This window comes from Cryobacterium glaciale, assembly GCF_004402535.1.
GTDB lineage: Bacteria > Actinomycetota > Actinomycetes > Actinomycetales > Microbacteriaceae > Cryobacterium > Cryobacterium glaciale.
On record NZ_SOEY01000009.1, the window covers coordinates 1 to 55,114 of the forward strand.

A 55,114-nucleotide genomic window follows, 5' to 3' on the forward strand; every position below is an offset into this window, starting at 1 on the left:
ACGCCCGCCGCACCCGTGGCCGGCCTGCCGCCGACGCTCCGGCCCGACCGGATAGTGCTCGAGCTGCCGGCATCAAGAACTGCCGTTACGCGCTCTGGAAGAATCCGGAGAACCTGACCGAGAAGCAGCAAGCCAAGCTCGCCTGGATCGTGCAGACCGACCCTCGCCTGGCCCGCGCCTACTACCTAAGGAAGGTCTGCGCGTGATCTTCAAGCTGCCTCTCGGCGAGGCGACCGAGGCTCTGGACAAATGGGTCGGCTGGGCCCGCCGCTGCCGCATCCCTTCCTTCGTGAAACTGCAGAAGAGCATCGTCAAGCACCGCACCGCGATCCTCGCTTCTATCGAGCACGGTCTCTCCAACGGCCGCGTCGAATCCATGAACACCAAGATCCGCCTCATGACCCGCATCGNACTTCACATCACCCGACGCGCTCATCGCCCTCGCCATGCTCAGCCTCGGCGGCCACAAACCCGTACTCCCCGGCCGGAATTAACCCACGGAAGAGTCAGGAGAGCCGGTTTTTTCAGGTTTTTGTGGGTAGGTTCGTGGTAGGGCTGTTGGTGTGCAGATTTCAGATTCCGTAGCGCGGAGATATTCGGTGTTGCGTCCGCATCTGGATGAGCGGCAGCGGCTCCTGTTGCTGGGGGTGGAAGCGACGGAGCTGGGGCGAGGCGGGATCAAGGCTGTAGCGCAGGCGACGGGCGCGCATCCGGACACCGTCGCGCGCGGAGTTCACGAGTTGGATGGAGACCCTGCGCCGCAAGTGCGGGTGCGAGCTGCCGGTGGCGGTCGCAAGAAGTTGGCCACGACGGACCCGGAACTGTTCGTGGCGCTCAAGGCGCTGGTGGACCCGGAAACTCGCGGAGACCCCATGTCACTGTTGCTGTGGACAACGAAATCGACCCGACATCTCGCACGCTGACGTGTTGACCCGAATGGGGCCTACGGTCTCTGATCGCACGGTCGCTCGGATGCTGCACGAGCAAGGGTTCAGCTTGCAGTCGAATCAGAAAGTTCTCGAAGGTCACCAGCATGAGGACCATGACGCCCAATTTCGTTACCTGGCCAAGCAGGTCGCCGAGCACGTCGCCGCCGGGCAACCCGTCATCTCGGTTGATGCGAAGAAGAAAGGACTCGTCGGAGCGTTCAAGAACGGCGGGCGGGAGTATCAGCCCATGGGAAAGCCGGAACGAGTCAACGACCACGACTTCCCCGACAAAGACCTGGGCAAAGCGATCCCATATGGCATTTATGACGTCTCCGCGAACACGGGGTGGGTGTCCGTGGGCACCGATCACGACACCTCAGCATTCGCCGTTCACACCCTGCGCCGCTGGTGGGACACGATCGGCAAACCCCGATACCCAGACGCCACACAACTACTCATCTGCGCCGATGGTGGCGGCTCAAACGGCTACCAAATCCGTGCCTGGAAAATGGAACTCGCCAAATTCGCCGCCGATACCGGCCTCCAGATCACCGTCAGTCACCTTCCCCCAGGAACCAGCAAATGGAACAAAATCGAACACCGACTGTTCTCCCAGATCACCCTGAACTGGCGGGGCGACCCCTGAAAACCCACCAAATCATCGTCGACCTAATCAAGTCAACAACCACCACCACCGGACTGAGCGTGCACTGCGTCGACACCGACGAGTACCCCACCGGCCTGAAATACACCACCGCTGACGTCGACGCCCTACCCCTCACCCGCCACGAATTCCACGGCGAATGGAACTGCACACTCAACAAACCCGACACGCCGTAAACCAACCGATATTATTTCTTCGCGGGCCCTTACGGAGTAATCACGGCCTTGATGCAGGAGCTATCCGCCACCGCTTCCAGTGCCTCTGCGTACTCTTCCAGGGTGAAGCGATGGGTGATCATTCCCTCGGTGCGCACACGGCCGCCGCGAAGCGCCGTGAGCGCCCGGTCGAAAGAGAACTGCTGCGCAAAGGATCCTTTGATCGTTAGTTCCCGGCGGAAGATATCGTACGGCGGCACGGCCCACTGCGCGGCCTCGGCAGCCATCCCGTAGACGAATACGGTCCCACCGACTCGTGTGAGAGGGATTGCTTGTTCGAGGGCCGAGAGCGAGCCGCTCGCGTCGATCACAACATCGAATCCCGGCCCGGCCAAGTCACGGAGACGAGCCGACGTGGCATGAGGATTGGCACGATCGACGAGCACGGTCTGGTCGGCCCCACGTTCCTGCGCGATGTCGAGCTTCGCCTGGGTGGGGGCGGCAACGGTCAGCGAACCAGCGCCGGAACGAGCGAGCAACTGGGCGAGCACGAGACCCGTCGGGCCCGCCCCGAACATCAGAACGCGAGATCCCGGCTGTAGGGCGAGCACATCCAGGCCGTGTACAACACACGCGGTCGGCTCGGCAAAGACGGCCACTTCGGGATCGAGATCGTTGACGACAAAACACCGGTTGGCGGAGGCGAGCACGAACTCGGCGAACCCACCTGGCGCATTCACCCCTTGTGCGAGGATGAATTCACAGAACGCCGGACGTGCTCGGCGGCACTCTGTACAGTGCCCGCACGCGGCGGTGTTATCAAAGGTCACCCGGTCACCGACCCTGAGGCTGTTGACTGCCGAGCCGAGCTCCACGACCTCTCCGGCAATTTCGTGCCCCGGAATCAGGGGATAGGTGGGTCCGAACTCACCATGGTGCAGGTGCAGGTCCGTACCGCACACGCCCGCTACGAGTACTCGAATCAACACATCGTGGGCGCCCGGAACCGGAATGGGAACATCCCTGAGTTCGAACTTACCCGGCTCGTCGTAAACGATTGCTTTCACACTGACAACCTCTCTAGATTTTTTCGATGTCGACGCCGAGAATCGGCCCGACCACTTCGAGACGTCGCACGACATCGCCAACCGCCATAACGGCATGGTGCGACGGAAGCTGCTCGACGTAGCGGTAACCGTCTTCGACGCGCAGGACCGCCCCGTTCAGGCAGTCGGAATTCGCGTACTGCTGGTAGTTCGTGAGCTTTGCGGGAGCGACTGTGAAACTCTTCATCGTGCTGGCGATCTTGACGATGGTGATGTCGCCTTCTGGCAACCGGGCATCTAGGACGTGTGCGTTCGCATCCACGATCTCCAAAACCGGGGGACGGACCGTCCACTGGGTTGCCCACGACTGGGGGATGACGCCGACGAAGCCGCAGTGCGCCGTGAGGATATGATTCTGCGGATTCTCAACGGGCGGAAAATACGGAATCTTTTCGTGCTTTAAGGCGGCGTTTCCCATGAGGAACGGGTAGAGGTTGGTCATGACTGCGGGCGTCCGAAGCGTTTCCCAAGTGATGAACTGGGTGATCATCGACGTGAGATCTGCTTCACAGCCCCACATCAGACCTCTCTCCTCGAACAGCAGGTTCCACGCGAGACACGGCGTTGTGGTTGACGTCTCCGACTCATTGAGGCAGTTGATGCCGGCCGCGATCACGTCAGGCGTTTCGTCGAGCTCGTCGCTAAGGGCAAGCTTGAGCCGAAGAGCATCCGCCCTCGCGCGCATGGCGAGACCGGCGATAGGGACGATCGGCGCAATTCGCGCCATCTCCGCGTCCACTCGCACGCTCGGGATGCTGAGTGCCCGCGCCCAGAGCTCCTTATAGCTACGCCGTTCTACCGTGACTCCGAACGATGCGGAGAGATCCTCCACGCATTCGTCCTCCCACCAGTAGAACCGCTTGAAGATGTCGGGTTGCTTTCCTGCCCCGAGGTTGTCCTGGTACGCGAGCATCGTTGCCCCCGTGAGTCTTTTCTTCACCGCGAGCGCCCGGCAGAGATCGTGAAACTCCTCCAGCGACGTGGGGGCGATGGTCTTGACCCCGCGGCGGCTCAGGAAGTCGCGAATCTCCCAGTCCCACATGGAGACGGTGCCGAACTCCGACGTAATGATGAGGATGGGGAGGTCGATGGCCGCGAATTCCGGGAGGAGGCGGTAGGCGAGTCCGCTCATGTCAGGAACGACGATCGCGCTCGAAGCGGTGTCCGCCGAGTGAGTCGCGGCCTGCGCGATCTGCATGGGTTCATGCCATTCGACAAGACCCGCGCTGAGAGACTGCAAGAGGGAGAACTGCCGACGGAAGGATTCCGTCTGATACGCCTCGAGGTAAATTGGCAGTAGGCGGGGGAGCGCGCCCGGAGGGACTTGTTGCGACGTGGGGGCGATACTCATGGGAGCTCCTCGGGCGTGTGCGCTGGCAAAGGCGTTTTCAGATGGAAGGGATCGTCGTTCGCGTCGGTTGTGACCCGAACTCCAAAGCGAAATGTCCGAGTCTCGCCCGGTTCAAGGCGGATCGCCGCGGACTGGTCGGAGCGGTTGAACGCATTGGTGATCACTTCGACAGGTTCGATCGCTAAGGACCGCCGCGGATCTCGTTCCAGCGCATCCGCCGTGTATGCGTGGACGCCGCCGCGTTCCTGCCACACGTCGAGGCCGAGCCCACGTGCCGGATCGGTGAGAGTCGTGTGAACACGCCCGTCCGGTGATGGCCGCACGTCGACGTAGCACGAGTCGATCATCTGATCACCGATGTAACGAGGGTGGGTGAAGTCGAAAACATCGCTCGCACCGCCTAGTGGGACGTAGGCGGCCGCACCCGGAAGCGGGAGGAGATTCTCGTCAGTGGCGACGCGGGTTGCGGCCGGAATCTCCAGTTCGAGGAGTTCGAGTGGAGTGTCATCAATACGGAAGTACGGATGCCACCCGGCAGAGAATGGTGCAGTGGACGCGCCAACATTCGTACCGATAACGTCGATGGCGAGTTCATAGACCCCGAACGTGTATCTGACGGCGAGATCAATCGCGAAAGGGTAGCCTGGAAATTTATTCGGTCGAATCTCGCTGTTCCGAAACACGATTATCGTCGCATCCTTGTCGTGCACCACTTCTGCCACCGAGAAGTCCAGGAATCGCGCGAGCCCGTGCAGCACTACTCCGTCGTCAAATGGTGATTCTCCGACGGGGAAGGTCGCACGCTGCCCTTCGAACGTGAACTGGCCTCCCTCGATGCGATTGGTGAATGGCGCCATGATGGCGCTCCGGCATCCGGCCTGCTCATCGATTTCGGACGATGTTCGATAACCGTCGATCAGGTCGAGATCTCCGCCCCCAGTGCGGACACGCCAGGACAGTAGCGCGGCTCCGCGGAGGGACACGTCGGCTACCACAAGACCGTTGTCTCTGATCACCCGAACAGTGCGGTGCTCGCCGACCATTCCCTCGTCGATCCGGGCTGAGGGCGTTGCACGAAGTTCGGAGTCGACCCGCCCGGTCATTCGGTACCGCGCATCTCGGCGAGAGTCGCCTTCATGAGGCGGATCTTCTCGAGCGCATCGGCGCCGGAGCGCATCGCCACCCCGGTGGCGAGGATATCGATAATGACGAGAGCGGCAAGGCGGCTGACAGTGGGCGTGTAGAAATCGGTGTCTTCGAATGTCACTGCGGGAATCTCGAGGTCAGCGAGCAGTGACAGCGGTCCTCCCCCCCCGGTGATGGCGATGATCGTGGCGCCCGCCGACTTGCCCGACTGGGCGACCCGGAGCGTCGATTCGGTGTGGCCGGTGTTCGAGATCGCCACGATGACACTGCGGGGCCCGCTCATTGCGGCGGCGATGAACTGTTGATGGAAGTCCATGGGGGCGAAGCAGGGTACCCCGAACAGCGGATGCTTCTGTTGGGCGTCCAATGCCACGATCCCGCTCGCGCCGGTGCCGATGAAAATGATCTCGCTCGCGCGGGACATGGTCTCAATGACGCGCGTCATAACGGCGTCGTCGAGGTGTCGACGCGCTCGGTCGAGGCTGCTGATGGTGTGGTTGAATACCTTCGCTGTGAGATCCGACGGGCTGTCTCCCTGCTCGATCGCAGACAGGGTCACCGGAAGCCCGAGAGCCACCGTCTGAGCGAGCTTGATCTTGAATGAGCGAAAGCCGTCGAACCCGATGGCGCTGCAGAATCGCATCACCGTTGGCTCGCTGACCTTGGCGGCATCGGCGAGTCCTGCCATGTTAAAGTCCATGGCTCGTACGGGGTCCGCGAGGATCAGGTCGGCGACTGCCATCTCGGACGCGCGTAGGCCGTCGCGTTTCGCGGCGATCGTCTCCAGGAGAGTTGTTCTCAGCAGCGCTTCTTTCGACTGAATACCTATGGTCATCGCGTTCCCCTGGCTAGGTCGGACAGCCGATCGAAGGCAGGGCCCGAGGTGGGAATGTCGATGTGGAAGACCTCACCGATGACCTGCGTCCACCCGTGAAGAAAGTATATCCAGCCATCTTCGATGTGCTGGAGAGTCGAGGCCTGCGACCGCGATTGGTCGAGGAAGACGAGGTCACCCCGATAATTCAAGTCCCAGGCTAGGCCGTCCTGCGGAAATACGGAGGCATTAGTGAGAGGGGAGCCCGGAGCGTCCTTGCCCAGCCCGGTCGCATTTACCATGAGCGACCCGGGGGCGAGCCGTCGAAGGATACGGTCGTTGTCCTCCGGAGCCGGGGCGAGGACGTACTCTATGGGCGTGTCGGTTCCGAACGCGTCGTACACGTTGCGCAGATGGTCGAGCCTGGGTTGCGACCGGTTGCTTACCACCATCGAACTGGGCCGATTGGCTCCGAGAACGGGCTGCGTGAGGTACCAGCTAATTGCGACGGTCGAGCCGCCAGCACCCATCGACAGCACCTGTGCCCCGGTCGATGCCCAATGGCCTTCTGGGACAAATGCGTCAAGCGCGAGACCGCCGGAGATGGGGTCCTTGGCATGGCAGGTAAGACCCGCGGGCGTCTTGGAAAGGCAACTCGTCTCGCCCATCATCAGCGCAAAGCGATCAGTGACGTCGAACAGGTCGGCCGCGGCCCGGTAGAGGTCGATCTTGTGGGTCGTCACCAAGGCGCCGAGACTTAGTTCGTCCGCTGCGATGAACTCGACGACGCGACGGTAGTCCTCCGCGGGCGCATGCAACGGTAGGTCGATGCCCTGAAGGCGAGCACCGTTCAACCCGAGTTCGTCGGCCCATGCGGGGAAAACCGTCTGAATCGAGGACTTGCCCGTGGTGACGCCGATGAAGTACAGCGTAGGAGCCTCGGCCGGACGCAACGTCGTAGGCGTCATGGCGGTGAACGTCACTGCCGCGCCTGCCTCTGGGGGTTTGCGTCGGGTGCATAGGATCGATGGGCCGGGTTGTCCCTCAGCGCCCAGCCGCCGTTGCCATCGGTGACGACCAGTTTCTTCATTCCTCCGGCATCTCTGATGATGCCGTAGTCCTGTCCGGCGTCAGTCGGGTAGCAGAACAGCGTGGTGAAGGGGCCGGGGCCGACGTTGACACTTCGGTGGATCCAGTGCCCGGGTACGTGGACAGCGACACCGGGGGTGATTTCGATGGCCCGGCTTTCTCCGTCCATAGTTTCCATCAACATGACGCCTCGCCCGGACAGGCCGAAGTAGAGCTCGGCCGCCGAGTGCTGCTTATGGATGTGTCCACGGGTCATCGCGTACTCGTCGCCGATCTGTCCCGCCTTGATAGTGCTGACGCCGATCGTCAGCGCTCCACTGCCCTGATCTATGGCGCTGCTCTCCACCCAGTAGACCGGCTCCCCGCTGTCTTCCGTCAAAGCAGCTCGGTGGGCAGCCTCGTCCTGATAGACGCCGGAAAGGTCGGAAAGGAATTTCTCGTAGCGCGCGTTAGCGCCAATGAGCCGACCAAAGAGAGCAACGGGCGTGAGCCCGACCGGCTCGGTGCGCGGAACCGGTGAGTCGGCGACGGTTTGGGTGGGATGAGTCATGATTATCTCCGTTATCGGCGGGTAGGGGTCGCGCGAGTGATCCACACCAGGATTACTGGTCGGCGAACCACGGCTCGAGTCGCCGGTAGGCGTCGAGGAAACGGCGGTGGGAGGCAACGTAGACGCTGTGGCGCTCGGGGGACGGCTGGAACTCACCGGTGAGTGCTGACAACTGTCCGGCGACCTCGAAGCTCGGGAACATCCCCACCGCAACGCCACCGACCACCGCCGCTCCGAGGGCGGTCGCCTCGTCCACCAGGGCGCGTCGTCGAATCGGCCGTCCCCACACGTCTGAGAAGATCTGAAGCAGCTCCGCAGAGTTGGCCGCACCGCCGATGGCATCGATGCTTCGAATGTCTGCCCCGTTTGAGGCGAAAGCCTCCAGACTCGTCTGGAGGTTGAAAGCGACACCCTCGACGACCGCTCGGACCAGATTAGCGGGGCCGTGGTGCCGGGCGAGGCCGATGAATGCGGCACGGGCCTGCGGGTTCCAGTAGGGCGAGCGCTCGCCTAGAAGGTGCGGCAGAAAATATAGGCCATCGGTGCACGCATCGGCGTGGGAGGCGGAATTTAGAAGCCTCTTATAGTTGCCACTCCGCTCGGGTTCAAGGGATTCGACGATCCACTGGAGAGATGCACCGCCCGCCTGCATCGTCGCCGTTGGCACGAAACTTCCCGGAATGACGTGGTTGAAGGTCATTGTACGCATCTCAGGGTCGTGCAGTGGAGCATCGGCCGCGAAAGACACCCAGGAAGAGGATCCGAGGTACGCGTACGCACCCGACGACGCGCTGATGATGCCCGAGCCGAGCGCTGCCATCGGGCCATCGCCGCCGCCCATAACAACGGGAGTCCCCATGAGGAGCCCGGTCTCCGCGGCAGCGGATGCCGTCACTTTGCCGATAATCGCAGTTGAGGGCACGATATCGGGGAACAGGTCCGTACTCACGCCGGCAGCGTGCAGTAATTCCTCTGACCACTCGCCGACCGACTGGTCGAAGGCGTTCGTGCCACTGGCGTCCGATGGATCGGTGGCTATGACACCGGTGAGCCGGTAGGCGACGAAATCCTTCGCGCAGACCACATGACTGACGCGTTCGAAGATGTCGGGTTCGTTGTCGCGGACCCACATCACCTTCGACAATGAGTAGGTGGGGTTGAGCCGGTGCCCTGTGATGGCGTAGCCGCGCTCCATTCCCACGCGCTCGACCAGCTGTGCGGCCTGGGCGGACGATCGCGTATCGGCCCAGATAATGGCGGGCCGGACCGGTGCGCCATCGGAGTCAAGCAGCACGGCACCCATCATCTGGCCCGAGAACGACACGGCCGCGATCTTCTCTCGGGCGCCGGGTGAGGCGTCCAATAGCCGTCGTGTGGCCTCGCACAGGGCGCGCCACCAGTCCTCGGCGTTCTGCTCGGCCTTCCCGTGGGAGCCGAAATCACTATCGTAAGGGACGGTCACGGTAGTAACGACGTGTCCAGTCGTGTCGACCAGCGTCGCCTTGTTTCCGGTGGTGCCCAGATCGTGGGAGATAATCACAGTGATTTCCGTTCAGAAAGAGGGTGGCCTCGTTGCCGCCGCTGGGTCAACGCAGTGAATAGCCGCCATCGATAAGCAGCTCGGTGCCGCAGCAATAAGCCGCTTCGTCGCTCAGGAGATAACCAACGGCTCCGGATATCTCCGTGAGCAGAGCGAAGCGACCGAGGATGGTACCTTCCAACCATTGATCGTGCATGTGCTTCTTGAGGCTGTTGAGAGGCGTATCGACGTAGCCGGGCGATACCGCGTTGACACGTACTCCGCGTCCGCCCCACTCGACGGCAAGCGACCGCGTCAAGGCAGAGACGCCGGCCTTGGACGTGTTGTACACGCTTTGGCGCTGCGGGAAATTGACCACGGCGTTTCCCGACATCGAAGCCACATTGACGATTGACCCGCCGCCTCTCGCGAGGAGTTCGCGGCCAAATTCGCGGCAGGCAAGGAAGGTGCCTCTCAAATTGACGCCCATCACCCGGTCATAGAGCTCCAGAGGCATGTCCTCTGCGGCCACGTCATCTTCTACGATGCCGGCGCTGTTGACCAGGTCGATCGGCGAGTCATCCTTCGCATACAGCTCACGGACCACCCGGGAGACCGACTCCTCGGAGCTGACATCGACTTCGAATGCCTCGATGTCGGGGTGGCGTTCGGTCGGGAGTCGCAGATCGAGAGCGTACACAGTGGCGCCCTGCTCATGCAGGGTTTTGCAGATGTGTGCTCCGATTCCGCCGGATGCACCGATAACGGCGATACGACGGCCTGAATAGCGCTGGGACATACAGGACTCCTTTGACACTCTGTACCGGCCAGACATTTCTGCACCGGCCATCCATTCGGACTAGCTCAGTGATGTTGTAGATAAACTACACGCACGTTGGCGCGCTGCGCAATGCCAACCAGAAGTTGCGTGAAACATAAACATTGTGAAGGCACCTTTCGCGGGAGGGGCGATAGCGGGCCCCGCCGTGGCGGGACGGTGAGTGGCGACTCGAGTCGCTCATGCCGCGCGATGCGGACGGCTCGAGGTGGTGGTTTCAAACCGCCCAACAACCAGGCGAAAAACAGGGAAATCCCGGTATAACAACGATCCAGCCGAGCAGCGCGGCCGCCATTCCTCCTATCCCGGGGGTCGGCGGCACGTCGCGGGGCCCTTCGTTCTCGCGTGTTGATCTCTACCTCACGTCGGCAGGTCTCCGGGAAATTTCATCGAGAACTTGACCCGCCGTTGACCGCCGTGCAATGCTGCTCCATGTAGTAAACAATCTTCTTTGAATTTGTGCCCGAAGCCGTGCCATAAGACCTTGGAGTGTCTCAACGATGAACAACCCGCGATTTTCGCCCATGTCGCGCAGGCTCCAGCCGGTGAGCCTAGGCGCCGTTCTCAACCGTTTCGGCCTACTGATTGTGATCCTCATCGGCGTTGTCGTCATGAGCCAGCTGTCTCCGGTATTCTTCACCCGCGTCAATTTCACGAACGTTTTTTACGTGGCTAGCCTGGTCGCGGTCGTCGCGATAGGGCAGATGTTCGTCCTGCTCGTCGGGGGAATAGACCTCTCCGTTGGCGCCGTCGTCGCAGTCTCGTCAGTGCTCGCAGTGGGCCTCGCGCAGGATTTTGGATTGCCAACTTGGCTTTCCGTTCTCGTCGCGCTCCTCGCCGGCACGGCATTCGGCTTCGTCAACGGCTTTCTCACGACAAAGTTCCAGATTTCTGCGCTGATCGTCACCCTCGGAACCCTGAGTATCGCGCGAGGGTTCGCCTTCATTTACACGGGCGGAAGCAACATTGCGCCGATTCCCCCGGAACTCCGGGCAGCAGGGAGGGCGTCCGTTGCGGGCATCCCGGTCGTCATAATCTTTGCTTTGGTCATCGCGATCATCGCCCACATCGTCTTGTCGAAGACGCGGTTCGGCCGGTCGATCTATGCTGTGGGAGGCAACCCGATTGCCGCCCGACTCTCAGGAATCCGCAGCGACCGCATCGTGATCATCGCCTTCGTGATCTCAGGATTCCTCGCAGCCGTGGGTGGCCTCATGATCAGTGCCCGGTTGGGTGCAGGCTCGGCGTCCGCGGGGACCGGGCTGGAGCTTACCGTCATCGCTGCGGTGGTGATTGGCGGAACGAGCCTTTTCGGTGGTGAGGGACGGGTACTGGGAACGCTCCTCGGCGTTCTCCTGCTCGGGCTCGTGCAGAACTCCATCAATCTGCTTGCAGTGCCGGCGAACGTTGACTTGGTGGTCAGCGGTGTCGTAATCGTACTCGCGGCGGGCGTGGACGTGTACCGCCGGCTCCGCCTCGAACCGGCGCTGGCCCGTCGCGCGCTCGAAAAACAACACGCAACCGCGGTGCCCACTGCCGAGCAGAACGAACGTTCCCGCGTGAAATCCGAAGAGAAGACCTCAATCTAACCAAGCCGCTAATCCATTCATCGATTCATACAAAGGAGTAGATCCATGTCACACAGCAATTTCACGGCAGGCGTTTCGCCAGATCGACCGAAAAAGCGCAGTAGCCGCAACCCCATCGGGCTGCGTGGGCGTCTCGGCCGGTTTGGGTCAGCGGTTGCGATCGGCTCGGGGCTGGTACTCATTTTGGGCGCCTGCTCCACCCCGGCGGAAGGCGGGGACGCCGCCGCCAGCGACGGCAGCGGCGTCGACGGCAAGCAGATTTCTTACGTCAGCTTCGGCCAACAGTACGAGTTCATAGTGGGGCTCACACTCGCCATCACTGAGAAGCTCGAAGGTGCCGGCGCCACCGTGACGGTGCTCGACGGCCGGTCGGACCCCAATCTTCAGACCACTCAGGTGCAGGACTCGCTCGCGAAGCAGCCCGACGCGCTGATCATCGATCCCGTCGACCCGACGCTCATGATCACGGGGTTTGAAGACGCAGCGGCTCAGGGCGTTCCCGTTTTCGCCCCCGAATCACGTCCGGACGACGTCGAGTACACCGGATGGGTGGGCTACGACAGTATTGCCGCCGGTGCGATGGGGGCCGACACCCTCGCGGGTCTCGTGGGCGAGAAGGGAACCGTTCTCCAGCTACGCGGCGCAGAAGCATCCCAGCAGGCGCAGCTCCGAAAGAAGGGGTTCGACGACCAGATGGCGGCGAAATACCCGAACATCACGGTCCAGGATCTCAACACCGAATGGACCGCGGAGAACGCAAACTCCATGGTCCTCGACGCCTTCACCGCAAACCCTGACATCGTGGGAATTTGGTCGCACAACGACGAAATGCTACGCGGCGCGTTCGAAGCACTCGACGTGCTCAAGTTGAACGCACCGGTCGGCGAAGAGGGCCACATTGCCGTGGTGGGCCACGATGGAACGCCCCTCGCGCTGGAGCGGATCCGCACCGGCGTGCAGGATGCCACGGTTGCATACGACGCAATCGGCATGGGCAACGAAATCGGGGAGAAGATTATCGCCTACTTTGCCGGCGACGATTTCGAACAGGACACCATCCTGCAGCCCTACCTGGTCGACGAGTCGAACGTGGACGACGAAAACCACTGGGGCAACCTTCCCGCACTTCAGTAGTCAGGCAGCGCATCCGCCGTCGCGGGGCCGCGCTTCGATTGATTAAGCATCCATCGTGCGGACCACGCGATGACCCAAGGCAAAAGAATACACAACCCGTGTCACGAAAATCAATGGAGGAACAATGGCTTACGAAAAGAAGTCCGTCTGGCACTACAGCGAGATTGAAGAAGACGAAGAGACCGCCCGGTTGATGCCGGGCTTCGAAATCCAGTACATCATCACCGACGAGACCACCAACGACAACGAAGGCGCTGTGTTCGGTCACTGCATCTTCCCACCGAAATCGCAGCACTTTCCGCACCGCCACCAGGCTGCGCAGGAGGTCGTCTACGTCTTCAAGGGCCGAGTTGTGAACGGATCGGTTGACGAAGACGGAGTCATCACCGAAACCGAGTGCGGCCCGGGCGCGGCGACACACGTAGCGAAGGGCCAGATCCACTGGACCCGCAATCCCTATGACGAGCCCGCCGAGTTCGCATTCGCGTACTACGGAGCGCCCAGTCTCGCGAAGAGCGGATATGTCGATCACAAAGACGACGTCCCGATCGAGAACGTGGAAGTAACCGGGGAGCTCAAGCACGAGTCGCTCGTTGACAAGGATCTCGCGAAGTTCGCGTGAGCTGCGCCAGGTAACGGGTTGTCGGGCGTTCTCCAGACGTCCTCCGGAGAACGCCCAACAACTAAACCATCCCAAGAGCACTTATCAGTTGGAGTGAGGAAGTCATGCGCATTATTCAAGTCGGGCTCGGTTTTTGGGGAGCGGATTGGGCCACGGTCATCGCCCATTCCCCACACACCGAACTGGTCGCACTCGTCGACTTTGATGAGGCCGCTCTCCAGGCCGTGGGAGATAAGTTGGGAGTCGCGCCCAACTTGAGATTCGCCTCGCTGACGGATGCACTGAAATCGGTAGAAGCGGACGCGGCTCTGGTTGTCGTCCCTCCCCACGTGCACGAGAAGGTCGCGTTGGAAGCACTCGAGGCCGGGCTGCACTGCATGATCGAGAAGCCATTCACCACGTCGATCGCAAGCTCGCAGCGCCTCATCGACGCCGCCGACCGACTCGGCCTGACAATCATGGTCACGCAGAGCTTCCGGTTCCGCCGAGGCCCCCGCACTGTCAAGCGCTTGATCGAGGAAGGGGCCTTGGGAAGGATCGAGACGGTATTCGGCCGGTTCCGCAAAGATCCCGCTTTCACCGGATTCCGGCTGGAAATGGAAGAGCCGCTGATCGTCGACCTCGCCATTCACCACTTCGACTACATCCGGGGAATATTCGGTCTCGAGCCGGCGACGGTGCGAGCTCGAAGCTTCAATCCCAGCTGGAGCAGGTTCGACGGCAATGCCACCGCGTTCGTGGAGTTCGAGACCGTTAGCGGTGCGATGATCTCGTACACCGGGTCCTGGGACTCCCGCCGTCCGCACACGTCCTGGGATGGTACCTGGGAGATACACGGAAGTCATGCATCCCTGCTGTGGGAGTACAACCAGATCTTGCTCTTCCCGCATGGGAACACGATCGGAGAAACAGTATTCCGCCTTGGGGCGCTTGAACGGGCCGATGACGTGCTCGAGATTCCGCTCGACCCGGTGGACGAAGAGGAACGATGGGGAACCGTCAAGGAATTTGTGTCGTCAATCAAAAACGGGCGCGAACCGGAGACCAGCGGCATGGACAACATACGATCACTCGGCGTGGTGTACGCGGCCGTCGAATCAGCCAAGAGCGACGGCGCGGAAGTCAACCTCGAGGAGTTTGTCCGCAGGGAACTGAACTCCTGATGGACTACCGAACCCTTGAATTCGATCTCGGATCCGTTCCAAAGGGCTCCGCGATTCTCGAGGCCCGCGGAGTGAGCAAGTCGTTCCCGGGCGTGCGCGCACTCGACAATGTCGACCTCACGATCTTCGCCGGACAGGTCACGGCGCTGTGCGGCGAGAACGGCGCCGGAAAATCAACGCTGATCAATCTGCTGTCCGGAGGGCTATCGCCCGACGAGGGCCAAATCCAAATCGGTGGGCACCCGCTGGAGCACACTCCGGCCGGCGCGATCGCTGCCGGAGTCTCGACGATTCACCAGAAGCGACAATTTGTGCCCGCCATGACCGTCGAGGAAAACGTCCTTCTGGGCAATTGGCCCACCAAGCACGGCTTTGTTTCCGGGCGGGAGATGCGAAAGCAGGCGCTCGAAGCGCTTCAGCTCGTCGCTCCTCACCTTCCACCGGACAAACTGGCCCGTTATCTTTCGCCCGCCGAGGCACAGGAGATCGACATCGCTCGTGCCCTCGCGCGACAGTCCCGCATCCTGATCATGGACGAGCCCACGACCGCGCTCTCGGCGCCGGAGGTCGATCGACTCCTGACCCTCGTTAACCGGTTGAAGGACGGAGGCCTCGGCATTCTCTTTGTCTCGCACTGGCTCGATGAGGTTCTAGAGATTGCCGACCACGTCACAGTGTTCCGGGACGGGAGGCTCGTTGGAACGAAGCTCGCCGCGGAGCTCGATGCTCCCGGGATCGTTTCGATGATGGTGGGTCGCGAAGTAACCGACAAGCCCATTCCGCCGCGAGAACTCGGCGACACGGTTCTGAAGGTTGAGAACCTGACGAGGCTGGGCCTGTTCAACGACGTGTCATTCGAGGTGAAGAAGGGCGAGATCGTCACTCTTGCCGGTGTGGTCGGTGCTGGCCGAACCGAGGTCGTTCAAGCCATCTTCGGGGCCGACAAGTACGACTCGGGCAGCGTCGAAGTCGACGGGGTGAAGGTCCGCGGGGGGGATGTTGCATCCGCCGTGATTGCGGGCCTCGGCTTGGTACCTGAAGAACGCCATACCCAAGGCCTCGTCGACCAACTCAGCGTGGGCGACAATATGAGCCTTGCGGCGCTGAAGTGGGCCTCCCCGTGGGGCTGGATGTCGCACGCGAGGGAGACCGTCGTACAAGAGCGGTACTTCAAGGAGTTGTCCATCAAGGCACCGTCCCCTGCGGTTCGTGTGTCGACCTTGTCGGGCGGAAATCAACAGAAGGTCCTGATCGCCCGCTGGCTGGCCCGTAGGCCAAAGGTTCTCATCTTGGACGAACCCACAAAGGGCGTCGATGTGGGCGCAAAGTCCGAGATCCACGATGTGATCAGCGGCCTCGCCCACGCCGGTATCGCGATCCTCCTCGTCACATCCGAATTGCCGGAGGTGCTCCTGCTGAGCGATCGCGTGCTCGTTATGCGCCAGGGACGATTGGTAGCGGAAATAGCCAAAGCCGACCTGACCCAGGAGGCGGTCATGGGGCCGGCTACCGTCGACGCCGCAGCCTAGCGCGACGGGCGACCGGTCGATTCCGAGCCCGCATTGTTCACAACCAACGATTTGCAAGGAGCATGAAGAAGTGACGATCAGAAGCGTGCACCACACGGCCATCATCGTGAAAGATTTGGACCGGTCAATCTACTTCTACCAGGACCTGCTCGGCCTTACGCTTTCTCAGGAGCCGAGCGGGTGGATGGAGGGCGAGAGCCTAGCCAAAGGAACGGGCGTGCCCGGAGCGAGGCTTCGCAACGCTTTGTTGCGGATCGGTTCCGATGCGACCCTCGAACTCCTCGAGTACGACAACCGGCCGGTCGATAATGACCAACCGATTCAACAGAACTACCTGGGGGCAATGCACATCGCCCTCCGAGTGGATGACATCACCGCCAAGAAGGCCGAACTCGAGTCCAAGGGCGTGCAGTTTATGGCCGACGTGAATGCCTTCGACGAGGGTGCATTGGCCGGTTGGCGTTGGGTGTATTTCCGCGACCCCGACAACATCTCCCTCGAACTCGTGGAGGTGGCATATTCCAACGAGGACGAGCGCAAGACGCGGATCAGGGACTACCTCGACACGCGGCCCTCGCTCGAGTCCCTCATCTGACTCGAGTCCTCATGTGAATTGACGATGGACTCGGCTGACTTCAAGTACACGTGCAACTCGATCGTCTACAACCGGGAGCCCCTTTTCGGCCAGCTTTGTCTGACTCCCCACAATGGCTACGACGCGATCGTGTTTGGTCGGGAATCCGATCAGTACGTGGCGGAGGATATCCGGCTCAACGACGCATCGCCCTTGCGGTCAGTTCGGTCTGAAGCATCTAGTTCGGCGATCAAGACCTGATTCACCCGGACGCAGGCGCGAGAGGAGGGTACCGACTACGGAGAGGAGATGGTCGACTTAGCTTCGGCGGTGGGAGCACCACGATCGTTGTCGGACCTTCCCGGGTGGAAAGCTCAAGCTTGCAGCCTCCCCGAAGCCGGTTGCATCAGCCGGGAACTCGACACTCTGCGTGCGGTGTTCGAGGAGGCGACCGGCGAGGACGCGATGAGCGTCAAGCGCATCGAAAAGAGCTGCTGTCACTGGAGCAGACCTACAAGGACCTCACGGACAAGCCCCGCGATGCCGGCATCACCTTCGAGTCGACCGGGATCGACTATGTCGTCGTCGACGAGGTGCACGACTATAAGAACCTCGCCACCGAGTCGAGCATTCAGGATGCCCGGATCGCCGGTGCGGGCCGGGCCACGGATCTGCATATGAAGCTCGAATACCTGCGCTCCCGGCACGGTGACCGCGTCGTGACCGTGGCCACGGCGACACCCTTGGCCAACAGCATCACCGAGGCCTACGTGATGCAGCGTTATTTGCGCCCCGACCTGCTCGAGAATGCCGGCATCGGTCACTTCGACGCTTGGGTGGCGACGTTCGGGCAGACGGTCACCGAGATGGAGATGGCACCCACAGCCACATTGAAGCGTCCGGCAACGGATGCGGAAGTGGCCACCCATTTCTCACAAATGGGCAAGGCACCGAGGCAGCCCGTCGCCGGATACGACCTGGTATTCACACCGGTAAAGAGCGTGTCCGTGCTCTGGGCTCTCGGCGACATGGACACCTCCGAGCGGGTGCGCGAGGCCCACAACGCAGCCTGGCAGGCCACCGTCGCCTGGCTCGAAACCGAGGCCGGCGTCACCCGCGTCGGGGCTGGCGGGGTCGCCCAGGTCGACACCCACGGCTTTGTTGCCACTGCGTTCGACCCCATCTGCACACCCACGTTGCCGTGTCGACGAAGGTGCAGGGCTTCGACGGGAAGTGGCGTTCGTTGGACGGACGGGTGCTGCACGCGCTCGGCGTTGCGGCATCCGAACGTTACAACACCCTTGTTGAGCAGGAGGTCCGGAACCGCCTCGGCGTGACCTTCGTGGACGAGACGCGAGGCCGGAACAAGCGCAGCGTGCGCGAGATCGCCGGCATCAGCCGGGAGCTGCGTGACTCGTTCTCGTCCCGTCGCGCGGCCATTGAAGATGCCTACGAAACCCTGGTGCAGGAGTACGTGGCCAAGCATGGCCGCACCCCGCCGAAGACGGTGCAGCTGAGCCTCGCGCAGCGGGCAACCTTGGAAACTCGCGAGGGCAAGAGCGCTCCGAAGAGTCTGACGCGGCAGCGCGCGGAGTGGCGGCTGGCCGCGGTCAGGATCATCGGCGAGGTCGCCGTGGACGCGATCGGAACGACGGTCCGGCAACGACGGCAGGTGTCGGCGCAGGACCAGAACCTTGCAGCGTTGAGTATCGACGAGCTCGCCGATCGGGTGCTGCACACGGTCGAAGACAGCCGAGCGACGTGGCGACGATCGCATGTTGCAGCGGAGGCGCAACGCATCGCCCGGACCTTCGCGAACGTGAGCCCGGGCGTCGACGCGCAGCAGATCGCCGAGGCTGTCGCGCAGGCCGTTATGGCGCGCGTGATTGCCGTCACCGCGCCGACACTCAACCCGGTCCCCGAGGCTTTGCAGCGCCAAGACGGCGCGTCCGTTTACCGGGTGCACGGGACGGAACGGTTTACCTCGGAGCGGATCCTTGCGATTGAGGACAGCCTAATCGACGCGGCCGGCACCGTAGCTGGCTTCGCCGTCGACCCGGCCATCTTCGCCACCACGGTGGAGACGCTGAACGCCGCGAGCTCCTACCCGTTGGATGCTTCGCAAGTGGACCTTGCCCGCCGTTTCGCATCCGGCGGCCGTCTCCTCGAGGTCGGGATCGGACCGGCAGGAACCGGGAAGACCACCGCGATGCGCGCGTTCGCGCGTGCCGTAGAAGCGGGCGGTGGCCGAGTTTTGGCGTTGGCACCGACGGCGGCTGCGTCGACGGTGCTGGCCGAGGAGATCAAGGTGGAAGCGGAGACGGCGCACAAGCTCGTCGACGTGCACCGCAATGGCTCTCCGGAACAGCAGGAATCGGAGCAGTACCGCATCGACAGCAGCACGGTGCTTCTCATCGATGAGGCCGGTATGGCCTCGACTCCGTTGCTCGCTGACGTGTTGGAGCTAGCCCAGCTACACGGGGCCGCGATTCGGCTCCTCGGGGATCCGGCGCAGCTGGCCGCGGTCGAGTCCGGGGGAGCCCTGCGCCTGATCGAGCAGCGCGTGGGCGCCAGCTACCTCGACCAGGTGCACCGCTTCGTGGATGTTGAGGAAGCGGCGGCGTCCCTGCTGCTGCGTGATGGAGCCAGCAGTTCCCTGGACTTCTATGTCACCGCGGATCGCACGCGCGGCGGCATCCGCCAGAGCATGCTGGAAGAGATCTATGTGGCGTGGGCCGCGGATCGCGCCGATCACCGGCACTCGATCATGGTCGCGGGAACTAACGAAGAGGTTGCCGCGCTGAACGCGCGTGCCCGCCTGGACCTGATCGGCCAGGGTGCCGTCGGGAAGAGCGGGGCGTTGCTGCACGACGGGAACAAGGCCGGCTTGAACGACGTGATCGTGACGCGGCAGAACGACCGGAAGCTGCGGTCCAACCAGGGCAAGGACTTTGTCGCGAACGGTGACCTCTGGACGATCCTGGGCGACGAGGGCGGTGACCTGAAGGTGAAGAGCCTTCGGCACGGGGGAGTGTTGACCCTGCCGGCCGAATACGTGGCCGCGCACGTGGAGCTCGGCTACGCAGCCACGATCAATCGGGTGCAGGGCATGACCGTGGACACGTCCCACATTCTTGTGGACCCGCAGTCGACGTCACGGGAGCAGCTGTACGTGGCGGCGACCCGCGGGCGTGAGTCCAACCGGATGTATGCGGTCGTGGAAGAGACCCTCGAAGTGGATGCGCACGCTCCCGACCACCTGCGCACCTCGATCATCGATGCGCTCACCGCGGTGCTCGCGCGCGAGGGCGCTGAGCGGTCTGCGACCGAGGAGATCCAGCGCGAGCAGGATGCCGCGGCGAGCCTCTCGACGTTGTTGCCGGCCTACGAGGATGCTCTCGCACGGGTCTACGATCCGGACCAGATCGGGCGGATGGAAGCGGTCGTCCGCGATGTGCTCGACGTGGGTATCGCCGATCGAGTCGTCAACGACGAGGCGTGGACCCACCTCGCGAGTCGGCTGGCGGCACACGAGGCGCGTGGTGCCGACGTGCGTGCACAGCTGGCCGCGGTTGTGCGGGTTGAAGATACCGGGCCCGACTCTACAGTTGACTCGTTTGCGAAGATCTACCATCACCGCATCGGGGCGCCGACGCTTGCAACGGGCGAAAGTGCGTTGCCGACCTGGGTGACTCCGCCGCCTGTCGGAGCGGTCGGGGACAACCGAGAAGTCCGCGATTGGCTGCACGCCCAGGCCGACCTCATCCGGGATCGAACGGCGGCGCTCGTCGATGCTGCGGCCGTCGCGCCGGAACCGTGGAGTGCGGCCCTTCGTCCCCAGCCGGATGATGCATCCCTTCGGTGGGCTTGGCGGCGTGACCTCGGAAACGTGCTCGCCTTCCGCGACCTGAACCAGATCACGGATGCCGAGTCACCGCTCGGCGCTATGCGCACGGGCGAGGATGCCTACGCGGCAGCCGCAGAGTCCCTCGAGCGGCTTCGTGTCGTCGAAGACAACACAGCAACCGAAGCAAGGCGTCGAATCGCAGAGCTGGGGCAGCGTCTGTCTGGAGCCAGCGATGCCGAGGCCAAGGTTGATGTCGCGAAACGTGTCCGACAGATTCACGACCGCGCAAGTGAACCTGCCTACCAGAAGGACGTTTACTCTGCCCCTATACGCCCCCGACCCAAGATTTAGCAGGACGTCGACGCGTCGTGAATTGATGGCCAGCGGCGGCGAGGCCGGGAGTAGCCACGGTTAGTACTGCGGGCCTGAATGGTCCCTTCCCGCAGTGAGGAGAATGCTCCCAAGATGTCCGACTGGGGTGTACCTCAACTAGGCGTCAGGCGCGTCTATGTCACGGCTGTGGATTTCGGCGCTCTTTGGCGGCGTTCTGTGATCGCTTTGTGTCGTTAATTCCCGATGACGAGGATGCTGGCGGCGGCTTCGATGACGTCGTCGGTGATGGTCTCAAGTTGGTTGATCTTGAGTACTCGGTTGATTTGGGGGAAGAGGCGTTCGAGGAGGCGGAAGTTGCCGCGCGTGATGCGTTCGATCGCGGCGATGGCTTGCGCGTCGGTGAAGTCGTCGGGGTCAAGGGTACGGCCGAGGTGTTTCCAGTGGCGGTCGAGCACGAAGAGGAGTTCATCGCGGCCGAGGGCACGGTAGTGGTGGGAGAAGCCGAGGCGACTGTATAGCTGGGGGTAGTGGCGGAAGCGCTGGTCGATTCCGGGCATGCCGATGAGGATCATCGCGAGGTGGGTTCGGTCGTGCCGGTCGCGGAGAAGCTCAAGTGCGACGGGGGTGAGTCGTTCGGCTTCGTCGATGATGAGCAATTCCACCAAGTGCGTGACCATGCCCTCGCGTTTTCGCGGTTCGGCGTCGAGCGTGCGTAGGTGCTCATCGGCGCAGTTACCGACCTTGATCTGCCAGTGGTCAATCTCGTTCATGAGCGTCTTGGGTCTACAGAGCACTTCGGGTGTGTAGAAGACGGTACGGGATCGGTTCGCGAGGGCGTAGTGTTTCGCGTCGTGGTCGCCGCGGGGTCCCCACTCGTTGATGTAAGGCTCGAGAGCGTCCCAGTTCGCGTAACGGCGAGCGGAGTGGGTTTTGCCGACGCCGGCATCGCCGTGGCAGATGCCGATAGTTCGCTCCTTACGGACGGCGTTGGCAAACTCGGTGAAGCGTCGATGCTCCTTGGTGACGATAAATGCCTCGACCATCACTCGTCCTCTTCGTAGGTGCGCAACCGCGACCGTCGGGACGTTGGTGCCTGGTCCCTTGGTTCCTCGCGGACGGCGACGGCCGGGATGCGTTCGTTGATGATGTGACGGAGTTCGCGTCGGCGGGCGCGGCGGGCCGCCTCGATGTCGCGCAGGCTGAGCCGGAGGTTGGGGTGCTCTTCGTCGACGGCGACGCAGACGAAGGTGTCGCGGTCGTAGACCCGGATCTCGGAAATGTCGCGGGGGTCGTAACGGATCGTGATGGTGTGCCCGACGAAGGGGGCGAGCGTCGGGGCGAGGTATCGCTGGCCTTGGAAATGGATACCGTCACGCTGCACTATGCGATTCTTGGGGACGGTAAGCAGGAGCCCGTCGAGTTCTTCAAGGCTGTCGGGCATCCGGGGAAGCCAACCGTCGGCAACCCATGCGTCCCGAGGCGAGATGCCCAGCTCGCTGTGCGGCCGGTCGTTGTAGGTGGCGATGAACTCTCCGACCGCGCGATCGAGTCCCGGAAGATCGAGGACGGGTTGCGGTGTTCGACTGCCGGGTCCGAGGTGTCCAGGGAGGGTAGCGAGCAGCTCGGTGTTGATCGTGCCGAAGAACCGCTCGATCTTGCCCCGGCCCTGGGGCCGGCCGACGATGGAGTGGATGAGGCGGATGTGCAGTTCGATGGCGGTGCGTTCGAGGTGGTGGCTGGTGAAGTCGGACCCGTGATCGACGTGCACGATGTCGGGGATACCGCACATCGCCCACGTCGGATCGGTCTTGCGCCAGATCGCTTGCCGCAGCGCGAGCGCGGTGTTAAGTGCGGAGGGTGCGCCAGTGAAGACGGTGTACCCACATATAGCGCGGGAATGATCGTCTTCCACCGTGGTCAGCCACGGTCGGTCGGGCTTCCCGTTGGCGCCGACGATGAGGATGTCGAGTTCGGTGTGATCCGCCTGCCAAGTCTGGTTGGGGCGATCAGCGCGGCGCCGAAATACGAGCTCGTAACGATCCCGATACGACACGGGCCCCTCCAACGCGAGAGTGACGAGAGCCGGATCCAATGCCAGGACGATTTCCCGCACCGTCGAATAGCTCGGCGCGAGCGCGCCCTGCCGATGCGCTTCGACCACAGCGAGACGGTGCAGCGTCGCCAGGCTCGGGCGGGGCTTCGTCAGTGCAAGCCGTTCAACGAACGCCAGACCGTGGCCGCGGTGCGTCGCATTCCCGTGTCGGCGCGCGGGTGAGCGTCAAGCGCCACGATGCCGCCACCCCGGTAGAGCTGGTGCCAGCGTTGCAACGTCCGAGCGCTGATCCCAGTGTCCCGAGCGAGAGCCGCAAGGGGCACCTGGTCCTCGACGTGAAGTCGAAGGACCCGCCACCGCTCGTCGCCGTCCACGGCTGATTACATCAACTGGCCGTCGCGGGCGGCGAGGGCATGTTGGTGGCGGTAGAGGGTCGCGCGGCTCCAGCCGACGAGGTGGGCGGCATCGGCGGCAGTGCGTCCACCCTTCCGGGCGGCGTTGACGATCCCGAGCTTGTCGGCGATCACTGCCGGGTCCACGGCGGGCCGGCCGAAGCGGGTGCCGGCAGTGCGTGCCGCGGCGATACCCGCATTGACGCGTTCGACGATGAGTTCGCGCTCATACTCCGCCAGTGTCGCGAGCATATTCAGCATCAGCCGACCGTTCGTCGTTGCGGGGTCGATCCCATCCGAGATCGAGCGGACGAGCACACCACGCTCCCGCAGCAGGTTCACCGTGTTCAGGACATCGATGAGGGACCGGCCGAGCCGGTCCACCCGCCACACGACAATAGTGTCGCCGGGTTCGGCGTAACCGAGAAGCTTCTTCATCCCCGGACGCTCAATGGCCGTCTTGCTCCCCGAGGTGATATCCGCAAACACGTCCCGTTTCTGCACCCCGGCGGCAACCAGAGCATCGAGCTGTAACTGCGCGTCCTGACTCGCCGTACTCACCCGCGTGTAACCCAGCATCCTCATAAACTCATTCTGCCTCACAAAGCCCCTTCGAGGATAGTGAGACACGATAAATGACGAGACGACTTTCCGAGACAAAATCGAAGCCCACGATTCCGCGTTTTCCTGCACTTCGTCCACGACTCGATTTCGGTGAGTCCAGTGTCTTGTAAACCTTTAGCTTTTTAGGACACCAATGGTCTCCGTTATGGGACCCACACAGAACCGGCGACGCCGGCAGAACTCGCGAACTCCAACCCTCCTTCTGCCGGCTACGTCTCCCCGACGACGTCATCGAAGCCGCCGCAAGAATCCTCGTGATCGGGAACTAGCGACACAAAGCGATCACGGAACACCGCCACCGACCGGCGAAGTTCACAGCGGAGTTCGGATCGCGGAGGGGGCGAAGCCCGTCGTCTTGCACGCTAGTGAAGGCGTATCGGCCGTGAACGTTGATGTGGGTATCGCCCAGGGGCAGCCGGGCAATGTCGGCGTCGTCGACGGGGTAGCCCTGATCTCGGAGCGAGTTCAGGGCGGCGTCGATGTAGCGGGTGTTCCACAGGATGACGGTGTTCAGGACGAGGCCGAGGACACCGAGCTGGTCTTCCTGGCCGTCCCGGTAGCGCTGCCGGAGCTCCCCACGCTGCCCGTAGAAGATCTTCCGGGCGAGGCGGTGACGGGATTCCTGGGTGGTGAGCTGGACGTGGATTGACCGGCGGTAGGTCTCGTCGTTCGGGTCGTACATTGCCAGGAGGTGCAGGGTCTTAGCGATGCGTCCGTATTCGGCGAACGCGGCGCCCAGCGGGGTCGGAGTGCCGTCACGGCCAAGCATCCGCAGGAGGTCGTAACCGGCGACAGTACCGTTGTGGAGGGAGCCGGCCACGCGAAGCATGTCCTCCCCGTACGGTTCCATCCGCTTGAAGGACAACTTATTTCTGGCGACCGGGCCCAAGATCCCGTAGTCGGCTATCGGGGCGCCGGGCGGGGTGAGCCGCCAGAGCCGCTGGTCGGGCATATCTGCCACTCGTGGGCTGAACTGGTAGCCAAGGAGACGGAAGAGGCCGAACACGATGTCGGAGTACGACGCCGTGTCTGTCGCGATCATCTCCGGGGCGGGGCCGCCGTCACGGTTCAGGATGACGTCGAGGACGTGTAGGGAGTCCCGCATGGTTCCGGTGACGACGACGGCGCCGATTCCCGCGACCTGGTCGTTGATCGCGTTCAGCCAGGTCACTCCTTGACCCTGGCCGAAGTAACGGGGGTTCGGGCCGGCGTCGAGGGTGCGAACGGGGACAACAAATCGGAGCCCATCGACGGACGCGACGAGTCCACCACCCCACACCTGTGCGGTTCCTATCGATGCTTGCGTGTCGATGAGGCGCTTGTTCGCGGCCGAGAGAGTCTCCGCCCGGAGGTAGTTCTGGGCGACGTGGGAGAGCCTGCGCCGGTTCAAGCTCGGATGGCCGTGTTTAACGACCGGTGCGAAGCCGAGGTTGCATCCCTCGGCGACGAGGACGGCAGCCATCGATAGCGCCAGGTCATTCAGCCGCGATCCCGACCTGCTCTCCGTCAAATTGATGTGCGTGAAATCGTTCAGATACCCGGTCCACGCGTGGACCTCCAGCAGTACCTCGGGCAAATCGACCCGCGGCATAATCCGCTCGACGAGATTTCGAAGCTTAGTCAGGGACTCCGGTTCCGGGATGGGTTTGAGTTTTGCCAGGAACACGCGAGTGCGTCCATCGGGGCCGGTCTCAACGGTGAGGGGAGAGTCTTCGTTCTCGGGGACCGCGCTGAGCCGGGTCGCGATCGATGTGTAGGCATCATCCAGCCGCCCGGCCAGGTGAGTCATGTGCGTGTCGAAGGGGTTGGCAAGCTGGAGAGCCGTCAGTACGTCTGGCTTCGCCGTCGACCAGGCGTCCCCGTCAAGCAGCTGCACCCGCGGATCCCCCCAACGTGTGGATCCCTCGGCGAAGAGGTCACGGCGGCGCAGAGCGCGATGCGCACCTTCGAGCACGCACAGCGTGTACGCACGATGATCCACCGGCCCATCAGCAGCCGGGTCGGAAAAGACCAGGCGCCGCCAAGCGCCACCCACGACGTCATCGACGATCTCCGACCGCTCGACTCTTTTCCGCCCGACCAGTGCGCCCAGCCCGCGGACGGCTTGGAGTAGCGACGCGCCGGCCTCGGTCGAACGCAGAGGTAGCGTCGAAGCGAACATCGACAAGAACGGCCGCACGGTCGCGTATCGCTTCACAAGCTCGACCTGTTCCAGCGTGGGATCGTCCTCGCCGAACGGACTGAATTCCTCCACAATCTGCACCGCTTTCATCAGCCGCTCCCGCATCCCCTCCGTGCGCAACAGCTCCCACACCGCGGCAGCATCGATCTGTTTACCCTGTTCGTCCTGTTCGGCAACCTCCAGCAGCACCTTCGCCGCCGACGCCAAGGTCACGGACGCACGGCGCAGGGCAGGCAATGACCGCATCTGGTCCTTGACCGCGGCCCGTGTCGCGGGGCCGATCAGCTTCGTCGCCATCAGCACAGCGAACAAGTCAAGGACATCGTCGACGGATGACACCTGCAGGGACGCCACCGTCGCGAACGCCGTCGCCCGCCTCCGCTGCTCGGGCATGCGCCGCAACGTGCTTGCGTCAGTAGACCGGCCGTGCCTCGCCAGAACGTCCAGACGCCCCGGGGCGATCCCCGCCAAATCAACCGTGGACGCACCTACTGCGGTTACCTCGCCCACCCGTTCGAGAGCCTTCACCATTTCCGGCCCCGATGCTCGAACCGGTGCCCTGCGAAGCTCCTCCAGCCCGGAAACACGCCCCTCCAAAGCGCTGTCAACGAGAGCATCGAGACGGGAAGCCAACCCGGAAGGCACCCGATCCGATAGCAGCGAGAATAACCGCTCGTTCGCCTCCGCCCTTGCCTCGGCGACCAGTCTCGTGACCAGGCTCACCCCTGGAAGGAGCACCTTCTCACGCCGCAACCACGCCACCGCTTGGTCGAACACAGCTGTCGGCCGCTCCGTGCGCGTGGCCGTGCGCGCTGCAAGGAAGCCCGTCAATTCACCCAGCACGACGGGGTCCGATGTCCGCCGATAACCGTAAGCCTCCGCAATTTCCCACCCGTGCTCATACCCGGTCTTGGGCCGCACCGAATACTCCGCGAACACGCCCGGCGCGGCGATTTCGAGCTGCCGTGACACGAACTCGACCACGTTCCCTGGGACAGCCGTCGGGTCATCCAGAAAATTCCCCAAGTACCGCACCGTCCCGAGCTGGACGGCGAATCCCAGCCGGTTAGCAGCGCCCCGCCGTCGGCCAACGATCGTCAGGTCATCGTCATCGAGAAAGAAGAACCGCGCAAGGTCCAGTTCCGATACCGGCCCGACGAACCGGCCATAAGCCCCAACCTGCTCATCACTCAGGAAATCAACCGGCATCATCCAACCGTAATGACCCGGAGCTGCTTAGCGCCAACCACCGTTCCAATACTGGTCAGACCCCTTCTTCACCGACCGCCTGATCATCCAACGCCAGGTCAGTCCCGCCACCATCGCCGCCTACCGCGACACGTTTCGGTTGCTGTTTGCCTTCCTCGCCGTCACGAAGAAGCTTGCCCCGGCAGCTCTGGATTTCGCCGACCTTGATGCGACGACCATCGGGGACTTCCTGACCTATCTAGAAGCGGAGCGCGGCAACAGCATACGAAGCCGAAACGCGCGCCTGGCTGCAATCCATTCGCTGTTTAGGTTCGCATCCTTTCATCATCCCGAACACGCCGACTTGATCTCCAGGGTTTTGTCGATCCCGCAAAAGCGTTTCGACCGCGGAATCGTCGAGTTCCTCAACAGAGAAGAAGTCGAGGCGATCCTGTCCGTTCCCGACCGCGACACCTGGCTTGGTCGTCGTAACCACGCACTGCTCACCCTCGCCGTCCAAACCGGATTACGGGTCGCCGAGCTGACCTCTTTGCGCCGGAACGACATCGATCTCAGTACCGGGCCTCATGTTCGTTGTCTCGGCAAAGGCAGAAAACGGCGATCCACCCCATTGACCAGTGGCACCGTCGCCACCCTGCGAGAGTGGCTGAAAGCGCATGACGCCCCACCCGAATCGCCGCTGTTTCCCAGCCGCCACGGCACAGCGCTCAGCAGCGACGCCGTCGAATGCCTGGTGAGAAAATACGCTGCTGCTGCCGTATCCCGCTGCCCGTCTTTGGCGAAGAGACGAGTGACCCCGCATGTCCTCCGGCACAGCGCCGCGATGTTCCTCCGCGAAGCCGGGGTTGATATCTCCGTGATCGCCCTCTGGCTGGGCCACGAAAGCATCGACTCCACGCAGATCTATATGCACGCCGACTTGGCCATCAAACAACGCGCCCGGGACCGCACCAATCCGCTGGAGATCACACCCAACCGTTACCGTCTAACCGACTCGCTGCTGGCCTACCTCGACGCGCTCTGATTATGCCGCGTGGTTAAGCCGCCGCAGTTCCCTGACCACGACAAAAATGCCACCTCGCACCCCTACTCGGCATAATCACGCGCCCGGAATAATCCGAACTATACCGAATGCGGGATAATTCGGAGTCGCATTTCAAGACTTTGAAGTATCGGCCCGAGTTCCCCGACCGGTTCTACAGCCTCGCCGAGGCGCGCTCGTTCTGCACTGAATTCTACGGCTGGTACAACGCTGAACATCGTCATTCGGGCATTGGAATGCATACCCCGTTCAACGTTCACCACGGCCGCGCACCCGCCATTCAGCACGCTCGCGCCCGCGTTCTCACGACCGCATACACCGCCCACCCCGAACGCTTCGTCCGGCAGCACCCGCAGCCACCCACGTTCCCGACGACGACCTGGATCAACGAACCCGAAAAGGAAGGAACGAACTCAATGACCGGCTAAAGAAACTGACTCATATAGGTTGACATCTTCCGTCGTCGTCCACAGCCACGCCACGCCCAGGCGCGTGGCGTTGGCCACAGGAGCGAACGGGAGGGGGATTTGCGTCGTCATAAAAGCCAATTTTTACCCCTAATCCTGCCCGTTGATTGTTAGATAACGTTTAACGTAAATTGGTCAAAATTAATAGCCCCAACCCAACAAAAAACCGCGGAAATCCGGGGAACAGAAACCCAGCCCCACTGCCCATGTCCAGACCCCTGGACTCCCGCCGACATTATCTTTAGACACTTCATCGTGTTCCATCCTTGACTGGGATCGGCCCGAACGAATCACTCCGCTGTGAGCCTTCGTTGCATTAGGCAGAATTATTATCTGCATAAAGACATCAGCTTTGTGACTGAGCAGGTGTCAATCTAGGCGTGCCCTCAGCTTGTTCTTGGCGCGTGGGGGTGAGGTGGTGGCCCGCTTGGGAATGCCCGTGGGCCCATTCAATTCACGGTCTGGCAGTACAGGACGGCAGCAAGCATGAAGTTGAGTCCCGCATAGTAGTGTCGCGCACGGTGATCAGCTCGTCGCTAGATTTACTTGGGGGCCAGATGAGTATTTGAAGCCGTGAGCGCCACCCAATCGTGCGGTTCAGCGCCGGGGTTCGTGCGGGAGAGCGCCAGCAGTCGCGTGGCTTGGCTCCACTGACGCTCTCGGTTACGAGGTAGGCGGTCACGAGTGCTGCGTGTTCGCGCATGTTGTAGTTGCCGGTCTCGACCCAGATGGTGTTGTGGATGATCCGGTCCATGATCGCGTCGGCGTGGACGCCGGAGCCGAGACGCTGGTGCCAGTCCTTCGGCAAGTACTGGGTGCAGAACACCGTTGAGGTCTCGCCGCAGCGGCATTCCATCAGTTCGAGCAGCATGCCGCGCATCGGTTCCGTGGGTCGGTCCAGAAGCGTGCAAGTTCCTATTTATTTGACTCAAGGGGCCCTTGCCCAAACTTCATGCGGTCTGCTACGGTTCAAGTCAAGTTCTATTTAGCAGAGAAAGTTTCTGCATGTCGAACATAGTCAATTGAGTCTCAAGGGAGAGGCAAGAATGCTCGAAGGCAAAGTAGCCCTAGTTACCGGCGCAGGCCCGAATATCGGGGGAGCGCTCGCTAAGGCGCTTGCCGATGCCGGCGCTACCGTCGGATGCAATGACATCAGCGAAGGCGCCGCCATCGCAGCAGTGGAGTCACTCGGGTCGGGTAAGGGCATTCCTCTCGTCGGCGATATCACTGACGAAGATCAGGCTGAGGCGATGGTGCAGACGCTCGTCGACGAGTACGGACGTATCGACATCCTCGTTAACAACGCCGCGGTCACCGTGCCTCACGGCTTGCTCGAGACCACCCTCGAGGAGTGGAATCGGGTGCTCCTCATCAATCTCACGGGAACTTTCCTGATGAGTCGGGCGGCGGCACGCCACATGAAGCAGCAGGCGACCGGCGGATCCATCGTGCACATCGCGTCTACATCAGGCCACAGGGGGCGTGCGGATGCACTTGGCTACTGCACAGCAAAAGGTGGCGTACTGAACATGACGCGTGCGATGGCGATGGATCTTGCGCCGTACGGTATCCGGGTCAACTCCGTAAGCCCCACGAAGACAGGCATCTCCGTCGGTAATCTCGAGTCTGCCGGCGACCGATTCTTCGCAGAGATCCCGCTCGGCCGGCTGGGAATGCCCACAGACCATGCAAGCGCCGTCGTCTTCCTCTCATCGGATCAGGCCGAATTCTGCACGGGCATAGACATTCGCGTGGATGGCGGCGCGCTGTCAACCTGGGGACTCCCCCCACGAGCGCTGGCAGAGCTCACCAGCAGCGGCAAGGACGCCTGAGAGTGGGTTACTTCGTTGGAGCGGACACCGGGGGAACGTTCACCGACCTCGTCATCATCAGCGAGGCGGGAGACGTACGGTTCGAGAAGGCATTCTCGACCCCACACGACCCGTCCAGAGGCGTCATCAACGCGCTCGGTAACGGAGCGAGTCTGCTCGAGATCGGTGTTTCCGATCTCACGGCGCAGACCCTCCGGTTTACTCACGGCACCACCGTCGGGACGAATGCATTGATTCAGCGCAAAGGCGCAAAGGTCGCACTCCTGACCACGGAGGGTTTCGAAGATACGACGCTGATCACGCGGGGGCCCATGGGCATGAATCTCGGCATCCCCGCCGTCCAGGCCCTGGACTATGCCAACGCAAAGCGTCCGGTGCCAATCGTCCCTGCCGGTCTGATCCGCGGAGTGGCGGAGCGCATCGCCGCTTCCGGGGAGGTGATCACTCCGCTCGACGAGAGCGCGGTCGGCGAGATGTTACGTGAACTGCTCGCACAGGAGCCCGAAAGTATCGCCGTCTCACTTCTGTGGTCCTTCCGCCAAGGCGCTCATGAAGAGACTGTCAAGCGTATTATCGGCGAGCTCTCGCCCAGCATGCACGTTAGCATCTCATCCGAGGTCGCCCCTGTGCTCGGCGAGTTCGAACGGACCATGACCACCATAGTCAACGCCTACGTCGGTCCCGTTATCGATCGATACATCAGCAACCTGCGCTCGAGCCTCATAGAGATGGGCATGCGCTCCAGCCTGCAGATTCTCAAGTCATCCGGTGGCGTTACCTTGCCGGAGCGCGTCGAGCGGGAGGCCGTCGGTATCATCAACTCCGGGCCGATCGGGGGCCTTGTCGCAGCGCGATACCTCGGAGGCATCCTCGGGTACAAGAACATCATTACGAGCGACGTTGGCGGCACGAGTTTCGACGTTGGACTCATCCGTGACGGAGAGTTCGAATACGAGCAGACTCCGGCGCTTGACCAAGGTGTGCCTGCCAGGACGCCCGCGGTAAAGGTCGTCACGGTTGGTGCCGGCGGCGGATCGATCGCGTGGACAGACGGCCGACGCCTCCACGTCGGCCCGCAGAGCGCTGGCTCTGACCCTGGGCCTGCGTGCTATGGGGTGGGGAAGGATCCGACGGTGACCGACGCACTCGTGGTCCTCGGTATCATCGACCCTGCCAACTTCTTCGGCGGTCGCAAACAACTTGACATGCATCGCGCAACCGACGCAATCCGGGTTGCCGTCGCAGAGCCGTTAGGTCTCACCGTCGAGGAGGCCGCGGCAGGCATCTATGAGATCGTCACTGCGCGCATGGGCGATCTCGTTCGCAAGGTCACGGTTGAAAGTGGATACGATCCGCGAGACTTCGCGCTCCTTGCCTACGGCGGCGCCGGTCCCGCACACGCCGCACTGTATTCGGCGTCACTCGGTGTCAAAGAGCTCGTCGTTCCGTTCACCTCGTCGGTATTCTCCGCCTTTGGATGCGCGCTCTCGGATGTCCGCTTCAGTTTCGTGCGTTCGGAACCCATTGTGCTGGGCAGCATCGAATCGGCTGACCGCTACGACGCGGTCTTCGAAGAGCTCGAGGCTCAGGCTCTTGCTGAGTTCGCCGCTTCTGGGCAGAACGCCAACGGCCTAACTATCGTGCGTCGCGTCGACGCCCGGTACAAGGGCCAGTTGAATGAGATGTCGATCCTGGTCTCGAATTCCCAGCTGGTCGATGCCGGTATTGATTCGATCCGCACGCTCTTCGAAGAGCAATACGAGTCTCGATTCGGTGCGGGCACGACGAGCTCAGGAGTACCCCTAGAAGTCATTACCTTTCGCGTTGACGTGATTCAGGAGACGCTCAAGCCCGAACTCAAGGAGTTCCCGCTTGCCGGTGAAGATGCTGCGAACTGTCTCACAGGCACCCGCAAGCTCTATCTCAAGGCGACGGGCGCGATCATGGCGTCCATCTACGACGGCGACCGCCTCGCTCCCGGTAACCGGATTGATGGACCAGCTGTCATAGAACGCCGTGACACGACGATCCTCATCCCGCCGGGCCATACTGCCGTCGTCGACGGCTACCGGAATGTGCGAATTAAGGAGGCGGCGAAGTGAGTTCGCTTGTACTGGACCCGATCACGTTCGAAGTCATCAAGCACCGACTGTGGCAGATCAACGACGAGCAGGGTATCGCCATTCGTTCAATCTCTACTTCGACGATCGTGGTTGAGGGCAACGACTTCAACGTCGGGCTCTTCGCCGCCAACGGCGACTTGGCGGTTGCAGGGCCCTACGTCACCAGCCACGTCACCACCATGGATGCCCTCATCAAGAATGTCATCGAGACAGCTGGCGACGACGTCGAGGACGGGGACATCTTTCTCTGCAACGACCCGTATATGGGAGCGCTGCACCAGAACGACGTCGCCGTAGTGAGCCCTATTTTCGTCGACGGACAAATCCTCCTGTGGGCCGGCAACGTCGTGCACCATGCCGATCTCGCCGGCATTGACGAGGGAAGCTTCTGCGTCAACGCGACGAGCGTTTTCCAGGAGGCGCCGCGGTACTTCCTAAAGGTAGTTCGCGCCGGAGTGCTGTGCCGCGACGTCGAGCGAACCTTTATCACGAACTCGAGGACTCCTGAGATGGTCGCCATGGATTTGCGGGCTCAGATTGGCGCCATCAATGTCGCAGTCAAGCGTGTCCGCGAGCTCTCCGACACGTACGGCGCAGGCGTCGTGCGCGATGTCATGACCCAGACGATTGCCTACTCGGGCGAACTTCTCCGCGAGCGGATCGGTGAGCTTCCTGACGGCACGTGGTCGACTGAAGTGTTCATGGACGGCGACCGCGTGGGTTCCGATGAAATATTGACCGTGAAGCTGACGCTCACCAAGAGCGGCGAGACGCTCCACTTCGACTATGCGGGCAGCTCCCCACAGTCAGCCGGAGCGGTCAATGCGACCGACTACTCGACCTACGCTGGCACGACGACACCGGTTTACGCGTTCCTCTGCGGCAGTGAAATCGATTGGAACAGCAGCATCCGTAAGTCGGTCACCGTCGATGCTCCTTCCGGCTCCGTGGTCAACGCGAACTATCCCGCTGCCGTTTCAATTTGCTCGATTGGGTTCACCTGGCTGACGGCGGTCGCTGCGACTCGCGTCATCGCGGCCATGCTGTCTGAGTCAGAAAAGTATCGCAACCGGGCGTGCGCGTCCTGGGGAGTCGCCTGTTGCGGGAACAACGTCTTCTCGCAGGGGAGCGATGGCGAACTCATCGGCGGGTTGCTCTCTGATCACCGGGGCGCCGGGGCTGGGGCGCGCGCCAATCAGGATGGTATTGATCATGCCGGCACGGTTTTCTCCCCGTTGAGTTACATGTCCAACGTGGAAAGCCAGGAGTTGAAATTCCCTTTCCTTTACCTGTTCCGTAAGCGCCTCGTTGACTCCGGCGGCCCCGGGCGGTTCCGTGGCGGCATGACCATTCTCGCCGCGATGACTCCCTTCGGTACTGAATCGGTGACGTGGAAGTCGCAGAACACCGCCGGATCCGACCAGTCCAACGCGGCTGGATTGGAAGGGGGATATCCTGGCGCAGGCTCACAGGTCTCGGTTGTCCGCAACACCGACGTCTGGCAGACATTATCGCAGCACCCTACGGGAACTGACATCGGCGCGTTCGGTGGCGAAGTCATCCATCTCGAAACCAAGTCTGAGGGTGTGCTGCGACGCGGGGACGTCTTCGTTTTCCACCCGCCCGGTGGTGGCGGCTTCGGCGACCCGCTGGATCGGGACCCTGAAGACGTCGCTGCCGATGTGAGGGACGGAGTGATCTCGCTCGAGGCTGCGGTGCATAACTACGCCGTTGGATTGTCAACGGACGGTTCCGTGGATTACGTCGAGACTGCAGAGCAGCGCAACGCCCGTCGGCAAATCAGTGCAACACAGCCGGACACCTCTGAGGCCTTGCGCTCGACCTCGGGGACGCCGACGCCGACGAAGTGTCCCCGCTGCGGCCGGGCGACTGAAATCGGCAAGCCGACCCGATGGACCAGTCCGCTGTCGGCGGCTGGTCCGTGGCTGGCGGAGCGTTGGCAAGGCAACAGCCCGAACTTCAAGCTGCTCCATACGAGTTGCACTGCGTGTGGGTCAGAGTGGGACGTGTGCGAGGTTGCTGCGCCCGATGACACATCGCCGCTGCCCGCCTTCTCCAAGGGAGCGTGACATGGCGGCGTCGTACAGATCCCTCGGGAGCATCGGGTACATCCTGCCGCCCCGCTGCAATGAGACCGTGGTCGAGGAGGCCCTCGCTATTCGTCCGCTGGGGCTTGCATGGTGTTTCGCAAGTCTTGGCATGCCTGATTTTGGCGAGCGACATTTCACCGACTCACTTGACCTTGTCGAGGAGGCGGCTGCCCAGCTGATCGAACGAGAGGTGGACGTCATCGTGTACAGCGGAATACCGCTCACCGCCAGCCAGAGCCCGGGCTTCCATGCGGAACTCGAAGACAGGCTCGCACGCAGATTTGGCACCGCGGTTCCCCTCGCCACCGACTCTAGTCTCGTTCTGCGCGCGATTGCGGCTCTCGGTATGAACAAGGTGACGCTCGTGACGCCGTACAATCGCGGCACAGTGGAGCGCGTGACCGAGATGCTGAATGCCGCCGGACTGGATGTTGTTGACGCCGTCGGGTGCGAATTGTCGCTCGCACAACTTCTCACTGAGCTTGATGATGACAGCGCCTATGACAGCGCCATCGAGAGCTTCGAGCGCGCGAGCGACACTGACGGTTTCTTTCTCTCATGCCCCCAGTGGCCGACGGCACGGAACATCGTGCGTATTGAGAACGCGACTGGGCGGCCCGTCGTTACCCAGCTGCAGGCGATTCTCTGGTGGGCACTGGGCATCATCGGCAGGGCCGACACGCCCCCACAGTTTCCCCTGGGGCAGCTCTTCGAGCTCGACTCGCGAACGAAAGGAAAGGTGATCGCGTGACCAATGTAGTTCAGACAGACCCGTCGAACGAGGTACCTCATCCGCCGCGCAAGTACGCGCGACTCCCTGAGAAGAGGCGAGTGTCGAGCTCGAAGGCAGTTGCTCGGCGTCGCGCGATTATTTCGTTCGTGTCGGTCTTCGTCATTTGGGAGTTGGCCGGACGCTTCCTCGTCACCAATCAACTGTTCTTCGCGCCGATCTCGGGGATCTTCGACGCCGGCGTGAAGATGGCGCAGACCGGTCAGCTTTGGCGCGACACTTCGGCGAGCCTCACCGAATCGCTGCTCGGCTTCGGGCTTGCGCTCGTCATCGGTATCTCGATCGGAGCGATCATCGCTGTCTCGCCGCGGGCACGAGACTATATCGAGCCTTGGGTCTCCGCGCTTTATTCGACCCCGATCATTGCCCTCGGACCACTGTTCGTGCTCTGGTTCGGCCTCGGAATGGAGTCGAAGGTTGCCGTGATCTTCCTCATGGCAATATTCCCAATTATCATCAACACCCAGGTAGGCCTCCAAAACACTGACCGAGACCTCATTGAAGCCATCCGTTCGTTCGGAGCAAACAAGTGGCAGGTGTTCGTCAAGGTGCGCTTGCCGTCAAGCCTTCCGTTCATCATGGCCGGAGCCCGCAACGGCGTCGCCCGTTCCCTCGTCGGCGTGGTAGTCGCCGAGATGTTCGGCGCCCGAGAGGGACTCGGCCACCTCATCTTCGTGTCATCTCAGAACTTCAACACCGCAAATCTCTTTGTCGGTGTGTTCGTCCTGGCAGGGATGGGAATCGTCGCAGTACAGGCCCTAGCTTGGGGAGAGAGCAAGCTCTCTCCGTGGCGTGTCGAAGAGGAGAAGAAGTGATCATCGAAGAGACAACTATCAAGCTTGATGTCGAGGGGCTCACCAAGAGTTTCACGAAGAACGGGGAGGAGCTCCTCGCCCTCTCGGATGTGTCCTGCGAGGTCAAGGACGGCGAGTTCATTTCAATCGTGGGAGCGTCGGGTTGTGGCAAGACGACCTTCTTGAGGATGATTAGCGGTCTCGTGGCGCCGTCCGGTGGCTCCATCAATCTCTCCGGTGTGCCCCTCGGAGGTCCAGGCCCGGATCGAGGTTTCGTGTTCCAGCATGATTCGCTCTTGCCATGGCGGAATGTCTTGGACAACGTGCTGATCGGGCCAGAGATTAATGGGCGGCGGGTCCAGGCCCGCGAGGCAGCACAGGCAAACATCAGACTCGTGGGGCTGGAGGGCTTCGAAAAACACTTTCCGCACGAACTCTCGGGCGGAATGCGGCAACGCGTAAATCTGGCGCGAGCGCTCACTCTCGACCCTGAGATCCTGCTAATGGACGAGCCTTTCGCGGCACTTGACTCACAGACCCGGGAGGTGATGCAGAGTGAGCTGCTGAATGTGTGGGAGCTTGCGAAGAAGACCGTGCTGTTCGTCACGCACCAGATCGACGAAGCGGTGTTTCTTTCCGACAGGGTCTTCGTATTCACGGTCAGACCGGGTCGTATGAAGGAGATCGTGGAGATCGACCTTCCACGGCCGCGAGACCTCAGTATCAAGCGCACTCCCGAGTTTGCCGCGCTGGTGGATCGGATCTGGTCACTCATCGAGCATGAGGTCCGTCAGAGCATCGATGACGAGATCGCCCAGTCTCTTCAAGAGGAAAAGTAGATCCGCCCGTGAGCCCCATATTCGGCTCAGCCGGCAGGATCGGGTACATCGCCCCATCAACCGCCGAACGGGTTGCCAAGGAGTTCTACGAATTAGTCCCGGAAGAGCTCGGCTTGCTCATCGCGACACTGCCGATTGTGAGGATCAGTGACAGTGACGTCCAGCATGCACTTGACCGGATCGAGAAGCGAGCCCGACAGCTCGTCGAGACCGGGGCTGAGGCAGTGTTCTCAGCGGGAATCCCATTGGCCCTCGCGGGTGGTGGCGAGGGGTTCGACACTCAGTTGCGTGAACGACTTTCGGCCGCGACAGGTGTACCGTGCGCCACGGACTTCGGTGCTGCGCTGGCGGCCATCAGGAGCATCGGAGCTCAGAAGATCGCCCTAGTAACTCCCTTCACTGTGGAATACACGACGCGGATCTCCACTGCCCTTTGGGAATCGGAGATCGAGGTCGTGGCGGAGAGGGGATTCGGGTATGACACCCAGAAGGGCTACGGCATGCTTTCTACGAGCATGATCGACGACGCCGTCCGTAGCGTAGCTGGTAAGGCATCGAATATCGAAGCAGTGTACGTACCCTGCGGGCGCATCGGCAGCGTTCGCGGTCTTAAAGATCTCGAAGCCGAGCTAGGAATCCCGGTGATCACGGCCAATCAGATCCTGATCTGGTGGAGCCTCAATATCACGGGGCTCGCGCCCACATCTGACACAGGCGGCGCGCTACTGAACGGTTTGTCCGAAGGGTCTAAGTCACCCATTGAGTTCTCCGATCCTCGGAGAATGGCACCAACGAGGAGGTTAACGTGTTGAGAAATAAAATCGCACCAATTCTTGCGATCGGCGCAGCAATGACGCTCGCCGCATGCTCCACAGGAAGCGGAACGGGAGCAGATCCTGATTCGACCGCAAAAGAACTAACGCCCGAGAGAATCAGCATCGTAATTCCCGCCGAGTCCGCTCTCTTCTGGGACATCTATGTTGCGGAAGCCGAGGGCTTCTTCGACGAGTTCGCCGTCGAGGCCGAGATCACGCTGACGCCGGGCCCCGCGGCGACTCTAGCGGCGCTCGTGGGTGGTGCGGCCGACGTGGGTACGCCGTTCGCAGAACAGGGTCTCGCCGCGATTGAGAAGGGTGCCCCCCTTTCGATCTTTGCAGGGCAATCCAACACGATCCTGGTGAGCATCGTCGGGTCCCCCGGATTCGAGGATGCGGATTCACTCCGCGGACAGAAGGTCGCCTCGAGCAATGTCGATGACACGGCCACCATCCTCCTCGAGGAGTGGCTGGAGGACGAGGGAGCAGACCCGGACGACATCGACAAGATCATCGTCGGCTCGAGTGGGCAGCGGTATCAAGCCCTCCAGTCCGGTGCTGTCGTCGCGGCGACGCTGACCGCGCCAACCGACCAGCTTGCCATTCGAAGTGGGTTTCCCCTCATCGAGGAGATCTCGCTGCCAGGCGTGCTCACGGCACACTTCGGCACCGATTCGTTCCTAGAGAATCGCCCGCACGCCGCGGTGAGGTACACCAAGGCGATCCAGAAGGCAGTGGATTGGCTCCTAGACCCCGCGAACAAAGAGCGAGCGATCGAAATCCTCGTCGAGCGGGCAGAAGTCGATCAGGTAGATGCTGAGATGACGTACGACCTCTACCTGAGCGAAGACGTTTTCATCGCGGGCTCACCGATCGAGCTCGAGCTCGTCGGGACCGCGCTCGGATACCTCGAAAAGACGAACCGCGTGGAGGGAAGCCCCGATCCGGCAGACTATGTCACCGCCGAGATCCTCACAGGCGCGAACGAGTAGTCGCGGCAGGGGTGTGACGCTCGGCGATCATCACAGTACCCAGACAGTGCAGCAGACATCAGAGAAGAGAGTGTGCAATGACCGAACTCAACCGAATTGGTGTCCTCGGCCTTGGCCGCATGGGAAGTGTCATCGCGGGCCACCTCGTCACTGCGGGATTTCATGTGTTTGGATACGACCCGGCTGAAGTGTCACACCCCTTACCCGGAATCATCCGCTGCTCCTCGGAGGCCGAGGTGGCCGAATCTGCAGACGTGATCCTCGTGATTGTCGGCTTTGACGAGGAGGTGAAGAATATCCTATTCGAGGAGCGGTTCTTCGCCGCGCTGCGGAGCGGACATCTGATCGCCATATTGAGCACAGTGCAGCCGGCCACTCTGAACGACATCAGGGCGACCATTCCAGATCATGTGGGCATCGTCGACTCGCCGGTGTGCCGTGGTCAGGTAGCAGCCGAAGAGGGGCGGCTGCTCGCCCTGCTCGGAGGCGCCGACGGAGATCTCGAGCGGTTTACCCCGGTTGCCACCGCGTTCTGCTCTGACGTAATCCGAGTCGGTGGACTCGGCGCTGCACAGGTCACCAAAATGGCCAACAATGTGATGCTCTGGGCGGCATACTTCGGCGTGTTCGAATCTATGCGGCTTATGAACGCGGCCGGTGTCGACGTCGAGACGGCGCGAGAGGCCCTCCTCACGAGCAGCGCCCGGAGTTGGGCGCTCGAGATGTGGCCTGACGTGCGTCCCGTGTGGGCGCAGGATGACCTCGCCATCGCCAAGCAGGTCGCCGAGAACCTGCATGTGCCTGTACCAGTCCTCGAATCAGTCGCTGATGCGTTCGACATATGGCAGAAGCCCGAGGAGCATTTCCTCCGCGAGGTCGCCGAGGAACGATTGCCGGGCTGACTTGAGAGCATGCCGCAGGTGTTAGCGGGAGGTTTCGGGCTATTCAGATTTGGTCTTTTTGAGGTTTGCTCGATATAGATGTTGATCTGGGTTTTTTCGGCGTGTCGGCGGTGTTTTTGGTCTAAAATAGGGTATGACCTAAAGTATGGCTAGTTTGTATAAATAGACGATCAACGGGAAACCGTATTACTACCTGCGCGAGATGGCCCGAGTGGACGGCAAGCCGAAGATGGTCGGCGAGGTGTATTTGGGTTCAGCGGCCGAGATCGGCAAGCTGCACAAGTCGCGTGAAGCGGAGACGATGCCCGCGCAGACTCGTCATCTGGGGTTCGGTGATACTGCGGCGGTCTGGGGCGTGCTGGACCGCCTCGACGTGATCGGCGTGATCGATGCTGTCGTCGGTCCCCGCCGCAGCGACGCGGGCGCGTCGGTGGGCACGTATCTGGCGTTGGCCGCGTTGAACCGGGTCGTCTCTCCCACCTCGAAACTTGGATTTGCGCCGTGGTGGAAAACGACCGCTTCCGAGCGCTTCACCCGCATCAAACCGGGGGTGCTGGATCACCGCCGGTTCTGGGACGCGATGCACAAGATCACCGTGGAGCAGCTGGCCGAGATTGAACAGCGCCTGGCGGTGGCGATGATCGATACGTTCCGGTTGGACATGTCAGCGTTGGCGCTGGACATGACGAACTTTGCTACCTATATCGATTCTGGCAACGACAAGGCCCCCATCGCCCAGCGCGGGAAAGCCAAGCAGAAACGCACCGACCTGCGCCTGGTGGGCCTGGGCTTGGTCGTCACGCGTGACGGCGGTGTTCCCTTGGTGTCCCACGCTTATCCGGGGAACAAGCCCGACGTCACCCAATTCCCCGCCATGATAGACCTCCTCCACGCCCGCCACACCGCCCTGGTCACAGAAGCTGGGCTCAGGGCTCCGTCGACGATGACGGTCATTTTTGATGCCGGGCAAAACTCGGTATCCAACTTCACCCACCTCACCGACACGGGGCTGTCTTTCGTGGGGTCGGTCCCGCCGTCGTACTGCACTGACCTCCTCGCTCTCCCCGCCACAGACCTCACCATCGTGGACCAGGCTCGGTTCGGTGGGCTCAGCGCGGTGGAAACCCGCCGAATCATTTACGGCATCGAGCGCCGCGTGATCCTGACGCATTCCCCCACCCTGCACGACAAACAAGCGATCGGTTTCGTCCAGACCCTCACCAAAGCCCAGGGTCAACTCGCCGAGCTCGCAGCGACGCTAGCCCGCGGTAAAACGCGTCGCCCGACCGAGAAAGTCACCGAGGAAATCCGCTCAATCATCCACGACCCGTGGGTTCGCCGCGTCCTGACCTGGGACCTCACCGGCAGCACCCCCGCCGAGCACCGCCTCACCGTCACGATCAACGACGACGCCCGCGCCGCTCTGGAGGCCGAGGTGTTTGGCAAACGGATCCTGGTCACCGATCACGACGACTGGCCCATCACCGACGTCGTGGCCGCCTACCGGTCCCAATCCGACGTTGAGTTCAGCTTCCGACAGCTCAAAGACCCCACCGTGGTGTCATTTTCCCCCATGAATCACTGGACCGAGCACAACATCCGCGTCCACACGTTCACCTGTGTCCTGGCATTGCAGATCGCGCACCTCATGCGCCGCGAAGCCGAACACGCCGGCCTCCACCTCTCCGTGGCGGACTTCCTCGGTCAGCTCGCTGGCATCCAGGAAACCGTCCTCATCTACCCCTCCACCGGTGGCCGCCCCAAAGCCCGTCGCATGCTCACCGAAACCACCCCCGCCCAAGACCAACTCGCCGAAATCTTCGGCCTGAGCACATGGGCACCAAAACAAACTTAGGTCATACAAAAACAGACACCAAAAACAACTTCTGACCAGCACATCTAGCAGTCCGGCCACAGCTAACTAGGAAAGTCCTGCGGAGAGCTGGAGCCCCACATGGCGAAGCTGGGCAAGCTGGTACTGCCAGACGAAGGTGTCATTGAAGGTACCGCCTAGGTCAGGCATCAGCTCCTGGTCCTCCACTGGCACCTCGTACGACACCGTGCCGAGTCCGCTCGCTCGAACCAGCAACTTCGCAAGCATCTCGATATTCAACGCCCGCACGACTGCCTCCTGCACCGTCGAGCCGACAGTGACGATGCCGTGACCGCGCAGAATGAGCGCGGGCGCATCTCCTAGGGCGGCGGCCAGCTCTTGCCCAAGTTCTGCACTGTTAACGAGTACGCTGCGGCCATACACGGGGATACTGTCGGCGGCCATCCGCATCGCAGGAATGTTGAAGGCACCGACGACCGGACGAATCACGATGTTGGCGAGATCTGCCGCGACGAGGTACGGGGCATGCACGTGGACAACGGAGTTGACGTCTGGCCGGGATCGGAGCACCTCCGAGTGAATCGGCAACTCATTGGGAGCGCTGTAAGCAGGGTCCAAGGGCGCGGACGAAATCTCGTGGATGTCCTTCTCGGTGGTGAACAGGAGCCCCGACTCAGAGCTGCCGCGACAGCGGACGGCGAGCCCTTCGCTCGTGCGCAGGCTTACGTGACCGAGGATGTCTTCGGCCAAGCCGGCGTGCGCGAGAATTCGGCAGGCCTCAGCAAGAAGTCGCCGCTGGGAATCGTCAAGGCCCATCACCGTGCTCCGTCTTTCAAAGTGAGCTCTTCGAGCAGGGCAGAGGCCTCGGGGTACGGGCGGGTTTGGTAATCTCGCTCGACGGCCGCCGTAAAGAACGCCGCCGTTGCCGACAATGTGGAGCTCGTCATGCCAACCTCGTCAGCGAGCGCAAGCGCCATGTCGAGATCCTTCTTGATGGTGGTCGACGGCGCGCGCTTTGCCATTGCGCGAGTATTCGACTCATAGAACTCGATGGCGCCCTGCTGGCCGCCTTCGACTCCGGTCGAATGCCGAAGTACCTCGATGACGGTCGGCATATCCAGGTTCAGTTTGGATGCAAGCAGCAGGGCCTCGGAGACCGCCAGGTGCGTTGCATACTTAACGTGCTGGTGAATGAGCTTGACGGCGAACCCCTCGCCAAGTCGACCCGCGTAAACAACACGCTTGGCGATGTCCTCGACTACGGCTTCCGCCTCGCCGAGCACGCCTGCGGCACCGCCGACCATCACGGTGAGTTGGGGGGCTTTCCCCGACACGGGCGCGTCGATATACCGCACGCCCCTGCTGAGCGCAGCGACGCGCTCCGCGACCTCCGCGGCAAGCGTCGGGTCTCCGGTTGTCATGTCGATGATCAGGGCATCATCCTTGATGCCTGCGAGCACACCGTCCGGCTCCGCGTAGAGCACTTCGCGCACCGCCGCCGCGTGCGGCAACGCGAGGAAAATGACCTCGCATTGGCTCGCGAGTTGGCGGGGACTCACAGAGGGAGAGGCGCCGATCATGGCGGTGGTGGCGACACGATCCATGTGGCGGTCCCATACGGCGAGCGCGTGCTCTGCAGCGATGAGTGACTCGCTGAGGGCCTTGCCCATGCCACCGAGCCCGACAACCCCCACATAATTAATAGTCATGATTTCCTTCCAACGTCGTTGCAATCCCACTCTACAGAAATCTTTTCCGTGCAGCAACAATTTTGGAGATGTGCGGCCTGGGGGTTCCGCTTGACAGTCGTTTCTCGCAATGCGTAGTATCCGTACAGAAGATTCATATTCTGCAAGATGACCGGATATGCCCGGTCTTACCACTACTGAACTGGCGAAGAAGCCGGAGAGGAGCTCTTTGTGCTCGATGCGATAGGAGCGGGTCTAGCGCAAGCGGTAACCCCGATGTCGCTGCTCATGCTGCTGATCGGTGTGGTGATCGGCTTCTTTGTCGGCATCCTCCCTGGTCTCGGCGGCGCGGTAACCTTGGCGCTGTTGATCCCCGTCACCTACGGGATGGACCCCGTTCCGGCATTCTCGCTCCTGCTCGGCATGTACGTCGTCTGCGCTATCGCGGGGGACTTCACCTCAATTCTGTTCGGCATTCCCGGCGAGCCAACGTCCGCGGCGATGGTGCTCGACGGTTATCCGATGAATAAGAAGGGGCAAGCCGGGCGGGCGCTCGGCGCCTCCCTCTCAAGCTCGGCAGTCGGGGCAATCTTTGGAGCCCTCGTTCTCATGGCGCTTATTCCCGTCATGCGCCCGCTCATGCTGGGCATCAGTGCCCCTGAGTTGTTCGCGGCTGGCCTCCTCGGCCTGACCTTCATCGCTGCCCTTTCCGCCGGGAGTATTCACAAGGGCGTGATCATGGCGGCTGTCGGCGTTCTGATTGCCCTCGTCGGAATCGATCCGAACCTAGGCATCCCACGGTATACATTTGACAATCTGCATCTCTGGGAGGGCATCGGCATCGTCCCTGTCGTTGTCGGGCTCCTCGGTGGTGCCGAGGTGCTCCAGACCATGCTTGAAAAGGGCAGCGGTCCAAAGCAGACGGCGCCACCGCACCTGGGTGGAATCATGGTGGGTGTCAAAGACAGTTTCCGCAACTGGTGGCTGATGCTGCGCACTTCCGCTATTGGTGCTGGTCTCGGAATTCTTCCAGGGCTCGGGGGGTCGGTGTCGCAGTTTGTCGCCTACGGCCACGCAAAGCAGACTTCGAAGCACCCTGAAGAATTCGGCAACGGCTCGATAGAAGGTGTTATCGCGGCAGGTTCAACCACCGCAGCAAAAGACGGCGGCGCGCTGGTTCCGACGATCGCGTTCGGTATTCCCGGCAGCGCGAGCATGGCCGTGTTGCTCGGAGCGTTCTTGATCCTCGGGCTCAATCCCGGCCCAGAGATGTTGACCGAGCAACTCGATGTGACGCTCTCGCTGGTATGGATCATCGTGCTCAGCACCCTCGTCGCCGTCGTGTTGGGAGCTCTCCTCATCCGGCCGCTCGCCAAGCTGACCTCGGTCTCTGGCAAACTCCTGGTGCCGTTCCTGATCGCCATGCTCACGATCGGCGCCTTCTCCTACAAGAACGCCGGCGAGGACATCTGGGTGATGTTGGCGTTCCTCGCAATCGGTGTGGTGGCGGCGCGTTTCAAATGGCCGCGGATTCCTCTTCTCCTCGGGCTTGTTCTCGGTGAGCTGCTCGAGCGCTACTTCATGGTCAGCTACGCACTCTTCGAATGGGATTGGCTCTCGCGTCCCGGTGTGGTGCTTGTCGAGGTTGCAATCGGCGCGATGATCCTACTGACGGCCATCCGCGTCGCGCGGAAGAAGCGCCCAGCGCGTAAGGTCGGTCAACTTACTGGAGGTTTGGTATGAGCACGGAAGTGATCTCAGCGATTCGCGCCGCCCCCGGGCGCTGGGCGCGGGTGAATAAGTCTGATCTGATTATTACGGCGCTTCTCCTCGTCGTGTTCCTTGCGGCCATGACGATGGCCACCGAATGGAAGCCGCTTGCCGCATACTTTCCACTTGGAGTGAGTGCGCTTGGGGCTGCTGCCTCGGCCACCTTCCTCGTGCGGGTCCTCTTCTTTCCGCGATCGGCTGAAGCACCGAAGACGAATATTCCCGAGGAAGCCCGCTCGATGGCGGACCAAGAGTATGAATTCTTCCGCAGCCTCACGACCCGAGACTGGATCGTTGCCGTAGCCTGGCTCGGCGGCTTCTACGTCGCCCTTGCCGTTGCGGGGATCTACGTCGCTATGGCTGTCTTTACCGTGGCGTACCTGAAGCTTCAGGCGTCGCGCTCTTGGTTCTTTGCTATCGTCTATGCCGCGCTCCTGGCGGGCATCACTTTCCTAATTTTCTCGACGTTGCTGAAGCTCCCGCTCCCCGGCGGCTTGCTCGGCCTCACCTAGCTCCGACGGAGGACCCGCGGTCGTAGGCGACCGCGGGGAGACAAACGAAAGGTAACACATGCAAAAAGTTGGAATGGGTATCGCGGCACTGATCACGGTGGCAGTGCTCGCCGGATGTTCCTCGAATGCTGCGTCGGGCGATACCCCCGACGCTGAGACCTCGCTCGAGGGTCAGACAATCACCCTTGTAGTCCCCTTCGATCCGGGCGGCGGTTACGACGCGTATGCGCGGATGCTCGCTCCCCTGCTTGGCGAGGAGCTCGGGGCGACGGTAATTGTTGAAAACAGGCCAGGCGCCGGCGGCATCCTCGCGACGAACGAGGTCGTCAACTCGAAGCCGGATGGTCGCACCATTGCACTTCTCAACGGACCCGGTCACCTCGGATCTGCAATTGCGGAGGCCGACGGCGTTCTCTACGACGCTGAGAAGATGAGTTACATCGGCCAGATCAGCTCCGAGCCGGACGTCGTCGTAACAAACGGCGGCGGCGAGATCGAGTCCGCCGATGATATGGCGGGCAAGCGCTTTGCGGCGACCGGACCGGGGTCGAACGAGTACATCGACGCCGTGGTGCTGAACGAGCTGCTCGGTCTCGACAGCGAGGTGATTACCGGGTTCGCGTCGAGTAACGAGGCCAGCCTGAACGTGGTCCAGAAGAACGTCGACCTGCACTCAAGGTCACTGGGCAGCCAGTTGCCGGGTATCAAAGCAGGCGACCTCGTTCCCGTTCTGGTGATCGGTACGAACTCCGGTGAATCAGAAATCGCGAACGTGCCGAATCTGCTGGATGTGGTCCCGTCGAGCTCGAAGGAGCTCGCGATCCTGCACTCCGCGCTCGTCTCGAGCGGGCGAATCATTGCAGCGCCCCCAGGCATGGACGAGGGCATGCTCAATCTGCTGCGTGACGCCTTTGAGGCGGCAGTGACAGACGAGGCGTTCCAGAAGTCCGCGGCCGAGTCTGGCCGCCCGATCAGCTTCATGGGCGGTGCAGACATGCAGAAGCTTGTCAGCGGCGTCATGGGATCCCCTAAAGCGTACGTTGAGCTCATCAAGAAGGCTTATTCGGGATAAGCGACACGCTGCGCCAAGGAGGGGTACCGGGTATTCGGTGCCCCTCCTTGTCTGTCGACGTGTAAGCGCGCGCTGCAATCAGGCGCGCTTGGCCTCGCTCTGGTCGAGCTGGGATTCGAGTGCACGGTACAAGGTCTTCGCCGTTCGCGAGAATCGGTCGAGCACTAGCGGTAGAGGCAACCCAGACTGGCTGCGCACATTCTCCGAATCGGGGTGCCACCCGCCGCTTCCTGTCGGAGCGGCGTAGTTGATTACGCCTTGAACCAGCGAGGCGTCGCCACGAATAGCTAGGCCCCAGTGTCCGACCGTGCCGAGGGGCGTGCGGAGCGAGCCGTCGTCGCTGGCGCTCGCCTGTAGGCCAATGAGACGTAGCGCTGTGAGCGGCCATTCGCAGATGAGGTCCGGGATGCTGTCGTAGTTGAACCCGTGGTCAGACACGATCGACCACAGGATGGTTTCCTTCTCCGCAACCGTCCATTCGGCTCCTGGCGTGAGCCTGTGGGCGAGCACGTCGCCACCAGGTGGTTCAGAGACGCGGGCACCGGGGCGCACGATGCCTGATTCGGTACTCTGCCAGAGCCTTAGGGTTGACTGCCGAACGCCCCGAGAAACGCCCTCTAGCAGCTCTATGTCTTGGGCGAGGCCCGCAGCGGTTGCGGAGGGGGCTTGGTCCCACATGAACTCCCAGCGATTCGAAAGTGCGCCTCCAATTGTGCCCATCGCAAATTCCTTCCCTGTGCTCCTCGTTCGAACCGTCCATTCGACAATACGCCGGATCTACGCAAATGGCCCTACCATTAGTTCTATTCGATAGGGGGAGCACGGATGGCACGAATTCCGGTCGCAGAGCATGCTGACGGCTGGCGCAGCGACACCCTTGCCGTGCAAATCGCGAACTTCGCATTCTCTGTGGCGCAGGCAATGACCGCCGTTATCGTTCCGCTGCTCGCAATCACTGCGGGGCACGGAATCGAAATCATCGGAGTCATCGTGGCCGTGTCCGCAATCTCCCAGACAGCAGCCCGTCTCGGGCTTGGCCGTCTTATGACGCTCCTGCCCACGCGCATCTTTGTGGTGATGGCGACCATCCTGCTCGCAGCGTCCTGCATCCTGCTCGCAAGCAGTGACGCGTTGTGGGCGTTCATCGTCTCCCAACTCCTTCAAGGGGCCGCGCGAGCCTACTTCTGGACCGGAAGCCAGACGCACGTGGTGCGAACGGCCGACTCGGCCGTCTCGGCGCTCGCGCGTCTCAACGTGGTTCAGGGAGTCGGGCAACTCGTCGGCCCGGCCTTGGCCGGACTCATTGGCGTTTGGTCGCTAGAAGTCGCGCTACTCGCAGCTGGCGGGCTCGCGGCATTCGCCACGGTCCCGGCCTGTTTCTTAACCCGATTCGACCCGTTCGCGCCAGCAAAACGGCCTGGGCGGCGTCGAGAAAACAGGATCTGGCTTCGCCCTGGAGTCGGTGCCGCTGCCAATATGACCGCTTGCGCGGGTGCCTGGCGAGGCATTCTGAACTCCTATCTCCCGGTCATCCTGACCGCCGCAGGCCACTCGGTCGCATCCGTCGGAGCCCTCGTGACGGTGGCAAATCTGGCGGCCCTTGGTGGCAGCGCAGCATCAGCGCGAGTAATGGCGCTCGGGCAACGTGCAGTCAGCGGTATCACGATTCTTGCAGCTGGGCTCGGGCTGGCGACGGCTGCCTTCTTTCCGGCGACGCTGGCTGTCGTTATCTGCGGGCTCGTAATCTCCGGTGCCGGAGCAGGTATTCTGCAGACTGTCGGCCCGGCGCTCGCCGCAGACTCCGTTGGCGCGGAGGAGCGCGGGTCCGCCATTGCAGCCATCGGAGCCTTCCGCTCAGTTGCGCTGCTCGCTTCGCCGCTTGCCGCCGCAGGGCTGGTGCTGCTGCTTCCGACCGCCGCGATCGCGACGGGGCTCGCGGGTATACTTGTTGCGGCGCCGGCAGCAGCGGTATTTCGTAGTGCAAACCGACCGGGCAAAAGGGAGTAACGGTGAAGACTCCGAGTGAAGCCGCATCGCCTCCGCCCGGGGCGAAACGGCTCGACGAACCGGTTGTCGACATCTTTGCTCCGGTTGAGGCGCAGCGCTCGTCGCAGCTTGTGGCAAATCGCCTTCGTGCTCTTATTCAGTCTGGCGCGATCGCTGTTGGTGAGCGCCTACCGGCCGAGCGTGACCTCTGCGGGCGGTTGGGGGTTAGCCGCGTGACTCTTCGAGAGGCGCTGCGCATGCTTGAAGCGAACGGCCTAATAGCAGTGAAGTTGGGCGTGCAAGGTGGAGCGGTCGTAACGGTTCCATCTGTCGACGTTGTTCAGTCGGGAATCAGCGATCTGCTGAGTCTTTCGGCCCTTACCGCGGCGGAGGTTACAGAAGCCCGCGCAATCATTGAGCTCGGGGCGCTGCCGCTCGTCTGCGAGCGGGCAACCGAGCAGGATCTCGTGGACCTGCGGGCAATGTGCGCTTACGAGCAGGAGGCGCGCGCACGGGGAAATTTCGACGCCCGCAGGTCGTTCGAATTCCACCTTCGCCTTTGCGCGGCCGCACAGAATCCAGCCGTCACGATGCTTCTAGCCTCCTTCGAGGTCCCGATCCTGCGTTCGCTGCACGCCGCAGCACATTCAGATGCGAGTGGGGTGGACGAGCATCTGCGCCTCCTCGATGCTGTGGCGCGTCGCGACGTCGTAGACGCGGAGGCTATTTTGCGCGAGCATCTTGGCCGCACCGCGGCGCGCGTCGCCTAGTTTCAGCCCCAATCCGACGGTGCCTTTCGGTACTTCAAAGCTCGACTGGACTCACACGCTAAATGGCATTACCATTAGAGCATTCCAGCTCAGCGTTGAGACAAATCACCCCTTGCCGCTGGAGGGTACGCGCACGGACTGAGGAGTAATCGATGAGGATTGAAGCAACACGGCACCTCTGCCAAAGCTATGGCAACTGCGTCGCCATTGACCCAGACCATCTCGACCTCGACGACGAGGGCCTCGTCATCGTGACGCGAGACACGGTCGAGGACGGCGAACTCGCCACCGTGCAGGCCGGAATCCGAAGCTGCCCTGTGAACGCGCTGCTCTTGGTTGACGCGCATGATTAGCCCGGCTGACGAGCTGCAGCGCGTGGTGGTCGTCGGAGGGTCAGTGGCGGGAGCGCGCACCTGCCAGGCGCTCCGGGAAGCCGGGTTCGCCGGGGAGCTGGTGGTTATCGAGCCGCAGCTCGGCGATGCGTACGATCGCCCGCCGCTGTCGAAGGCCTACCTCAAGGGCCAAACCACGCGCGATGGCATCCGGCTCATTCCGGGCGGCTGGGCGAGCGTCGGCGCTCAGGTTGTTCCCCTCGCCGCGGTTGCCCTAAACGCAAAGGCGCAATCGGTCACCGTCGCTGACGGCAGTGAGGTCGGTTATGACGGGCTCGTGATCGCGACTGGACTGAGCCCGAAGGCGCTCACCGACACCGACGGTCACGCGATCGGCCACGTGATTGGCAACATTGCTGATGCCGATAATCTTCGTCACGAGCTGGCATCCGGCGGTCATGTTGTCGTTGTCGGGAGCGGCTACGTCGCTGCCGAAGCGGCGTCCGTTGCTCGCGAGTTGGGCCTCGAAGTGACTGTCGTTCACCGCAGGACGCACCTTCTCGAAGGGGCGCTCGGGGCGGCTGTTGGTGCCCGGATCTCGCAGATGCACACCGAGAGCGGCATCGAGCTCCGCGGCAACTCGCGAATCAGCTCTATAGTCCGAGGCGCGCGCGGAGCGCAGCTCATACTCGACAGCGGGTATGAGCTCCATGCCGACATCTTGATAGCCGGCCTTGGGTCGAGCCCCAATACCGAATGGCTCACCGGATCCGGAGTTCGTCTCGACGACGGCGTGCTCACGGACGCCCGATGCCGAGTAGTGGGAGCACCACGCGTCTATGCACTTGGAGACGTCGCTCGGTTCTATGACGTCAACTCCGCCCAACCCCGCAGAGCGTGTCACTGGACTAACGCGGCAGATCAGGCGACAGTCGTGGCACACAACCTGCTCAGCCCCAAGGACCCGAAGGGGTACCGGGAGGCCCCGTACTTCTGGACGGATCAGCTGGGTCAGAAGATTCAGGTCGTCGGGCATCCCGACCCGAAAGCACATGTCGATCTGCTCACCCTCCCCGGCGCGGTCGAACGTCACGTCGCGATTTATACGCACGGCGACGACAACGACTGCGGGGCCGTAGCGACTTTCGGGTGGCCTAGAGGCATGGTCGCTGCGCGGCGCCTGATGCCCCTCGACCCGTCCACTGAAGAAATGATTGTCACCCTCGAAGACCTCGCAGCGGGCACACGCGCCGCTGCCTAAGAAGAACACTGACGCCGAATCTACTAGAAAGTGAGGGCCGAAGATGGCCGCTGCAAACCTTGGATCGACTTCTGATCCGCGACCGTCCGTGGAGGCTACCGCGGAACCTGTCGTCACCACGCTCGCCCGCGATCTGGTTGACGTCGACAACGGCGTGATCAGCCGCGAAGTGTTCATGAGCAATGAAATTTTCGACATGGAGATGCACAATCTCTTTCCGCGAGCCTGGCTTTTCGTGGGCCACGAGACTCAGGTCGCAGACCCGGGAGACTACTTCTCCTCGTGGATGGGCACCGACCCCGTCCTATTGACGCGCGATGTCGACGGCGAAATTTATGTGCTTCTGAACTCCTGTCGGCACCGCGGCATGAAGGTGTGCCGCTACGACGAGGGCAATACGACTCAGTTCACCTGCCCGTACCACGCATGGTCCTATTCGATGGACGGGAGCCTGGTCAACGTGCCGGGCGACCTCTTCGGCGTGCCCCATATGAAGGCTGCCTACAACGGAAAGCTCGACAAGCCCAACTGGGGCCTGGTGCGCTGCCCGAAGGTCTACAACTACAAGGGTCTGGTCTTCGCGAACTGGGACGAGAATGCCGAGGAGTTTCTCGACTACGCCGGCGACTTCCACTGGTGGCTCGACAACCTCGCGGATGCGTTCGATGGCACGCCTGGTGACACGGAGGTGTTCCACGGCGTACTTAAATGGCGCATCAAGTCGAATTGGAAGTTCGTGTCAGAGAACTTCTTGGGCGACACCTACCACGGTGCATCGACGCACGCCTCGGTCGAGGCAGTCGGCATCGGCCCAGGTGGCCGCGGCCAACGCCGCCACGGCGAGCGTCAGGATCAGGGCGGACACTCGATGGGACGTACGAAGACGTCGTTCCGAAACGGGCACGGTGCGAGCGACAACATCGCCTACGAAATCCCGTACCCGGAGTTCGTCGAGCCGGAGATGAACGAATATTTTGACAATGCGTGGGAGGTGCGCAAGGAGCGCCTCGATGCAGAGGGGCGGCGTTTGGGCGGACGCGGGCCGGCCACTCTCTTCCCGAACATGTCGTTTGCCGCGGGCTTTCCTCGCAGCATCCTGGTGGCTCACCCCATTAGCGCGACCGAAACCGAGGTCTGGCGGTGGTTCCTAGCCGATAAGCGCGCGCCACAGTATGTGAAGGAGTGGCTGCGCCAGTACTACATGCGTTACGCCGGACCGGGGGGGATGACCGAGCAGGATGACATGGAGAACTGGGACTATGCGACCCAGGCATCGAAGGGCGTCGTGGCACAGCGGTACCCGTACAACTACCAGCAGGGCCTCGGCACGGAGCAGCTTTCGGAGCTCGACCGCGCGGTCCATTCGAACCACGCGATCTCTGGTGAGGTGAACGCTCGGGCCTTCTACCGGCGCTGGGCAGAGTTCGTCGACAACCTCAGTTGGGAAGAGCTGACGGACCTCGCCCGATCCGACGACAGGATCGAAGCGATCATCCGGCGAGAGGATGCCGCAGCCGCAGCCGCAGCCGCAGCGAACGAAAGCGAGAGCGTGCGATGAACGAGCGTGACTACACGAAGGGGCCGGACCGTTGGTTCCTTTTGCAGGAGATCTCGGACTTCCTTTTTCACGAGGCAAACCTCCTGGACGAGCGTCGCTACGAGGAATGGCTCGATCTCCTCGCCGACGACTACCATTACAGCGTGCCCCTTCGCATGAACGTCGAGTTCGCCGATGCGGATACGCGCGGGGAGACAAAGGTCGGCTCTGAGGTCTGCTGGTTCGACGAACCCAAGTCGACGGTCGAGCTCCGAGTTCTGCAACTCGCAACCGGTGTGCACTGGGCGGAGGAGCCCGTGTCTCGGGTGTCCCACCTGGTCACCAATCTGCGGATTGAAGAGGTGACGATGCCGGAGGTAAAGCTCTCCAGCCGGTTCCTCGTGTACAGAAACCGGGTGGCCGACGAGACCGATTTCTATGTGGGGCGCCGCACGGATGTCGTGCGGCGAACTGACGATGGATGGCAGATCGTCAAGCGACACCTGCTGCTCGACCAGACGGTGTTGTTGGCGAAGAACCTGTCTGTATTCCTCTGAACCCAGAAGTATCGGACCCACCGCGGCTCCTGTGATCCGCGGTGGGGCACCCGGGAGCCACGCGGCGTCAGGAGTGTGGGCACCGTATGCTTACTGGGGAAGGGTGGCAATGATGGTCTTTGAGGAGCATGCTGACACGGTGGTGACACCAGTCGTGAACGCCGACAAGCAGCCGGCGTATCCGATTTCGTCGGTCGGGAACGCCCTGCGGTTGCTGCTGATGTTTCGGGATGAACCCCGGCTTCGTCTTTCTGACGTCGCGAAGTCTCTCGGTGTATCCACCTCAACTGCGCACCGGCTGCTCGCCATGCTTCAGTCGTATGACTTCGTCCGCCAGATCGAGGGCGATCGAACATACGTGGCTGGCCCGGTGTTCGTCGATCTTGGTCTGGCTGCTGTGCGCGGAATGGACATCAGAGTGCACGCGAGGCCGATCCTCGCCGACCTAGCGGTGTTGCTCAACGAGACGGTGCATCTCGCCCAACTCGAGGGTAAGAACGTGCGGTATCTCATTGGTGCCGAGGGCGCGAACGCGCTCCGGGTGACCGACCGTACCGGCCAGGTCACGCCGGCGCATACCAGCGCCACGGGGCGGGCCTTGCTCGCCGACCTTCCGGATGATCGACTCGAATTGATCCTCGCCGAGCTCGAGGCCGAAGGAGTCGATGTACCGGCGCTTCGCGATGAGCTTGAGGAAATTCGCCAGCGGGGCTACGCGCTCAACTTCCGGCCCGATGATGTCGCGTCGATGGCCACGACGGTCCGTGACCAGAACGACCAGACGGTTGCAGCGATCAATGCGGTCGGGCCAACTTCACGGATGTACCAACGTGACCAGGTGCACGTGGCGCGGCAGCTGCATGCGGCCGCGGCGAAACTCGAAGCGGTGTTGCGGACTGTGCCGCAGTCGTAGCCGCCGCACCTTCCCCATGCTGCGTGAGGCCGGCCGTCACGACGACCTGAGCTGCCGCGGATAACCCGGACAGTGTGCCCTCTTAAAATGAGGGTTCACTGAAAGTAGCGATCAGCATGACCGCAGCGCGTAGGCGTTTCACCCAGGCGTTCAAAGACGACCTGTGCCGTGAGGTGATTAACACCCCCAAACCGATCAAGGACGTCGCCACCGCATATGGTGTCGGACCCGAGACGCTCCGGAACTGGCTCAACAAATACCGCGAGGCCAACGGCGGCACCGAAGCGGACCTGACGGTCTCGGAACGGGCCCGTCTGAAGGAACTCGAGCGGGAAGTTCAAGAGCTGCGGGCGGAGACCGCGCTCATACGTTCGACGAGGAATAGCGCCCGGTTCGAGTAGCCTGGAGACCGATGTCAGGAAAGCAGACGAAGTCGACGACGCCCGAGGGCCACGCGGGGTCCGCGGGCGATGACCGGTCGGTCGCCGCGAAACTTTTCGCCATCCTCGATGCGTTCACCGCGCCATCCGTCGTGACGGCCCTCACATTGACGGCCATCTCTCATCGCGCTGGAGTGCCGCTGTCCACCACTCATCGGCTCGTCGCAGAATGGGTGAAGTGGGGCGGCTTAACTCGGCAGGACGACGGACGATATGAACCGTCCCTGATTTCCTGCCGCTTTCTTTCTGGTGAAAGGATTCGGTTATGCCCAAGAAACACCCAACAGAGGTTCGCGAACGAGCGGTCCGTATGACGCTTGATC

Annotated in this window: 46 protein-coding genes and 6 pseudogenes; 35 read left to right on the forward strand and 17 right to left on the reverse strand. The window is 62.1% G+C overall.

Translation table 11 applies throughout. The annotated features are described in order from the left end of the window. Positions 1–494: pseudogene (locus E3O06_RS06525) on the forward strand (ISL3 family transposase); the annotation flags it as partial. Positions 495–569: 75 nt separating this feature from the next. Then, positions 570–1,769: pseudogene (locus E3O06_RS06530) on the forward strand (ISAzo13 family transposase). A gap of 29 nt (positions 1,770–1,798) precedes the next feature. Here the strand turns inward: E3O06_RS06530 and E3O06_RS06535 are convergent. From E3O06_RS06535 to E3O06_RS06570, 8 genes are read right to left on the reverse strand one after another with little or no spacing between them, the layout of a single operon-like run. Then, on the reverse strand, positions 1,799–2,815 hold the full coding sequence (locus E3O06_RS06535; protein ID WP_134502184.1) for a zinc-dependent alcohol dehydrogenase family protein: 1,017 nt from the start codon (positions 2,813–2,815) through the stop codon (positions 1,799–1,801). 13 nt (positions 2,816–2,828) lie between these two features. Then, complete coding sequence (locus E3O06_RS06540) at positions 2,829–4,205, reverse strand: hypothetical protein (RefSeq protein WP_134502185.1); 1,377 nt, start codon at positions 4,203–4,205, stop codon at positions 2,829–2,831. Further along, positions 4,202–5,308: an aldose 1-epimerase gene (locus E3O06_RS06545; RefSeq protein ID WP_134502186.1), complete on the reverse strand. Its 1,107-nt coding sequence runs from the start codon at positions 5,306–5,308 to the stop codon at positions 4,202–4,204. The genes E3O06_RS06540 and E3O06_RS06545 overlap by 4 nt, the downstream gene beginning before the upstream one ends. Beyond that, a complete protein-coding gene (locus tag E3O06_RS06550; RefSeq protein ID WP_134502187.1) occupies positions 5,305–6,186 on the reverse strand; it encodes an SIS domain-containing protein in 882 nt (293 codons plus the stop codon). The genes E3O06_RS06545 and E3O06_RS06550 overlap by 4 nt, the downstream gene beginning before the upstream one ends. Then, the gene (locus E3O06_RS06555; RefSeq protein WP_198415789.1) at positions 6,183–7,148 is read right to left on the reverse strand and encodes a shikimate dehydrogenase; all 966 of its coding nucleotides are present in this window, start codon (positions 7,146–7,148) and stop codon (positions 6,183–6,185) included. Before E3O06_RS06555 ends, E3O06_RS06550 begins: the two co-directional genes overlap by 4 nt. After that, positions 7,145–7,804 (reverse strand): glucose-6-phosphate isomerase family protein, encoded by a 660-nt coding sequence (locus E3O06_RS06560; protein ID WP_134502188.1) that lies wholly within the window; start codon positions 7,802–7,804, stop codon positions 7,145–7,147. Before E3O06_RS06560 ends, E3O06_RS06555 begins: the two co-directional genes overlap by 4 nt. Positions 7,805–7,856: 52 nt before the next feature. Continuing rightward, on the reverse strand, positions 7,857–9,344 hold the full coding sequence (gene xylB / locus E3O06_RS06565; RefSeq protein ID WP_134502189.1) for a xylulokinase: 1,488 nt from the start codon (positions 9,342–9,344) through the stop codon (positions 7,857–7,859). A 46-nt stretch (positions 9,345–9,390) separates the two neighbouring features. Next, positions 9,391–10,122: an SDR family NAD(P)-dependent oxidoreductase gene (locus tag E3O06_RS06570; protein ID WP_134502190.1), complete on the reverse strand. Its 732-nt coding sequence runs from the start codon at positions 10,120–10,122 to the stop codon at positions 9,391–9,393. Between the two features lie 584 nt (positions 10,123–10,706). Between E3O06_RS06570 and E3O06_RS06575 the strand changes: the two genes are divergently transcribed. The 8 genes and pseudogenes from E3O06_RS06575 (at position 10,707) to E3O06_RS06610 (ending at position 20,970) form a co-directional block, all read left to right on the forward strand. Continuing rightward, positions 10,707–11,750: an ABC transporter permease gene (locus E3O06_RS06575; protein WP_166788126.1), complete on the forward strand. Its 1,044-nt coding sequence runs from the start codon at positions 10,707–10,709 to the stop codon at positions 11,748–11,750. 45 nt (positions 11,751–11,795) lie between these two features. Then, the gene (locus E3O06_RS06580; protein ID WP_134502192.1) at positions 11,796–12,884 is read left to right on the forward strand and encodes a sugar ABC transporter substrate-binding protein; all 1,089 of its coding nucleotides are present in this window, start codon (positions 11,796–11,798) and stop codon (positions 12,882–12,884) included. 124 nt (positions 12,885–13,008) lie between these two features. Continuing rightward, positions 13,009–13,506: a cupin domain-containing protein gene (locus tag E3O06_RS06585; RefSeq protein WP_134502193.1), complete on the forward strand. Its 498-nt coding sequence runs from the start codon at positions 13,009–13,011 to the stop codon at positions 13,504–13,506. 104 nt (positions 13,507–13,610) lie between these two features. Beyond that, positions 13,611–14,669, forward strand: a complete 1,059-nt coding sequence (locus E3O06_RS06590) for a Gfo/Idh/MocA family protein (RefSeq protein ID WP_134502194.1) — start codon at positions 13,611–13,613, stop codon at positions 14,667–14,669. Beyond that, a complete protein-coding gene (locus E3O06_RS06595) occupies positions 14,669–16,198 on the forward strand; it encodes a sugar ABC transporter ATP-binding protein (RefSeq protein ID WP_134502195.1) in 1,530 nt (509 codons plus the stop codon). Before E3O06_RS06590 ends, E3O06_RS06595 begins: the two co-directional genes overlap by 1 nt. Positions 16,199–16,268: 70 nt before the next feature. Then, entirely contained in the window at positions 16,269–16,793 is a 525-nt protein-coding gene (locus tag E3O06_RS06600) for a VOC family protein (protein ID WP_134502196.1), read from the forward strand. An 851-nt stretch (positions 16,794–17,644) separates the two neighbouring features. Next, positions 17,645–18,321, forward strand: a pseudogene (gene mobF, locus E3O06_RS17950) (MobF family relaxase); the annotation flags it as partial. Positions 18,322–18,645: 324 nt separating this feature from the next. Next, on the forward strand, positions 18,646–20,970 hold the full coding sequence (locus tag E3O06_RS06610) for an ATP-dependent DNA helicase (RefSeq protein WP_241979943.1): 2,325 nt from the start codon (positions 18,646–18,648) through the stop codon (positions 20,968–20,970). A gap of 215 nt (positions 20,971–21,185) precedes the next feature. Here E3O06_RS06610 and E3O06_RS06615 read toward each other — a convergent pair whose 3' ends face one another. The 5 genes from E3O06_RS06615 to E3O06_RS06630 all read right to left on the reverse strand — a co-directional run bounded on the left by E3O06_RS06615 (position 21,186) and on the right by E3O06_RS06630 (position 27,412). Then, positions 21,186–21,995 (reverse strand): AAA family ATPase, encoded by an 810-nt coding sequence (locus E3O06_RS06615; protein ID WP_134502199.1) that lies wholly within the window; start codon positions 21,993–21,995, stop codon positions 21,186–21,188. Beyond that, entirely contained in the window at positions 21,995–23,113 is a 1,119-nt protein-coding gene (locus tag E3O06_RS06620) for a Mu transposase C-terminal domain-containing protein (RefSeq protein ID WP_478213378.1), read from the reverse strand. The genes E3O06_RS06615 and E3O06_RS06620 overlap by 1 nt, the downstream gene beginning before the upstream one ends. Before the next feature lie 41 nt (positions 23,114–23,154). Beyond that, positions 23,155–23,379: a helix-turn-helix domain-containing protein gene (locus E3O06_RS18510; protein ID WP_478213379.1), complete on the reverse strand. Its 225-nt coding sequence runs from the start codon at positions 23,377–23,379 to the stop codon at positions 23,155–23,157. Positions 23,380–23,385: 6 nt separating this feature from the next. After that, positions 23,386–23,982, reverse strand: a complete 597-nt coding sequence (locus E3O06_RS06625; protein WP_134502200.1) for a recombinase family protein — start codon at positions 23,980–23,982, stop codon at positions 23,386–23,388. A 304-nt stretch (positions 23,983–24,286) separates the two neighbouring features. Continuing rightward, a complete protein-coding gene (locus tag E3O06_RS06630) occupies positions 24,287–27,412 on the reverse strand; it encodes a Tn3 family transposase (RefSeq protein WP_134502201.1) in 3,126 nt (1,041 codons plus the stop codon). Between the two features lie 79 nt (positions 27,413–27,491). On the opposite strand from E3O06_RS06630, the gene E3O06_RS06635 reads away from it, so the two are divergent. Both E3O06_RS06635 and E3O06_RS06640 read left to right on the forward strand, forming a co-directional pair. Further along, complete coding sequence (locus E3O06_RS06635; protein ID WP_134502202.1) at positions 27,492–28,436, forward strand: tyrosine-type recombinase/integrase; 945 nt, start codon at positions 27,492–27,494, stop codon at positions 28,434–28,436. Positions 28,437–28,543: 107 nt separating this feature from the next. Next, positions 28,544–28,882, forward strand: coding sequence for an integrase core domain-containing protein (locus E3O06_RS06640; RefSeq protein ID WP_134502203.1), 339 nt, complete (start codon positions 28,544–28,546; stop codon positions 28,880–28,882). 721 nt (positions 28,883–29,603) lie between these two features. Here E3O06_RS06640 and E3O06_RS18515 read toward each other — a convergent pair. Beyond that, a pseudogene (locus E3O06_RS18515) lies at positions 29,604–29,825 on the reverse strand (ATP-binding protein); the annotation flags it as partial. A 142-nt stretch (positions 29,826–29,967) separates the two neighbouring features. Between E3O06_RS18515 and E3O06_RS06650 the strand changes: the two are divergent. The 10 genes from E3O06_RS06650 (at position 29,968) to E3O06_RS06695 (ending at position 41,974) form a co-directional block, all read left to right on the forward strand. Beyond that, complete coding sequence (locus tag E3O06_RS06650; RefSeq protein ID WP_134502204.1) at positions 29,968–30,753, forward strand: SDR family NAD(P)-dependent oxidoreductase; 786 nt, start codon at positions 29,968–29,970, stop codon at positions 30,751–30,753. 2 nt (positions 30,754–30,755) lie between these two features. Continuing rightward, the gene (locus tag E3O06_RS06655; RefSeq protein WP_134502205.1) at positions 30,756–32,855 is read left to right on the forward strand and encodes a hydantoinase/oxoprolinase family protein; all 2,100 of its coding nucleotides are present in this window, start codon (positions 30,756–30,758) and stop codon (positions 32,853–32,855) included. Next, positions 32,852–34,966 carry a hydantoinase B/oxoprolinase family protein gene (locus tag E3O06_RS06660; RefSeq protein ID WP_134502206.1) on the forward strand — a complete coding sequence of 705 codons (2,115 nt, stop codon included), beginning with the start codon at positions 32,852–32,854 and terminating at the stop codon, positions 34,964–34,966. Before E3O06_RS06655 ends, E3O06_RS06660 begins: the two co-directional genes overlap by 4 nt. Position 34,967: 1 nt before the next feature. After that, positions 34,968–35,738: a maleate cis-trans isomerase family protein gene (locus E3O06_RS06665; RefSeq protein ID WP_134502207.1), complete on the forward strand. Its 771-nt coding sequence runs from the start codon at positions 34,968–34,970 to the stop codon at positions 35,736–35,738. Further along, positions 35,735–36,592, forward strand: coding sequence for an ABC transporter permease (locus tag E3O06_RS06670; RefSeq protein WP_134502208.1), 858 nt, complete (start codon positions 35,735–35,737; stop codon positions 36,590–36,592). Before E3O06_RS06665 ends, E3O06_RS06670 begins: the two co-directional genes overlap by 4 nt. Beyond that, positions 36,589–37,410 (forward strand): ABC transporter ATP-binding protein, encoded by an 822-nt coding sequence (locus tag E3O06_RS06675; RefSeq protein ID WP_241979941.1) that lies wholly within the window; start codon positions 36,589–36,591, stop codon positions 37,408–37,410. The genes E3O06_RS06670 and E3O06_RS06675 overlap by 4 nt, the downstream gene beginning before the upstream one ends. 8 nt (positions 37,411–37,418) lie before the next feature. Then, positions 37,419–38,222, forward strand: coding sequence for a maleate cis-trans isomerase family protein (locus tag E3O06_RS06680; RefSeq protein WP_134502209.1), 804 nt, complete (start codon positions 37,419–37,421; stop codon positions 38,220–38,222). Between the two features lie 38 nt (positions 38,223–38,260). After that, positions 38,261–39,217, forward strand: a complete 957-nt coding sequence (locus tag E3O06_RS06685; RefSeq protein ID WP_166788128.1) for an ABC transporter substrate-binding protein — start codon at positions 38,261–38,263, stop codon at positions 39,215–39,217. A 77-nt stretch (positions 39,218–39,294) separates the two neighbouring features. Then, positions 39,295–40,119, forward strand: coding sequence for an NAD(P)-dependent oxidoreductase (locus tag E3O06_RS06690; RefSeq protein WP_134502211.1), 825 nt, complete (start codon positions 39,295–39,297; stop codon positions 40,117–40,119). Between the two features lie 202 nt (positions 40,120–40,321). Next, a complete protein-coding gene (locus E3O06_RS06695) occupies positions 40,322–41,974 on the forward strand; it encodes an IS1634 family transposase (RefSeq protein ID WP_134502212.1) in 1,653 nt (550 codons plus the stop codon). A 66-nt stretch (positions 41,975–42,040) separates the two neighbouring features. Here E3O06_RS06695 and phtC read toward each other — a convergent pair whose 3' ends face one another. Together phtC and E3O06_RS06705 are read right to left on the reverse strand one after the other, a co-directional pair. Next, positions 42,041–42,769, reverse strand: coding sequence for a 3,4-dihydroxyphthalate decarboxylase (phtC, locus tag E3O06_RS06700; RefSeq protein ID WP_134502213.1), 729 nt, complete (start codon positions 42,767–42,769; stop codon positions 42,041–42,043). Next, positions 42,769–43,662, reverse strand: coding sequence for an NAD(P)-dependent oxidoreductase (locus E3O06_RS06705; RefSeq protein ID WP_134502229.1), 894 nt, complete (start codon positions 43,660–43,662; stop codon positions 42,769–42,771). Before E3O06_RS06705 ends, phtC begins: the two co-directional genes overlap by 1 nt. A gap of 210 nt (positions 43,663–43,872) precedes the next feature. Between E3O06_RS06705 and E3O06_RS06710 the strand changes: the two genes are divergently transcribed. Genes E3O06_RS06710 through E3O06_RS06720 form a run of 3 tightly spaced genes read left to right on the forward strand, consistent with a single transcriptional unit; the run spans position 43,873 to position 46,995 of the window. Beyond that, a complete protein-coding gene (locus E3O06_RS06710) occupies positions 43,873–45,384 on the forward strand; it encodes a tripartite tricarboxylate transporter permease (RefSeq protein ID WP_134502214.1) in 1,512 nt (503 codons plus the stop codon). Next, on the forward strand, positions 45,381–45,923 hold the full coding sequence (locus E3O06_RS06715) for a tripartite tricarboxylate transporter TctB family protein (protein ID WP_134502215.1): 543 nt from the start codon (positions 45,381–45,383) through the stop codon (positions 45,921–45,923). The genes E3O06_RS06710 and E3O06_RS06715 overlap by 4 nt, the downstream gene beginning before the upstream one ends. 58 nt (positions 45,924–45,981) lie before the next feature. Further along, positions 45,982–46,995, forward strand: a complete 1,014-nt coding sequence (locus tag E3O06_RS06720) for a Bug family tripartite tricarboxylate transporter substrate binding protein (RefSeq protein WP_134502216.1) — start codon at positions 45,982–45,984, stop codon at positions 46,993–46,995. Between the two features lie 78 nt (positions 46,996–47,073). On the opposite strand, the gene E3O06_RS06725 is transcribed toward E3O06_RS06720, so the two are convergent. Then, positions 47,074–47,505 (reverse strand): hypothetical protein, encoded by a 432-nt coding sequence (locus E3O06_RS06725; protein ID WP_134502217.1) that lies wholly within the window; start codon positions 47,503–47,505, stop codon positions 47,074–47,076. Positions 47,506–47,820: 315 nt separating this feature from the next. Between E3O06_RS06725 and E3O06_RS06730 the strand changes: the two genes are divergently transcribed. The 10 genes and pseudogenes from E3O06_RS06730 (at position 47,821) to E3O06_RS06770 (ending at position 55,105) form a co-directional block, all read left to right on the forward strand. Further along, a complete protein-coding gene (locus tag E3O06_RS06730) occupies positions 47,821–49,002 on the forward strand; it encodes an MFS transporter (protein ID WP_134502218.1) in 1,182 nt (393 codons plus the stop codon). A gap of 110 nt (positions 49,003–49,112) precedes the next feature. After that, positions 49,113–49,217, forward strand: a pseudogene (locus tag E3O06_RS18380) (GntR family transcriptional regulator); the annotation flags it as partial. Positions 49,218–49,238: 21 nt separating this feature from the next. Further along, a complete protein-coding gene (locus E3O06_RS06735) occupies positions 49,239–49,751 on the forward strand; it encodes a FadR/GntR family transcriptional regulator (protein WP_241979945.1) in 513 nt (170 codons plus the stop codon). A 152-nt stretch (positions 49,752–49,903) separates the two neighbouring features. Beyond that, complete coding sequence (locus tag E3O06_RS06740) at positions 49,904–50,104, forward strand: ferredoxin (protein WP_134502220.1); 201 nt, start codon at positions 49,904–49,906, stop codon at positions 50,102–50,104. Beyond that, entirely contained in the window at positions 50,097–51,344 is a 1,248-nt protein-coding gene (locus E3O06_RS06745) for an NAD(P)/FAD-dependent oxidoreductase (protein ID WP_134502221.1), read from the forward strand. The genes E3O06_RS06740 and E3O06_RS06745 overlap by 8 nt, the downstream gene beginning before the upstream one ends. Before the next feature lie 43 nt (positions 51,345–51,387). Continuing rightward, complete coding sequence (locus E3O06_RS06750) at positions 51,388–52,902, forward strand: aromatic ring-hydroxylating oxygenase subunit alpha (RefSeq protein WP_134502222.1); 1,515 nt, start codon at positions 51,388–51,390, stop codon at positions 52,900–52,902. Beyond that, positions 52,899–53,438, forward strand: a complete 540-nt coding sequence (locus tag E3O06_RS06755) for a 3-phenylpropionate/cinnamic acid dioxygenase subunit beta (protein ID WP_134502223.1) — start codon at positions 52,899–52,901, stop codon at positions 53,436–53,438. Before E3O06_RS06750 ends, E3O06_RS06755 begins: the two co-directional genes overlap by 4 nt. 109 nt (positions 53,439–53,547) lie before the next feature. Further along, positions 53,548–54,351: an IclR family transcriptional regulator gene (locus tag E3O06_RS06760; protein ID WP_166788129.1), complete on the forward strand. Its 804-nt coding sequence runs from the start codon at positions 53,548–53,550 to the stop codon at positions 54,349–54,351. Between the two features lie 116 nt (positions 54,352–54,467). Then, positions 54,468–54,728 (forward strand): annotated as a pseudogene (locus E3O06_RS06765) (transposase); the annotation flags it as partial. 35 nt (positions 54,729–54,763) lie between these two features. After that, the gene (locus E3O06_RS06770; RefSeq protein ID WP_134502226.1) at positions 54,764–55,105 is read left to right on the forward strand and encodes a helix-turn-helix domain-containing protein; all 342 of its coding nucleotides are present in this window, start codon (positions 54,764–54,766) and stop codon (positions 55,103–55,105) included. The last annotated feature ends 9 nt before the right edge of the window (positions 55,106–55,114 follow it).

Excerpts from the sequence above, each read along its gene's own strand:
- E3O06_RS06540 (WP_134502185.1), bottom strand. The coding sequence starts at position 4,205 with ATGAGTATCGCCCCCACGTCGCAACAAGTCCCTCCGGGCGCGCTCCCC.
- E3O06_RS06545 (WP_134502186.1), bottom strand. The coding sequence starts at position 5,308 with ATGACCGGGCGGGTCGACTCCGAACTTCGTGCAACGCCCTCAGCCCGG.
- E3O06_RS06550 (WP_134502187.1), bottom strand. The coding sequence starts at position 6,186 with ATGACCATAGGTATTCAGTCGAAAGAAGCGCTGCTGAGAACAACTCTC.
- E3O06_RS06560 (WP_134502188.1), bottom strand. The coding sequence starts at position 7,804 with ATGACTCATCCCACCCAAACCGTCGCCGACTCACCGGTTCCGCGCACC.
- E3O06_RS06570 (WP_134502190.1), bottom strand. The coding sequence starts at position 10,122 with ATGTCCCAGCGCTATTCAGGCCGTCGTATCGCCGTTATCGGTGCATCC.
- E3O06_RS06580 (WP_134502192.1), top strand. The coding sequence starts at position 11,796 with ATGTCACACAGCAATTTCACGGCAGGCGTTTCGCCAGATCGACCGAAA.
- E3O06_RS06585 (WP_134502193.1), top strand. The coding sequence starts at position 13,009 with ATGGCTTACGAAAAGAAGTCCGTCTGGCACTACAGCGAGATTGAAGAA.
- E3O06_RS06590 (WP_134502194.1), top strand. The coding sequence starts at position 13,611 with ATGCGCATTATTCAAGTCGGGCTCGGTTTTTGGGGAGCGGATTGGGCC.
- E3O06_RS06595 (WP_134502195.1), top strand. The coding sequence starts at position 14,669 with ATGGACTACCGAACCCTTGAATTCGATCTCGGATCCGTTCCAAAGGGC.
- E3O06_RS06610 (WP_241979943.1), top strand. The coding sequence starts at position 18,646 with ATGGCGCGCGTGATTGCCGTCACCGCGCCGACACTCAACCCGGTCCCC.
- E3O06_RS06615 (WP_134502199.1), bottom strand. The coding sequence starts at position 21,995 with ATGGTCGAGGCATTTATCGTCACCAAGGAGCATCGACGCTTCACCGAG.
- E3O06_RS06625 (WP_134502200.1), bottom strand. The coding sequence starts at position 23,982 with ATGAGGATGCTGGGTTACACGCGGGTGAGTACGGCGAGTCAGGACGCG.
- E3O06_RS06630 (WP_134502201.1), bottom strand. The coding sequence starts at position 27,412 with ATGCCGGTTGATTTCCTGAGTGATGAGCAGGTTGGGGCTTATGGCCGG.
- E3O06_RS06640 (WP_134502203.1), top strand. The coding sequence starts at position 28,544 with ATGCGGGATAATTCGGAGTCGCATTTCAAGACTTTGAAGTATCGGCCC.
- E3O06_RS06650 (WP_134502204.1), top strand. The coding sequence starts at position 29,968 with ATGCTCGAAGGCAAAGTAGCCCTAGTTACCGGCGCAGGCCCGAATATC.
- E3O06_RS06665 (WP_134502207.1), top strand. The coding sequence starts at position 34,968 with ATGGCGGCGTCGTACAGATCCCTCGGGAGCATCGGGTACATCCTGCCG.
- E3O06_RS06685 (WP_166788128.1), top strand. The coding sequence starts at position 38,261 with ATGACGCTCGCCGCATGCTCCACAGGAAGCGGAACGGGAGCAGATCCT.
- E3O06_RS06690 (WP_134502211.1), top strand. The coding sequence starts at position 39,295 with ATGACCGAACTCAACCGAATTGGTGTCCTCGGCCTTGGCCGCATGGGA.
- E3O06_RS06695 (WP_134502212.1), top strand. The coding sequence starts at position 40,322 with ATGGCCCGAGTGGACGGCAAGCCGAAGATGGTCGGCGAGGTGTATTTG.
- phtC (WP_134502213.1), bottom strand. The coding sequence starts at position 42,769 with ATGGGCCTTGACGATTCCCAGCGGCGACTTCTTGCTGAGGCCTGCCGA.
- E3O06_RS06705 (WP_134502229.1), bottom strand. The coding sequence starts at position 43,662 with ATGACTATTAATTATGTGGGGGTTGTCGGGCTCGGTGGCATGGGCAAG.
- E3O06_RS06715 (WP_134502215.1), top strand. The coding sequence starts at position 45,381 with ATGAGCACGGAAGTGATCTCAGCGATTCGCGCCGCCCCCGGGCGCTGG.
- E3O06_RS06720 (WP_134502216.1), top strand. The coding sequence starts at position 45,982 with ATGCAAAAAGTTGGAATGGGTATCGCGGCACTGATCACGGTGGCAGTG.
- E3O06_RS06730 (WP_134502218.1), top strand. The coding sequence starts at position 47,821 with ATGGCACGAATTCCGGTCGCAGAGCATGCTGACGGCTGGCGCAGCGAC.
- E3O06_RS06735 (WP_241979945.1), top strand. The coding sequence starts at position 49,239 with ATGCTTGAAGCGAACGGCCTAATAGCAGTGAAGTTGGGCGTGCAAGGT.
- E3O06_RS06740 (WP_134502220.1), top strand. The coding sequence starts at position 49,904 with ATGAGGATTGAAGCAACACGGCACCTCTGCCAAAGCTATGGCAACTGC.
- E3O06_RS06745 (WP_134502221.1), top strand. The coding sequence starts at position 50,097 with ATGATTAGCCCGGCTGACGAGCTGCAGCGCGTGGTGGTCGTCGGAGGG.
- E3O06_RS06750 (WP_134502222.1), top strand. The coding sequence starts at position 51,388 with ATGGCCGCTGCAAACCTTGGATCGACTTCTGATCCGCGACCGTCCGTG.
- E3O06_RS06755 (WP_134502223.1), top strand. The coding sequence starts at position 52,899 with ATGAACGAGCGTGACTACACGAAGGGGCCGGACCGTTGGTTCCTTTTG.
- E3O06_RS06760 (WP_166788129.1), top strand. The coding sequence starts at position 53,548 with ATGATGGTCTTTGAGGAGCATGCTGACACGGTGGTGACACCAGTCGTG.
- E3O06_RS06770 (WP_134502226.1), top strand. The coding sequence starts at position 54,764 with ATGTCAGGAAAGCAGACGAAGTCGACGACGCCCGAGGGCCACGCGGGG.